This is a genomic window from Hymenobacter sp. 5516J-16 (genome assembly GCF_022919335.1).
Classification (GTDB): Bacteria; Bacteroidota; Bacteroidia; order Cytophagales; family Hymenobacteraceae; genus Hymenobacter; species Hymenobacter sublimis.
The window spans coordinates 3,544,881-3,602,551 of sequence record NZ_CP095058.1 but is presented as its reverse complement, the minus strand read 5'-3'; the positions used below and the strand labels follow the sequence as shown (position 1 = coordinate 3,602,551).

50 protein-coding genes and 7 pseudogenes (2 of these 57 cut by a window edge) are annotated in these 57,671 nt (G+C 58.4%); 24 read left to right on the top strand and 33 right to left on the bottom strand.

All coding sequences use genetic code 11. The features are described 5' to 3' along the window. Window positions 1-165: the 3' portion of a DUF2945 domain-containing protein gene (locus MUN84_RS17885; RefSeq protein ID WP_244695345.1), read on the top strand. The gene continues 45 nt to the left of window position 1, outside the view; only the last 165 of its 210 coding nucleotides appear in the window; its start codon lies beyond the left edge, outside the window; the stop codon is at window positions 163-165. A 326-nt stretch (window positions 166-491) separates the two neighbouring features. Here the strand turns inward: MUN84_RS17885 and MUN84_RS17880 are convergent, their stop codons facing one another. Beyond that, a complete protein-coding gene (locus MUN84_RS17880; protein ID WP_244695344.1) occupies window positions 492-2,072 on the bottom strand; it encodes an amino acid permease in 1,581 nt (526 codons plus the stop codon). 686 nt (window positions 2,073-2,758) lie between these two features. On the opposite strand from MUN84_RS17880, the gene MUN84_RS17875 reads away from it, so the two are divergent. The 3 genes from MUN84_RS17875 to sbcD all read left to right on the top strand — a co-directional run bounded on the left by MUN84_RS17875 (window position 2,759) and on the right by sbcD (window position 5,947). Next, a complete protein-coding gene (locus tag MUN84_RS17875; protein ID WP_244695343.1) occupies window positions 2,759-4,141 on the top strand; it encodes an MBL fold metallo-hydrolase in 1,383 nt (460 codons plus the stop codon). A gap of 114 nt (window positions 4,142-4,255) precedes the next feature. Then, complete coding sequence (locus MUN84_RS17870; RefSeq protein ID WP_244695342.1) at window positions 4,256-4,600, top strand: DUF6970 domain-containing protein; 345 nt, start codon at window positions 4,256-4,258, stop codon at window positions 4,598-4,600. Window positions 4,601-4,714: 114 nt separating this feature from the next. Beyond that, entirely contained in the window at window positions 4,715-5,947 is a 1,233-nt protein-coding gene (gene sbcD, locus MUN84_RS17865) for an exonuclease subunit SbcD (RefSeq protein ID WP_244695341.1), read from the top strand. Between the two features lie 167 nt (window positions 5,948-6,114). Here sbcD and MUN84_RS17860 read toward each other — a convergent pair whose 3' ends face one another. The 9 genes and pseudogenes from MUN84_RS17860 to MUN84_RS17825 all read right to left on the bottom strand — a co-directional run bounded on the left by MUN84_RS17860 (window position 6,115) and on the right by MUN84_RS17825 (window position 17,220). Further along, entirely contained in the window at window positions 6,115-6,648 is a 534-nt protein-coding gene (locus tag MUN84_RS17860) for a GNAT family N-acetyltransferase (RefSeq protein WP_244695340.1), read from the bottom strand. Then, on the bottom strand, window positions 6,645-7,175 hold the full coding sequence (locus MUN84_RS17855; protein WP_262920716.1) for a GNAT family N-acetyltransferase: 531 nt from the start codon (window positions 7,173-7,175) through the stop codon (window positions 6,645-6,647). The genes MUN84_RS17860 and MUN84_RS17855 overlap by 4 nt, the downstream gene beginning before the upstream one ends. 161 nt (window positions 7,176-7,336) lie before the next feature. After that, entirely contained in the window at window positions 7,337-8,599 is a 1,263-nt protein-coding gene (locus MUN84_RS17850; RefSeq protein WP_244695338.1) for a glycoside hydrolase family 2 TIM barrel-domain containing protein, read from the bottom strand. Window positions 8,600-8,984: 385 nt separating this feature from the next. Continuing rightward, window positions 8,985-9,317 (bottom strand): alpha,alpha-trehalase, encoded by a 333-nt coding sequence (locus MUN84_RS23200; protein ID WP_262920567.1) that lies wholly within the window; start codon window positions 9,315-9,317, stop codon window positions 8,985-8,987. Beyond that, window positions 9,299-10,401: pseudogene (locus tag MUN84_RS17845) on the bottom strand (trehalase family glycosidase). Before MUN84_RS17845 ends, MUN84_RS23200 begins: the two are co-directional and overlap by 19 nt. Before the next feature lie 256 nt (window positions 10,402-10,657). Beyond that, on the bottom strand, window positions 10,658-12,220 hold the full coding sequence (locus MUN84_RS17840) for a RagB/SusD family nutrient uptake outer membrane protein (protein WP_244695337.1): 1,563 nt from the start codon (window positions 12,218-12,220) through the stop codon (window positions 10,658-10,660). Window positions 12,221-12,243: 23 nt separating this feature from the next. Then, window positions 12,244-12,603 (bottom strand): TonB-dependent receptor, encoded by a 360-nt coding sequence (locus MUN84_RS17835; protein ID WP_244695336.1) that lies wholly within the window; start codon window positions 12,601-12,603, stop codon window positions 12,244-12,246. Between the two features lie 95 nt (window positions 12,604-12,698). Beyond that, window positions 12,699-15,284: a SusC/RagA family TonB-linked outer membrane protein gene (locus MUN84_RS17830; protein ID WP_244695335.1), complete on the bottom strand. Its 2,586-nt coding sequence runs from the start codon at window positions 15,282-15,284 to the stop codon at window positions 12,699-12,701. Window positions 15,285-15,468: 184 nt separating this feature from the next. After that, a complete protein-coding gene (locus tag MUN84_RS17825) occupies window positions 15,469-17,220 on the bottom strand; it encodes a glycoside hydrolase family 13 protein (RefSeq protein WP_244695334.1) in 1,752 nt (583 codons plus the stop codon). An 890-nt stretch (window positions 17,221-18,110) separates the two neighbouring features. Here MUN84_RS17825 and MUN84_RS17820 point away from each other — a divergent pair. From MUN84_RS17820 to MUN84_RS17800, 5 genes are all read left to right on the top strand, one after another. Then, window positions 18,111-18,443: a hypothetical protein gene (locus tag MUN84_RS17820; protein WP_244695333.1), complete on the top strand. Its 333-nt coding sequence runs from the start codon at window positions 18,111-18,113 to the stop codon at window positions 18,441-18,443. After that, window positions 18,440-19,798: a DUF6377 domain-containing protein gene (locus tag MUN84_RS17815; protein WP_244695332.1), complete on the top strand. Its 1,359-nt coding sequence runs from the start codon at window positions 18,440-18,442 to the stop codon at window positions 19,796-19,798. Before MUN84_RS17820 ends, MUN84_RS17815 begins: the two co-directional genes overlap by 4 nt. Window positions 19,799-20,207: 409 nt before the next feature. After that, a complete protein-coding gene (locus MUN84_RS17810; RefSeq protein WP_244695331.1) occupies window positions 20,208-20,390 on the top strand; it encodes a hypothetical protein in 183 nt (60 codons plus the stop codon). A 32-nt stretch (window positions 20,391-20,422) separates the two neighbouring features. After that, window positions 20,423-20,716, top strand: a complete 294-nt coding sequence (locus MUN84_RS17805) for a hypothetical protein (protein ID WP_244695330.1) — start codon at window positions 20,423-20,425, stop codon at window positions 20,714-20,716. Continuing rightward, window positions 20,671-22,149 carry a glycoside hydrolase family 65 protein gene (locus MUN84_RS17800; RefSeq protein ID WP_244695329.1) on the top strand — a complete coding sequence of 493 codons (1,479 nt, stop codon included), beginning with the start codon at window positions 20,671-20,673 and terminating at the stop codon, window positions 22,147-22,149. Before MUN84_RS17805 ends, MUN84_RS17800 begins: the two co-directional genes overlap by 46 nt. Window positions 22,150-22,195: 46 nt before the next feature. Here the strand turns inward: MUN84_RS17800 and MUN84_RS17795 are convergent, their stop codons facing one another. From MUN84_RS17795 to MUN84_RS17765, 7 genes and pseudogenes are all read right to left on the bottom strand, one after another. Beyond that, complete coding sequence (locus tag MUN84_RS17795) at window positions 22,196-22,627, bottom strand: hypothetical protein (RefSeq protein WP_244695328.1); 432 nt, start codon at window positions 22,625-22,627, stop codon at window positions 22,196-22,198. Between the two features lie 404 nt (window positions 22,628-23,031). Further along, entirely contained in the window at window positions 23,032-23,307 is a 276-nt protein-coding gene (locus MUN84_RS17790; RefSeq protein ID WP_244695327.1) for a hypothetical protein, read from the bottom strand. A 167-nt stretch (window positions 23,308-23,474) separates the two neighbouring features. Next, window positions 23,475-24,098, bottom strand: coding sequence for a class I SAM-dependent methyltransferase (locus MUN84_RS17785; protein WP_244695326.1), 624 nt, complete (start codon window positions 24,096-24,098; stop codon window positions 23,475-23,477). Window positions 24,099-24,335: 237 nt separating this feature from the next. Continuing rightward, window positions 24,336-24,815: a hypothetical protein gene (locus MUN84_RS17780; protein WP_244695325.1), complete on the bottom strand. Its 480-nt coding sequence runs from the start codon at window positions 24,813-24,815 to the stop codon at window positions 24,336-24,338. A 22-nt stretch (window positions 24,816-24,837) separates the two neighbouring features. Then, window positions 24,838-27,128 (bottom strand): annotated as a pseudogene (locus MUN84_RS17775) (GH92 family glycosyl hydrolase). Window positions 27,129-27,190: 62 nt separating this feature from the next. Continuing rightward, window positions 27,191-27,535: a DUF1493 family protein gene (locus MUN84_RS17770; protein WP_244695324.1), complete on the bottom strand. Its 345-nt coding sequence runs from the start codon at window positions 27,533-27,535 to the stop codon at window positions 27,191-27,193. Between the two features lie 59 nt (window positions 27,536-27,594). Further along, window positions 27,595-27,987, bottom strand: coding sequence for a nuclear transport factor 2 family protein (locus MUN84_RS17765; protein WP_244695323.1), 393 nt, complete (start codon window positions 27,985-27,987; stop codon window positions 27,595-27,597). A 404-nt stretch (window positions 27,988-28,391) separates the two neighbouring features. Here MUN84_RS17765 and MUN84_RS17760 point away from each other — a divergent pair, with 404 nt between their 5' ends. The 4 genes from MUN84_RS17760 (at window position 28,392) to MUN84_RS17745 (ending at window position 34,117) form a co-directional block, all read left to right on the top strand. After that, window positions 28,392-30,443 (top strand): HelD family protein, encoded by a 2,052-nt coding sequence (locus MUN84_RS17760; protein ID WP_244699002.1) that lies wholly within the window; start codon window positions 28,392-28,394, stop codon window positions 30,441-30,443. A 241-nt stretch (window positions 30,444-30,684) separates the two neighbouring features. Beyond that, complete coding sequence (locus MUN84_RS17755) at window positions 30,685-32,391, top strand: AAA family ATPase (RefSeq protein WP_244695322.1); 1,707 nt, start codon at window positions 30,685-30,687, stop codon at window positions 32,389-32,391. Further along, window positions 32,379-32,663, top strand: a complete 285-nt coding sequence (locus MUN84_RS17750) for a hypothetical protein (RefSeq protein ID WP_244695321.1) — start codon at window positions 32,379-32,381, stop codon at window positions 32,661-32,663. Before MUN84_RS17755 ends, MUN84_RS17750 begins: the two co-directional genes overlap by 13 nt. Continuing rightward, on the top strand, window positions 32,597-34,117 hold the full coding sequence (locus tag MUN84_RS17745; protein WP_244699000.1) for an SbcC/MukB-like Walker B domain-containing protein: 1,521 nt from the start codon (window positions 32,597-32,599) through the stop codon (window positions 34,115-34,117). The genes MUN84_RS17750 and MUN84_RS17745 overlap by 67 nt, the downstream gene beginning before the upstream one ends. 66 nt (window positions 34,118-34,183) lie before the next feature. Here the strand turns inward: MUN84_RS17745 and MUN84_RS17740 are convergent. Further along, window positions 34,184-35,289 (bottom strand): annotated as a pseudogene (locus MUN84_RS17740) (DUF6687 family protein). A 60-nt stretch (window positions 35,290-35,349) separates the two neighbouring features. Further along, window positions 35,350-35,667, bottom strand: coding sequence for an HNH endonuclease (locus tag MUN84_RS17735; RefSeq protein ID WP_244695319.1), 318 nt, complete (start codon window positions 35,665-35,667; stop codon window positions 35,350-35,352). On the opposite strand from MUN84_RS17735, the gene MUN84_RS17730 reads away from it, so the two are divergent. The 6 genes from MUN84_RS17730 (at window position 35,666) to MUN84_RS23190 (ending at window position 40,095) form a co-directional block, all read left to right on the top strand. Continuing rightward, window positions 35,666-36,331, top strand: coding sequence for a hypothetical protein (locus MUN84_RS17730; protein ID WP_244695318.1), 666 nt, complete (start codon window positions 35,666-35,668; stop codon window positions 36,329-36,331). The two genes, MUN84_RS17735 and MUN84_RS17730, sit on opposite strands and share 2 nt — an antisense overlap. Window positions 36,332-36,484: 153 nt before the next feature. Beyond that, the gene (trxA, locus tag MUN84_RS17725) at window positions 36,485-36,799 is read left to right on the top strand and encodes a thioredoxin (RefSeq protein WP_244695317.1); all 315 of its coding nucleotides are present in this window, start codon (window positions 36,485-36,487) and stop codon (window positions 36,797-36,799) included. 150 nt (window positions 36,800-36,949) lie between these two features. Next, window positions 36,950-38,155, top strand: a complete 1,206-nt coding sequence (locus MUN84_RS17720; protein WP_244695316.1) for a TonB-dependent receptor — start codon at window positions 36,950-36,952, stop codon at window positions 38,153-38,155. Between the two features lie 77 nt (window positions 38,156-38,232). Beyond that, window positions 38,233-39,231 carry a TonB-dependent receptor plug domain-containing protein gene (locus tag MUN84_RS17715; protein ID WP_244695315.1) on the top strand — a complete coding sequence of 333 codons (999 nt, stop codon included), beginning with the start codon at window positions 38,233-38,235 and terminating at the stop codon, window positions 39,229-39,231. 79 nt (window positions 39,232-39,310) lie between these two features. Further along, window positions 39,311-39,775 (top strand): DUF4249 domain-containing protein, encoded by a 465-nt coding sequence (locus MUN84_RS23195; protein ID WP_262920566.1) that lies wholly within the window; start codon window positions 39,311-39,313, stop codon window positions 39,773-39,775. Continuing rightward, a complete protein-coding gene (locus MUN84_RS23190; RefSeq protein WP_262920565.1) occupies window positions 39,766-40,095 on the top strand; it encodes a DUF4249 domain-containing protein in 330 nt (109 codons plus the stop codon). The genes MUN84_RS23195 and MUN84_RS23190 overlap by 10 nt, the downstream gene beginning before the upstream one ends. 190 nt (window positions 40,096-40,285) lie before the next feature. Here the strand turns inward: MUN84_RS23190 and MUN84_RS17705 are convergent. From MUN84_RS17705 to MUN84_RS17690, 5 genes and pseudogenes are all read right to left on the bottom strand, one after another. Next, a pseudogene (locus MUN84_RS17705) lies at window positions 40,286-41,103 on the bottom strand (purine-nucleoside phosphorylase). A 340-nt stretch (window positions 41,104-41,443) separates the two neighbouring features. Further along, entirely contained in the window at window positions 41,444-42,925 is a 1,482-nt protein-coding gene (sppA, locus tag MUN84_RS17700; protein ID WP_317239231.1) for a signal peptide peptidase SppA, read from the bottom strand. Between the two features lie 35 nt (window positions 42,926-42,960). Beyond that, window positions 42,961-43,203, bottom strand: a complete 243-nt coding sequence (locus tag MUN84_RS24140) for a hypothetical protein (RefSeq protein ID WP_317238998.1) — start codon at window positions 43,201-43,203, stop codon at window positions 42,961-42,963. A gap of 358 nt (window positions 43,204-43,561) precedes the next feature. After that, window positions 43,562-44,899 carry a replication-associated recombination protein A gene (locus tag MUN84_RS17695; protein ID WP_410780056.1) on the bottom strand — a complete coding sequence of 446 codons (1,338 nt, stop codon included), beginning with the start codon at window positions 44,897-44,899 and terminating at the stop codon, window positions 43,562-43,564. A gap of 29 nt (window positions 44,900-44,928) precedes the next feature. Beyond that, the gene (locus MUN84_RS17690; protein WP_262920564.1) at window positions 44,929-45,237 is read right to left on the bottom strand and encodes an antibiotic biosynthesis monooxygenase; all 309 of its coding nucleotides are present in this window, start codon (window positions 45,235-45,237) and stop codon (window positions 44,929-44,931) included. A gap of 86 nt (window positions 45,238-45,323) precedes the next feature. Here MUN84_RS17690 and MUN84_RS17685 point away from each other — a divergent pair, with 86 nt between their 5' ends. From MUN84_RS17685 to MUN84_RS24135, 5 genes and pseudogenes are all read left to right on the top strand, one after another. Further along, window positions 45,324-46,262, top strand: a complete 939-nt coding sequence (locus MUN84_RS17685) for a DMT family transporter (protein ID WP_244695313.1) — start codon at window positions 45,324-45,326, stop codon at window positions 46,260-46,262. 232 nt (window positions 46,263-46,494) lie between these two features. Beyond that, window positions 46,495-48,155 (top strand): annotated as a pseudogene (locus MUN84_RS17680) (MFS transporter). Window positions 48,156-48,230: 75 nt separating this feature from the next. Further along, a pseudogene (locus tag MUN84_RS24705) lies at window positions 48,231-49,872 on the top strand (carboxylesterase/lipase family protein). A 393-nt stretch (window positions 49,873-50,265) separates the two neighbouring features. After that, window positions 50,266-51,222, top strand: a complete 957-nt coding sequence (dinB, locus tag MUN84_RS17665; protein WP_317238997.1) for a DNA polymerase IV — start codon at window positions 50,266-50,268, stop codon at window positions 51,220-51,222. Then, complete coding sequence (locus tag MUN84_RS24135) at window positions 51,219-51,344, top strand: hypothetical protein (RefSeq protein ID WP_317238996.1); 126 nt, start codon at window positions 51,219-51,221, stop codon at window positions 51,342-51,344. The genes dinB and MUN84_RS24135 overlap by 4 nt, the downstream gene beginning before the upstream one ends. 58 nt (window positions 51,345-51,402) lie before the next feature. Here the strand turns inward: MUN84_RS24135 and MUN84_RS17660 are convergent, their stop codons facing one another. From MUN84_RS17660 to MUN84_RS17620, 9 genes and pseudogenes are all read right to left on the bottom strand, one after another. Beyond that, window positions 51,403-51,735, bottom strand: coding sequence for a hypothetical protein (locus MUN84_RS17660; RefSeq protein WP_244695311.1), 333 nt, complete (start codon window positions 51,733-51,735; stop codon window positions 51,403-51,405). Window positions 51,736-51,876: 141 nt separating this feature from the next. Next, window positions 51,877-52,824 carry an N-acetylornithine carbamoyltransferase gene (locus MUN84_RS17655; protein WP_244695310.1) on the bottom strand — a complete coding sequence of 316 codons (948 nt, stop codon included), beginning with the start codon at window positions 52,822-52,824 and terminating at the stop codon, window positions 51,877-51,879. 430 nt (window positions 52,825-53,254) lie between these two features. Next, window positions 53,255-53,629, bottom strand: a complete 375-nt coding sequence (locus tag MUN84_RS17650) for a DUF6984 family protein (RefSeq protein ID WP_244695309.1) — start codon at window positions 53,627-53,629, stop codon at window positions 53,255-53,257. A gap of 54 nt (window positions 53,630-53,683) precedes the next feature. After that, window positions 53,684-54,781, bottom strand: a complete 1,098-nt coding sequence (locus tag MUN84_RS17645) for an ATP-grasp domain-containing protein (RefSeq protein ID WP_244695308.1) — start codon at window positions 54,779-54,781, stop codon at window positions 53,684-53,686. Window positions 54,782-54,789: 8 nt separating this feature from the next. Then, window positions 54,790-55,734 carry a hypothetical protein gene (locus MUN84_RS17640; RefSeq protein WP_244698982.1) on the bottom strand — a complete coding sequence of 315 codons (945 nt, stop codon included), beginning with the start codon at window positions 55,732-55,734 and terminating at the stop codon, window positions 54,790-54,792. A gap of 255 nt (window positions 55,735-55,989) precedes the next feature. Further along, window positions 55,990-56,483, bottom strand: a pseudogene (locus tag MUN84_RS17635) (carbamoyl phosphate synthase large subunit); the annotation flags it as partial. Window positions 56,484-56,632: 149 nt separating this feature from the next. Beyond that, a complete protein-coding gene (locus MUN84_RS17630) occupies window positions 56,633-56,911 on the bottom strand; it encodes a hypothetical protein (RefSeq protein ID WP_244695307.1) in 279 nt (92 codons plus the stop codon). Window positions 56,912-57,008: 97 nt separating this feature from the next. Further along, entirely contained in the window at window positions 57,009-57,272 is a 264-nt protein-coding gene (locus MUN84_RS17625) for a hypothetical protein (RefSeq protein WP_244695306.1), read from the bottom strand. Between the two features lie 119 nt (window positions 57,273-57,391). Continuing rightward, a protein-coding gene (locus MUN84_RS17620; RefSeq protein WP_244695305.1) for a hypothetical protein crosses the window boundary here: on the bottom strand, window positions 57,392-57,671 show its 3' portion. It continues 50 nt past the right edge of the window; only the last 280 of its 330 coding nucleotides appear in the window; its start codon lies off the right edge, out of view; its stop codon occupies window positions 57,392-57,394.

The following is a 57,671-nucleotide window of genomic DNA, read 5'->3' as shown; positions in this document are numbered from 1 at the left end:
GCTACCGGCAAAATTGAGGAAACCCACAAAGAATCTGTCACGAAGAAGCTGCAAGGCGCCGAAATCACCCGCCACGGCACCCCGGACAACCCCGCTTTTCTCATCGTGCAGGAAAATGGCGACAAGGTGCTCAAGCTCCAAAGCGAGGTAAAACCAGCAAAGTAGCAGGCCGTGTCATTCCGAACGAAGCGAGGAATCTGGGTTGGCTTTCTAGTGGTAAACCTAGATTCCTCGCTCTGCTCGGAATGACACGTGTGTTCGAGCGTGTTTGAAATTTGTCATGCAGAGGCGCAGCCAAAGCATCTCACTCGAATCGTTGAGGTACTATTCCAACATCAGCACGCGAGATGCCTCGCTACGCTATAACGGTCTTTCTACTTGCTTTCTACCCGCTTCAGATGACAGCATCTGGTATAGTTTTAACTCCTTCCGGAACAAAAAAGCCCCACCGAATTATCGGTGGGGCTTTTTTTGTTGTGAGCTAATGCACTTTAGGCATTCTTAGGATCAGGCTCAATAAAGGCTTGCTCCTCCATTTCGGTGGGCACTACCACGATGCCTTGCTGCAGCTTGGAGTTTCTCTTACCGTAGATAAAGTAGACGATAAAGCCAAGCAGCATCCAGCCCATAGCTACTTTCAGGGTAAACGAATCCAGGCCAATAATCAGGGCCGAGCACACCAGCGCGCCCATGACGGGCACCAGCGGGAAGCTGGGCGAGGACAGCGGGGCACGGAACGGACGGGGCTGCGACGGATCGGAACGGCGCATTACCCACACTCCGATGCTTACCAGCACAAAGGCCAGTAGGGTCCCGAAGGAGGTCAGGTCGCCGGCCAGGGAACCGGGCACGAAGGCCGCGAACAGACCCACGAACACCATCAGCATCAGGTTAGACTTGTAGGGAGTGTTGAACTTGGGGTGCAACACCGAGAAGGCTTTCGGCATGAGGCCATCCTTGGCCATGGAGAAGAACACCCGGCTCTGGCCCATGAGCATTACCAGCATTACCGACGTGAAGCCCAGCAGAATACCAATGGTAACGGCCGTAGCCAGCCAGGAGTAGCCGGGCATGTGGGCCCGGATGGCGTAGGCCACGGATGCCTCGCCGCCCACAGCTGGGTCAGCAAATTCGCGCCAGTTGGCCACGCCGGTCAGCACGTGACCGAACAGGATGTACAGGATAGTGCAGATGCCCAAGGAGCCCAGGATGCCGATAGGCATGTCGCGCTTGGGGTTTTTAGCCTCCTGCGCCGCCGTGCTTACGGCATCGAAACCGATAAAGGCAAAGAACACAATGCCCGCGCCGCCTAGTACACCGCCCAGGCCGTGCTTATTCCAGCCCTCGTAGGTACGCACCACTTCGCCGGCTGCATTTTTCACCACGGCATCAGCCGGAATCAGGTAGGGCGTGTGGTTGGCCGAGTTGATGAACTGCCAGCCTACGGCAATGAATACCAGCACGATGAGGGTCTTGAGCACCACCACAATGGCGTTAAACAAGGCCGATTCCTGAGTGCCTTTTACCAGCAGCAGGCTCAGGGCCACAATAATGAGCAGGGCCGGCAGGTTGATGATGCCGTGCTCGGTTACGCCGTTTACCACGGCGTGCTCGAAGGGTGAGTGGCTTAAACTGTACGGTATACTCGTGCCAAAGACTTCCAGCAGCTTGTTCAGGTATTCACTCCAGGCAATACTTACGGTAGCGGCACCCAGGGCGTATTCCATAATCAGGGCCCAGCCAATAACCCAGGCCACAAACTCGCCCATGGTGGTGTAGGCGTAGGTGTAAGCCGAGCCGGCAATCGGAATCATGGCCGCAAACTCGGCGTAGCACAAGCCAGCAAACACGCAGCCGAACGCCGCCAGAATGAAGGCCAGCGTCACGCCGGGGCCCGAGGCCTGGGCGGCGGCGTTGGCCGTGCGCACAAACAGGCCCGCCCCAATAATGGCGCCTACGCCCAAGGCCACAAGGTTACCCGCCCCCAGCGTGCGCTTTAGTGCGCCGTGCCCGGATGAATTGGCTTCGCCCAAGAGCACAGCCAGCGGTTTTTTGGCGAAAATATTTGCCATACAGGTTATTGAGAGAAGAAGAAAAGTGAGAAGGGGATTATGAAATTTGCAAAAAAAGCCGCCTGCAAGCGGCTACGTGGCCCGAATATAGCCCTTTCTCCGGACTGCGGACATGGCCCTGACTGTTGGCCGGCTGATTTTAGCTGCGCAGGTAAACTCGGCCGCAGGCTAACTCTTCGTTAGCCGTAATTCCCTCACAGACTCTTTCTGGTAGAAAAAGCTGCTTGTTCTGCTTGCGACTTGTGGCTTGACTGCTAGCACTTAGGCGGCATCCTTACTGTCCGGAGCCAACACCTCATTAGGCATCCTGGCCCGGCCGCAGCACCTGCGCGCCCGTGGCCGCTACCTAGCCTAGCCAGAAGTGCGCGGAGGAAAGTTGACCTCATATTACTAGTTGTATTCGGAGCCTCGACGGCTTGATGGCGCCTTTTTTAGCGGAATACCCTCTTCGGGCACGACGGCGCCGGAAACCAGCCCGGTAGCCGAACCGAAACAATTCGGAACCAGACCACTTACTACCCTCGTTGGGTCCCGGCAATGGCCCATTTTGTAACCCAACAGTACTATTTTGCCGGGCTAATATTGCGCTTTGCTGTAGGCTGGCTTTGCTTCTTGCTTATATTTGAGAATATGCCTTCCGGCCACCGCTGAGCTGGCCTGCGGGCATCCACCACATCCAACACCCCATGAGTCCTCTGCCTAGTAGTACCGGTTCGGTACAGATTCAGCAGTTTTACGACAAAGGCCTGGCCCACGCGAGCTACGCCATCCGCAGCAACCGCCAGGTAGCCATCATCGACCCGGCCCGCGACCCCCAGCCTTACTACGACTTCGCCGACGAGCACGAGGCTACGATTATTGCCGTCATCGAGACCCACCCCCACGCCGACTTCGTGAGCAGCCACCTAGAAATTGCGCGCGAAACCGGGGCCACCATTTACGCCAGCAAGCTGGTGAAGGCCAGCTACCCCCACCAGACGTTTGATGACGGGCAGCGCATCACGCTCGGCTCCGTGGAGCTGCACGCCCTCAATACCCCCGGCCACTCCCCCGATTCTATTAGCGTGCTGCTCATGGATGAGCTGGGCCAAACCCGCGCCGTGTTTACCGGCGACACCCTTTTTGTGGGCGACGTGGGCCGCCCCGACCTGCGCGAGGATGACAACGTAGGAGGCCACAGCCGCGAACAGCTGGCTGCCCAGCTCTACCAGAGCACCCGCCAGAAGCTCATGACCCTGCCCGCCACTACCCGTGTGTACCCGGCCCACGGCCCCGGTTCGCTCTGCGGCAAAACCACCAGCCCCGACCTGGACAGCACCATTGGCAAGGAGCTAAAAACTAATTACGCCCTGCAGCCCATGTCGCAGGATGAGTTTATTAAGGTCCTGCTGGAAGATCAGCCGTTTATGCCCAAGTACTTCGGGCACGATGTACTGCTCAACAAGCAGGGCGCTTCCTCCTTCGAGGACAGCGTCCGGGCGGTGCCGCGCTTGCACTCGGGTATTCCCCTGGAGCCGGGGGTAGTACTGATTGACACCCGCCCCGCCGAGGAGTTTCGGGCGGGCCACCTGCTCGGGGCCATCAACCTGATGGACGGCGGCAAGTTTGAAACGTGGTTGGGCTCCATTGTGGGGCCGCAGGAACCGTTTTACCTGATTGCCGACTCCCAGATTGCCCTGGACACGGTCATTCGCAAAACGGCTAAAATCGGCTACGAGGGCAACATCAAGGGCGCCTTGCTCACGCCCCGCGAGCTGCCCGTCACCAGCCCCGCCACCGATGTAGAGCACGTTCGGCAGCAACCCCAGGATTTCACCATTGTCGACATCCGCAACCGCACGGAGGCCCAGCAGCCCATCTTCGACAACGCCCTGCTGATTCCGCTGCCGGAGCTGCGGGAGCGGGCCCACGAGGTGCCTACCACCAAACCCGTGCTGGTACATTGCGCTGGGGGCTACCGCTCGGCGGCTGGGGCCAGCATTCTGCAGGCCGCCCTACCGGCGGAGGTGCCCGTGTACGATCTGGGGGAAGCTATTACCTCATTTCAGCCTCAATCGGCAACCGTATAAGTCAGCGTCCGGGCATTTGCGTTCCGGTGCAACCTCTCGGCGCAACCCATACTCTCCCAAAGGCCAGGACTACGGTTCTGGCCTTTTCTATTATCATGAAACCGGTTCCTTAACATGAAAAAGACGTTCTACTTACTGCTAGCCCCTGCCCTGCTGTGTACGGCTTGTGATGAGACTGACATTGAGAAAGGTACTCCCAGCTGTATTCGACAGAAAACCATCAACCTGGAGCGAGAGTCGCCGTGCGAGGAGGGCGCCTACGTCAAGGAATACCTTTTTCAAGGCAAAACGGTGTTTGTATTCGAACCTGGTAACTGCATTGCCGACGGCTCCGCTGAGGTAGTAGATGAGGGATGCAACCGGCTGGGCTACCTCGGCGGCTTTATTGGTAACACCCGCATCAATGGTCAGGATTTCAGCACCGCTGAGTTTAAGCGCACGATTTGGGAGAAAAAATAACGCTCCTTTTTCCGCCTGACTCGGAAGGGGCCGCAGCCACGCCGCTAAGGGCTGCTGGCTGGGTGCAACCCGCCAGGTTTTCTTCTTCCCGCCGGCCGGAGTATCTTCGTAGTCATGCGCGTACTACACACCGCCGACTGGCACCTGGGCCAGCGGTTTATTCAGGGCCACGAGCGAACCGACGAGCACCGCCACTTTCTGGAGTGGCTGGTGCAAACCGTGCGCGAGCAGCAGGTAGAAGTGCTGGTGGTAGCCGGCGACATTTTCGACACTGGCTCGCCTTCTAATCAGGCCCTGGAACTGTACTACTCCTTTTTGCTCAGCATGCGCGGCACCGGCTGCCGCGACGTGGTAGTGGTAGGAGGCAACCACGACTCGCCGGCTACCCTCAATGCCCCGGCCCGCTTGCTGCGCCACCTGCGCGTGCACGTGGTGGGCTGCGTGCCCGACTGCTTCGAGGAGCAAGTATTGGTGCTGGATGACGCCCAGGGCAAACCGGGCCTGGTGGTGTGCGCCGTGCCCTTTCTGCGCGACCGGGACGTGCGCCTCTCGGTGCCCGGCGAGACGGCCGAGGAACGGGAAGCCCGCATCAAACAGGGCATTGCCGACCACTACGCCCGTTGCGCCGAAGTAGAGCAAGTTTGGCAACTCAAAGACTTAGGCCTGCCCGTGCTGGCGACTGGCCACCTCTACGCGGCCGGCGCGGCCCCGTCGGATTCGGAACGCACGATTCACGTGGGTAACCTGGGCCAGATTACGGCCGACCACTTCCCGGCCGTGTTCGATTACGTGGCCCTAGGGCATTTGCACCGCCCGCAACGGGTAGGCGGCCGGGAGCATATCCGCTATTCGGGCTCGCCCATTCCGCTGTCGTTTTCGGAAATCGACCACCCCAAGGAAGTACTACTGCTGGATTTTCAGGGTGGCAAGCTCACGGAACTGCAAAGCCTGCCGGTGCCCGGCGCCCGGCGACTGGTGCGTTTCCACGGCACCCTGCAGGAAGTAACCGAAGGGCTTACAGCCTACGACAACACCGGCTACCCCCTCCCCGCCTGGGCTGATGTGCAGATTCATTCGGAGCTAACCCAACTGGAAGTAGCCGATGCCCTACTAACCGTGATTCAGGCCCTGGACCGGCAGCAGCTGGAAGTGCTGGCCCGCCGTCACTTCCGCCTAGTCAAGCTCCGCGCCCTGGGGCAGGCCGAGGAAACCGACGATACGCCCCTCACCCGCAGCCTCCACGATTTCACAGAGCGTGAAGTATTTGAGCAGCGCCTAGAAGCCGAGCCCGAGGCCAGCCGCGCCGAGCTACTCCGCACCTTTGATGAGCTGCTGGAGCGGATGTAGGAAGGCGGGCGGACATATTACGCAACAAAAGCAGGTGTCATGCTTGAGCTGGCGTCCGCGCAGCCGAAGCATCTCTGCCGAGGTCCTAGCAGTGCAACGAAGCGGTAAAGATGCTTCGCGGGACTCCGCGTGACATGCACTTTTTGCTCTGTGTTATACAGCCTTGTTCACTGCCCCTGAGCATTCCGTATTCCATACCAACACCACAAATTCCCATCGGGCTCAGTAAACTCTTCTTGCAGGTGCAGCCCAACTTTCTCCAGGATGTTGCGCGAGGCGGTGTTTTCCCGCCTAACGGTAGCGTTGATTTCCGGCAGCTTCATGATTTCCAGCCCGTAGCGCATCGTGGCGCCAGCGGCTTCCGAAGAGAAGCCTTGGTCCCAGTGATGAGGTAGCAGGCGGTAACCAATGTCGTGGTAGTTGGTGCGGCCGTTTACTTCGCTGTCATCAACCAGCTTAAGGCCGCACCAGCCGATAAACTCCTGCGTATCGAGGCGCACCACGGCCCAGCGCCCGATACCGTTGCGCTCGTACTGCTGCCGGATATAGTGAATGATTTTCGCGGCTTCCTCGAGGGTAGCAATAGGCCGGTTAGGCACGTAGCGCAACACGCGCGGGTCGGAGTCTAGCGCCAGAATGCCGGGCGCATCGGCCAGGGTAATTTCGCGGAGCAACAAGCGCGGCGTTTCCAGGCTCGTCATGGCCGCCGCACTGCGTAAATCAGCTCGTCCAGAAATTCGCCGTTTTTGAAAAACGTGTTTTCGAAACGAGCCTCCAGTACAAAGCCCGCCTTTTCCAGCACTCGTTGGGATGCCAGGTTGGTGCCGAAGGGCCGGGCGAAAATGCGAGTGATATCGAAGGTGCGGAAGCCGTAGTCTACCATTTGTCGGACGGCCTCCGTGATGATGCCCTGGCCCCAGAACGGCTCGCCCAGCCAGTAGCCTAATTCGGCGTTTTTGCGCTCAATGTTGGTGCGGGGGTGAATCCCGATGCCCCCAACTGCTTCCCCGGCCACCTCAATGGCCAAGATGTGCGGCGGATCTTCCTGGCTAGCCATGTCAATAAAAGCCTTACCGTTTTCCTCTGTATAAGGGTGCGGGAACTGGTCGTTCATGTACCGGGCAATGGCCGAATTATTGGCGTAACGAACCAGACTAGCCAAGTCGGCCGGGGCCCAGGGGCGGAGGGTAAATGTAGGGGCATAAGATTGGGAGAAGAAAGGTAGAATACTTCCTAGGTGGAAAAGTACCAGCCCGTTATTCCGAGCGTAGCGAAGAATGTCGCGTGCAGGTATTTAAGTAGCTATGCAACGTTAGCACGCGAGATTCCTCGCTGCGCTCGGAATGACGTTCGGGTGTTTTTCATACTGTTTCCTACTCTATTTCCCCTTCACATAAAACGGAATATTGGCCGTAGCCACGTTGTCTTTGCCATCATAGGCGTACACGAACAGGCGGTAGGCGCCTTCCTTGGTGGGGCTTTGAGGGTAGTCTGGGCTGAGGCGCCGGCCGGAATCAGGCCCGGAATAGCAACGGGCCGACTTTCCCGGTCGCCGCCGGATTTGAGGTCGGTGCTTTCCGGGAGCAGTTCGTAGCGGTAGGTCAGGGCGTCTTTGTCGGGGTCCGCGACGGCGACAATGGCGGGGTAACTCTGGCCGGCCTGTAGGTACACGTTGTCGGTGGCTTGCTTACCATTTAGCTTAAATGAGGTGAGGTGCGGGGCGCGGTTCTGGGGCCACTTACCGCTCCACAGGTACTGCATGACATCCACCACTTCCGACTCCTTGCCATCCTCGGTGAAGATGCCGTACCAAGTGGGCGTGCGCTCCTGCTTTTGACCCCAGAGAAACACGTAGGTGCCCAGGCACTGCGTTTTATCCTTGGCCACGGAGGCCTCGTAGCGGCTCTGGTACACGGCGGCTTTTTGGCTGCTGGTTTCTTCCACGGAGGCTTTCCAGGGCGTTACAGGGCTTTCCCAGTGGCCGGTGGGCCCCCATTCGGCTACCACGTAGGGGCCGGTCCAGCCGGTGGTGCGCACCTGCTGCGGAATGGAGGCCAGCCCGGCGTACGTGTTGATGCTAAGGATGTCCACGGCCGGGCACTTGGCCTTGATGTAGTCGACCTCCTTTTGGTTGAGGCCGGCCAGCACGGTGCTGGTTGGGTGATTGGGGTCTACCTCGTGAATCATCTGGGCAATTTGCTGCACGGCATCCCAGACTTTGGGGTTGGTATACTCCAGGTTCAGCTCGTTGCCGATGCCCCAGAACAGCACCGCCGGGTTGTCTTTGTACTTGAGTACCTCGGCGCGCAGCTTTTGAAGCTGCTCGGCCACCGCCTGGGGGTTGTTGTAGTCGAAGCCGTGCCGCTCCCGGGCCACATCCAGGCCCAGCATCACAGTAAGCCCGTTTTTATTGGCCTCGGCCAACACCTTATCAGCGCCGCCCGTGCCCCAGGTCCGGATGGAGTTACCCCCGCAGGCCTTGATGCGCTCCGGGAACTGCCCGCCGCCCGCGCCATTAATGAAGTACGGCTTACCGCCGCGTAGCAACTGGTAGCGACCAGCCGTTTGTTTTACCTCAACTTTAACTGGACTGGTTTGGGCATAAGTGGCAGTAGCGAGGGCAAGCAGGGAAACAGCGAGGTAAGGTTTCATAGAGGTAGGGAGAGTAGGCAGTGGATTCTGAAGTGCTCAAATTAAGTGTTTTTCACCCTACTCCCTCCCCTGTTCGCTGCACCTAAGAACGAGCAAGCACTAGCCGGCTTCAACTACCCACCTTGCAACCGGCCCCGCTGCTACTTCGCAACGGAGCCGTACCGCCGTCTAAACTCAATGGACTCCGGCTATACCAGCACTGACAATAGGCCTATTTATTCTGGCCGTCATGCGGAGCATAGTCGAAGCATCTCTGCCGCTTCGTTGCAGGCTTCCTTGATTAGCCAGAGGTAGAGATGCTTCGACCAGCTCAGTACAACTGATTTATAAGCAGCATCATACCTAACAAAGCATTGGGATTTAGCACCGAAACCTGCACCTTACTCTACTGATTTTTCTGCTCATTGAGGAGCTTAAGCAGCACTCCGTTAGTCCAGCCGAAACCATCCTGGAGTTTATACTCACCCCCACCGGCCGGCCGGGTTAGGTCCGTGACGTTGTATTTCTCTAGCAGCTTGCCAGTTTGAGTGAACACGCGCACGTTGAGGTCCATCCAGCGGCGGGCAATGATATTTGCCAGCACCGGCTGCTGGTAGCGGCGCAGACCTTCTATTGCCACGTATTGCAACGGAGCCCAGGCGTTGGGCGCGTCCCACTGCTGACTGCTGACTTTGGTGGTGGTCAGCAGGCCGCCCGGACTCAAAAACGCACTTTCCAAACCCTGGGCAATAGCGCGGGCTTGCTCGGGGTAGCCACGCCATAGGTGAGCGGAAACGTGCCGGCCAGCGTGCGAGCGGTAGCGAAGCGACGCTGCGTCAGGTCGTAATCGACAAACCAGCCGGCTGCGGCATCCCAGCAGTAGCGCCGGATGGCAGCGGCACGGGCCTGGGCCTTTTGCTCATATTCCCTGGCTTGGGGTAGCTGTCCGGCGGCGCGGTGGGCGCGGGCCAGGCCTCGTTCCATGGTCAGGAGCAAACAGTTTAAGTCGACGGGTACCAGCTCCGTGGTGCGAATCGAGCCCAGTTGTCCATCGGGGCCGAACCAGCGGGTGCTAAAGTCCCAGCCCGAGGCAGCAGCAGCGCGCACGTTGCGGTAAAACTGCGGCAGCGACTGCTTGGTGCGGCGGCCAGCCTCCACGTCGGCGCGGTACGATTCTTCGCGGGCTGGTCGCTGTCGTCCCAGTAGCGGTTTAGCAGCTCGCCCCCGGGTAGGCGCACCACGCGGCGGTCGGCCTGGCCGGGCTTCAGCGCTTCGGCGCCCGCCATCCAATAGGCGTACTCGCGGGCCAGGGCCGGCCGGTAGCGGCCAAGGACTGCCACAGAATCGGGGCCTTCGGCCAGCAAGCTTACCATTTGAGCAAAGAAGGGCGGCTGGGAGCGGGTGAGGTAGTAGGTGCGGTTCCCGTTAGGAATAAAGCCCAGCTTATCAATGAGGTAGGCGAAGTTATCGACCATATCGCGCACCAGATCCTGACGGCCAGCCTCGCGCAGGCCCAGCATAGTAAAGTACGAGTCCCAGTAGTACACCTCGCGGAAGCGGCCACCCGGCACCACGTACGGATGGGGCAACGGCAGCAAGGAGGAGTAGGGTGGCACCTGCGTTTGGGCCGGCCGGCGCAGCACCGTCCAGAGCGTGTCGAGGTGGGCCCGGATGCCGCCCTGGATGTTGCTGCGGTAGAGGGCCGTATCGGTGGCGGGCAGGTAGAAATAGCGCTTGGTAAAGGCTTTTAAATCGAAGCCCGGCCGACCTTTTTCCTTTTGGTACGCGGCCAGCACTACACTCGGCGCCACGGTGGGCAGCATGTCCACAAAGGTTTTGCCATCGGGGTACACTTGCCCCAGCTGCACCGCCTCGAACAGCCCTGGGTACAGCTGCCGTGGAGTGGGCTGGGCCAGGGTCAGCAGGGGTAGCAACAGCAGAAAAGCCGCTCCTGTTTTCTTGATTATCAGCATACAAAAAGCACGTTAGGTGAACGCCTAGGCCGAGCCCACTAACACAGGAGCAGCGGCCCGCTGACGCCAACCGCTGCTCCTGTGTATCGACTCTGCCGCTATTACCTTAATACCCAGGATTCTGGGTGAGGTTGGGGTTTACGGCCAGCTGCTGATTGGGAATGGGGAAAATCAGGTATTTCGGGTCGCTGGTTGTGGTGCGCTGCTCCCCCGGGCTCAGGAACTTACCGAACCGCACCATATCCTGGCGCCGCCACTGCTCTAGGTACAGCTCCCGCCCCCGCTCATCCAGCAGGGTAGTTAAGTCCAGACTGGTTAGGGGTCCGGCATTGCGCGAGCTGTGGGTACGAATGGAGTTGACCAGAGCCAAAGGGGTAGCCCCGTAGGTCCCGGCGGCGGTAGCCGTACCACCGCGCAAAATAGCTTCGGCCTTCATCAGCAGAATATCGGGTAGGCGCAGGTGTACCATATCATTGTCGGTCGTGCCGGCGCCGTTGTTGGTGAAGTCGGGCGGGTATTTCATCGGACGGATACCCGTAACTTCCAGGTTGGCGCCCGTTTCAATAATGCGCACTTCCCGGGTGAATGCCAGTGGCGCGCCCGTGCGGTCGGTGAGGGGGGCACCGGAGGTCAGGTTGTACTGCTGTCCAATCAAGAAGCCCACGTTCTGGCGCTTGCCAGGGTTAGCCGGGCCGTTTTTGTAGGTGTACACCGTGCCCCGCCGGATGTCACTGGCCCCAAACTTATCGTAGAAGCCGGGCAGGGCGGCTGGGCCGTTGTAGCCGCTGGGGGTCATGTTGTAGTGCGAAATAAACCGCCATAAGTCAAACTGAGCCCCACTACTCACGCCACCAATGTTCAACTCCGTGAAAATATTCTCCGTGCCGATGGCCGTGTTATCGGGCGCGAAGTTGTCGAAGTAGTTGGTAGCAAACGTGTAGCGCCCCGTGTTGATGATTTGGTTGGCCAGGGTAATTACCTGGTTCATGTCGGCGGCGGCAAACGTGGGCGCGGCGCGGTTGGCGTACACGCCCCGGTTGAGGTAGCACTTCATCAGCAGGCCGCGGGCCGCGTCTTTGTTGGCCCGATAAGCCGGTCCGTCGGGCAAGTTTGTGAGCACGGCATTCACTTCGCTGATAATGTAGTCGAGCGCCTCGGTTCCTTTTCGCACGCGGGCGTTGGCCGCTACACTTTCCCCGGGCTCCCGGTAGGGCACCTGGTCGAAGAGGTCGAGGGTCCAGTACATGGCCCAGGCGCGGAGGAAGCGGGCTTCGGCCTGTTGCTGCACGGAGGCATTGAACTCGGGTCGCAGCACATCGTTAGCGGCAAACACTACCCCACCCAGGTTGGCAAAGGCATCCCGCACCTGGCTGTGGTTGGCATCCCAGGTGTGCAAGTGCAGTTGCCGCCACACGCCGTTGTCGTCCCAGTCGCCGGCGCGGGTAGGCATAATACGCTCGTCGGTAGTTACTTCCGAGAGAGCAAACACCTGAGTAGCGCCCTGAAACGGACTGCGCATGGAGGTATACACGCCATCGAGCAGGGAGGCGGCGTTACCCGTGCTTACCTGGTCAGGCGTCAGGGAGCCCTGGAACTCTTCGTTTATATCGCAGCTGCTGGCTAGCAGAAGCGCAGTCAGCATAGCCGCCGCGCTGAGTGTCTTTTTCATGGAACTGCAGATTCAGGGGTGGATTACAGGGAGAAATTGACGCCGAACGTAAAGGTGCGGGCCGTGGGGTAGCCGGTGTAGTCGATGCCAGCCGAGGGTACCACGCCAAACGACTTGTTGGTGTTGACTTCGGGGTCAAAGCCGCGGTACTTCGTGATGACAAACAGGTTCTGGCCGATGGCGTACACGCTGATTCCCTTGAATGACGAGCCCAGGTCGCCGAGGGCGTAGGAGAGCGTGACGTTGGAAAGGCGCACAAAATTGCCGCTTTCCAGGTAGCGCGTGGAGGGCGTAACAGCGTTGGCCAGCGACTCCTTGGTGCCCGATTCATACTCTGCCAAGGCAATATTGCGGCCCGCCCGAATCTGGCTCACGTTGAGCACACTGTTGAAAGTGTTGTTGTAGATTTTGTTGCCGAATACTCCGTTCAGGTTAGCCGTCAGGGAGAATTTCGCGAAGCGGGCTGTGGTGCTCAGGCCTACCAGCGTAGTAGGGTTCGGATTTCCGGCGTAGCCCGCCGCCCCGAACTCATTGTACAGCCCGTATCGGCATTAATACCGTTGTAAGTGGGCAAAGAGAAGCCGTTAATAGGCCGGCCGTTCTGAATCGTTTCTGCCGTTACGCCCGACAAGCCCTGCCCACTGAGCGTGCCCGTCTGAATAATCAGGGTTGCAGGCAGGTCCGATACTTCATTTTTCACAAAGGTGGCATTGGCGTTGAAGTTCAAGCCAAAGCGCTGATTATCTACCGCCGTAATACCGGCCAGTAGCTCTACCCCTCTGTTGACAATGGTACCATCGAGGTTAAACCAGATGACGCTGTTGCCGCCCGGCGCCGCCGGATAGCCCGGAATGTTGGGGTACAGCAAATCAGTGGTGCGCTTATAGAAATAATCGGCCGTCAGGGTCAGGCGGTTATTGAAAACGGCCACGTCTAGGCCCGCGTTGAACTGCTCATCCGATTGCCACTTCAGGTCCGGATTGGCGTTCGTAATTTGCCCTAGCCCGCCGCTGTTGGGCAAGAACACGAATTGCGACTGGGCCGAGCCAGCCGGAAACTCCTGGTTGCCGGTGCGGCCGTAGCCTACGCGTGCTTTCAGCTGATTGACAGCTTCTACCGCAAAAAAGCTTTCCTGGCTGACATCCCAGGCTACCGAGGCGGAAGGGAAATAGCCGTAGCGGTTGTTGGCACCAAACTTAGTGCTACCGTCGGCCCGTAGCGTGGCCGTGAGCAGGTAGCGGTTTTTGTAGTTCAGAATGGCCCGGCCGAAGTACGACTGCAGCTCGGTTTCGGGGTCCACAAACGAGGTAATGTTGCGGGCGGAAGGGTTAGAAAACTGAATGTAGTTGGTGTAATCCAGCCCGTAGGTTCCGAAGCCACCAGCCGGCCCCAGCGCATTCACGCCCGAGCCCGAGTTGGAAAACCGCTGGTACTCATAGCCCAGCAGCGCGTTCAAGTTAAAATCAGTGGTTAGCTGCCTGTTAAAGTTGAGCGTGTGCGTCATCTGCTGGGTTAGCAGCTCATTGTTGGCCACAAGGGCAAATCCCCGCCCAAAGTAGTCCTCAATATTCAAGCGCTGATCAATGGATGTGCGGCGAATACCGGTGCTGTAATTGGCTGAAACCAAGGCCCGATACTCCAGCCAATCCGTAAACTTATAGTAGGGTGAGAGGGATGCTAGCACCGTCGTTACCCGCGACTTATCATTGTAGTATTCCAGCTGCGCCACCGGGTTGATGGTTGTACCCCGCCGCACAAATGGGCTGCCATCGGCATTATAAAGCGAGTCGGTGGGGTTGTACTGCAAGGCCTGGCCGATGAGGCTGCCGCGGAAGTCGCCGTTGTTGGTAATAGGGGCCAGTTGCTCCCGGAACTGGCTGGCCGTAAGGTTGACATCTACGCCTAGTCGCTTGCTCTGCAGGAATTTCAGATTGGTTGCCAGCTGTGCGCTGTACTTCTCAAAACCAGTTTTCTTAACGATGCCTTGCTGATCAAGGTAGCCGAGTGAGAGGCGGTAGCGGCCGTTGTCGTTGCCACCGCTCAGGGCTACGTTATAGTTTTGGAGCGGAGCCGTGCGCAGAATTTCACCCAAGGGGTCATTGTTTTGCCCTTTATCATTGGTTGCAGGCGCGTCGTAGTAGCGTAGGGCCTGCCGATACTGGCTGGCGTCAAGCACCTCCACCCGGCGCATAATCTGGGAGAAGCCGCCCGAGACGCCCACATCCAGCCGAGGCTCACCCGACTTGCCTTTTTTGGTAGTAATAAGGACTACTCCGTACGCCGCTCGAGAGCCGTAAATAGCCGTAGCCGAGGCGTCTTTGAGAATATCAATTGACTCAATATCGGCCGGATTCAGAAAGTTAAGCGGATTGCTATTGGGGCTGTCGCCAATAGCAGTAGTTAGTCCTGGCCGGGCCGAGCGGCCATCGAGCGGCACCCCATCAACCACGTACAAGGGCTGACCGGTACCCGTCACGGCCGAGTTGCCGCGGATGCGGATGGTAGCAGCCCCGCCAGGCTGCCCGCTGTTCTGCGTTACCTGTACACCCGAGGCCCGACCCTGAATAAGCTGGTCGGGTGAAGTGAAGGTGCCTTTATTAAAATCCTTGGGACTCAGCGAACTAACGGCTCCGGTCAGGTCAGTCTTCTTAACCGTGCCGTAGCCTACCACTACCACATCGCCCAGGGCCTGAGCATCGTCGCGGAGAGTGACTTGCACCGAGGATTTGCCCGTGATGTCGACCCGCTGGCTGGTGTAGCCGACGAAGGAGAAGGACAGCGCCGTGGCCGTGGTGGGCACTTCTAGTTGGAAAGAGCCGTCGGAGCTGGTACTGGTTCCGACAGTGGAGCCGGGCACAATTACCGTCACGCCTGGCAGGCCGGAGCCCGTCCCATCAACTACTCTGCCCGAAACTGACCGCGTAGCCTGTGCCTGAACCAGCAAGGGTAGCAGGCTTAACACCACGCTAGAAGCCAGCACCGATAGCCGCCCGAGTGGGCCGCTACCCGCCGTGGTTCCCGGCTGCTCATACGAGGTGTACCGTTTGTACCAGTTGTTGCTCATAAGTAAAAGATTAAAGTGGTGGGAAGTAGATGGGTGCCTAGCCACGTTGCGGTTCAATGCAATCGTTTTCGGCTTAGGGTCTGCAGTATTTAGCCGTTGGCTGAGGGTAGAGTTTAAGCGGTTCGGTTGCCGGTGGGCGTTAGGCCTTTCAGCACTTAACTTTCATGCTCACTCTTCCCCTGGCTTACTGCAATTTCACGACCACCGCCTGCCAGGGCTGCAGCGCGAAAGTTGAGCCAGTAGGTAAGGTTGGGTAGTTATTGAGCCAGGGCTTTCCGCTGGGCTTCAGGCCCGCAGGCAAAGGCCAGTTGCGGGGCGTGTCGGAGAAATTGAGCACGATTAACACTCGCTCGGGACCCAGGGTGCGGGTGTAGGCGTAGATGTGCGGGTTGGCGGCATCCAGCAGCTGGTATTGCCCATAGACCAGCACTGGGTGCTGCTGGCGCATTTCGGTGGCCTGCCGGAAGTGATTTAGCACTGAATCGGGCTGCTTTTCCTGGGCTGCTTGGTTAACGGTCGTATAGCTCGGGTTGATTTTAATCCAGGGGGTGCCCGTGGTGAAGCCCGCGTTGGTGGAGGCGTTCCACTGAAACGGCGTACGGCTATTGTCGCGGGAGAAGCGCTGCATGGTCTGCAGGTAGGCCGGCAAACTTCCCCCCTGGGACTTCACAAGCTGATAACCGTTGAGCGCTGCCACATCGCGGTAATCGGCAATGTTGTCGAACCGGATATTGGTCATGCCCAGTTCGTCGCCGTTGTAGCAGTAGGGCGTGCCGCGCATGGTCAGCAGAAAAGTGTTCAGAAGCTTGGCCGAGGCCGCCCGGAACTCGGGCCGCTCGTCGCCGAACTTGCTGGTTATGCGCGGCTGGTCGTGGCTGCCCAGGTAAATCGACTGCCAGCCTTTGCGGGCAAAGGCACTGTCCCAGCGCGTAAACACGCGCTTCAGGTCCCTCAGCTGGAAGCGCTCGGGCGTATTGCCTACCCCTACTGCCTCAAAATGATAGGTCATGTTTAACTCCCGACGGGCCGGATCCACGAAGAGCATGGCCTCGGTGGGGTTGCGGCCCGCCCCTTCCGCCACGGTCATGATGTTGTACTTGCTGAGCACTTCCCGGTTCATTTCCTGGAGGTAATCGTGCAGGCGCGGACCGTGGTTGTAGGCATTGGTGTAGTTCGTCTCGTTCAGGCCCGGCATGGGCGGAAACGTGGGGTCTTTGGCCACGAACTGGAAGGCATCCATGCGGAAGCCATCAATGCCCTTATCCAGCCAGAAGCGCATCATGCGGTACACTTCCTGCCGCAGCTTCGGGTTATTCCAGTTTAGGTCGGGCTGCTTGACGGAGAAGTAGTGCAGGTAGTAGGAGTTCGTGAGCGAGTCGTACTGCCAGGCGTTGCGGTGTACATCGAAGGTGCTATAGCGGGCTGGGGGCGTACCCTTTTCGGCGGGCCACCAGTAGTAATAGTCGCGGTAGGGACTTTGGCGCGAACTGCGGGCCTGCTTAAACCACGCATGCTCGTCGCTGCTGTGGTTGACCACCAAGTCCATTATCAGCTTGAGGCCGCGCTGGTGCATGCCGCGCAGTAGCTCGTCAAAATCCTGCATGGTCCCAAACTCGGGCATAATCTGCTGGTAGTCTGAGATATCGTAGCCGTTATCATCATTGGGCGAGGCGTAGATGGGATTAAGCCACACTGCGCCTACCCCAGTGCTTTTAAGGTAATCTAGCCGGGAAATGATGCCGCGTAAATCACCGATGCCGTCCCCGTTGCTGTCCTGGAAACTGCGCGGGTATAATTGGTACACTACCGTTTCCTTCCACCAGTCCGGCTTTTTGTCGACTGCAGCAGACGAAGCCGCAACCTGCCCCTTACCAGGGAGGCAGCAGATAAGCAGCGCGGCGCTACAAGTCAGCAGATGAAGTAGTAGTCTTTTCATACAAGCTTGGTTAGTGCGAAACCGACTGACAGGTACCCACTTGCCTAGTCATCTACCTAAGGCTCATGGGGGAAGTGAACCATCACTAATAGCTGTAATTATTATAGAATAGTACTATAAATTCTCGTAATTAACAAATAGAAGCTTCGGCATATTCACTTTAGACCGGGTCAGCTACTTGTGAAGCACAGTTTCTAGTTGGCTGGTAAGTCACTGCTTTAGAAATATCTGCGCAAAAGTTGGTTCCTACTCTAAGTTGCGCTACTGCTGGTTGTTGCTACTAGGCTAATGGGTTTTGGCAAAGGAATTTGCTTCCCCATTTTTCTAAAAATTCACATCAGATCGTTATCAAAAATTACACAACAAACACAAATATATAATTTTGTAAATCAGATAGTTACATGCTTTAATTGGGCATAATAATATCAACTTCCTATCAGGCATATATCAGCCGAAGCAGGCTCATTACGTGTCTGTTACAGCCGTAATGTTTAAAAAGTAAAACAGCCTTCCCTACCCTTTTTCTACCTCCTTTTTGATGCGGGGTTCTTAGCCACGGCCCCGCTCTTACTAACTCCAAACCAAGCAAATTCAACAGCTTAGTTTCTGAAGCGGTAGGTAAAGCACCTGCTAACGGTTTTCATGATGTAGTAAAAACAGGACTGCTAGTTGCTGCTAATCTCCGCTACAGCAACGCCCACCTACCTACTATGCAACGTGGCAGTAGGAAAGTTAAGGGAAGATTATCCACTTGTAGCAGTTAGTTATTAGCTTAGGGAGTCGGCTGTTTAAAGTCCTGGCTCTACCGCTAATAATGCTACTGTTGGTATGCTTGGTTTCTTGCTTGCTCAGCCGCTCTCTGCTCCTCCCCCCGGTTCCCACCCGCTCCCATGCTACACCCCCAGATTCTTAACGCTATCCGGTTTATTTTCCTGGGCAGCCTGTTACTGAGCGCCTTACGTACGCAAGCCTATGGTAGCCGCACAGATAGCCTGCTGCGGGTACTGGACCAGAACCTGGCTCACCAAACAAGCTACGACAAGCAGCGCCTTGACCGACTGGCCGCACTGAAAGCGGAATTACGCTCCGAGAAAGCTGATGATAATGCCAGCTTCACCTTGTCGCTGCTGATTTGTGATGAATATCAGGTATTTACCTACGACTCAGCTTTTGCTTACAGCCTCAAGCTGGGGCCCTGGCCCGGCGGCTTCGCAGCCCGGTGAAACTGCAAACTGCCCGCACGAAGCTGGCTTACACGCTTCGCTCGGCCGGTTTATTCAAAGATGCCTTTGATACGCTCAAAGCCATTGACGTCCGCCAGTTAGAGCCGCGCTATAAGGCCGAGTTCTATGAAATCTACAGCATCGTGTGCATTGAATTGGCTGAGTATGATCAGGATGCTTACTACCAGCCCTATTACACAGCCAAATCGGACGCCTACGCCGATACGGCCGCCCAGTACAGCCGGCCCGGCTCCTACCCTAACCTAGCGCAGCGACTGTACCGGGCCAAACAGCGCAACGATCTGCGGGCAAGCCTGGCCATTTACGCCCAGTTGCAGCGCCTACCGCTAACCGCGCATCAAGTAGCCATTAATGCCAGCGCCATGGCTAGGCTGTACGAAAACGCCGGCCTCAAGGAAAAAGCGCTGCAATTCATGACGCTAGCCGCCATTAGCGACATCAAATCGGCGACGAAAGAAGGCATTGCCCTGTTCAAAGTCTCCGACTATTGCTACCAGCGCGGCGACTTGTCACGGGCACGTTGGTACATTAGCGAGGCCCGGAAAGCCGCCAACTTCTACAAAGCCCGGCAGCGTTTGGTACAAATGTCGCCGCTCTCTACCCTGATTGACGGCCGGCAAATCAGCCTCGTCGAAAAGCAGCGCCAGCAAGCCAAAATGTACGCCCTGGCCATTGGGGTGCTAGCTACTCTGCTGTTGGGTACTGCCTTCGTTATTTATTTTCAACTCCGCCGCTTGCAGTTAACAGGGCGCCTATTGGCTACCACCAATCAGGAGCTGCACCAAAACAACGTGAAGCTGCAGGCCCTCAACACCAAGCAGCAAGAGCTGAACAGTAAGCTACAGGAACTTAACCAGGGCTTAAATGAGGCCAACCATGTGAAGGAGGAGTACATTGGGTATTATTTTAACAACACCTCCCGCTACATTGATAAGCTGGAAGTACTCCAAAAGAAACTTAGCGCCTTACTCTCCACCAAGCAGGTTTCGTCGGCGCAGCAGTTGGTAAAGGACATCGACATCAAATCGGAGCGTATGGCCTTGTTCAAAGGGTTTGATACGGCTTTCATTCATCTCTTTCCCAACTTTGTAGCCGAGTTTAACGCCCTGTTCACGGAGGCCGACCGAATTCAGCTAGCCGACGAGCATCTACTCACAACGGAGCTGCGCATTTTTGCGCTTATTCGCCTGGGAATCAATGACAGTGACCAGATCAGCCGGATTCTGGGCTATTCCATTCATACGGTATACGCCTACAAAACTCGGGTCAAAAACCGCTCTTTCCTTCCCAATGAAACCTTCGAGGCGCGGGTGCTAGCCATTCAGGCTACCTGATACCGGCTTTCGCAGGGCCTGGCCCGCAGCAGCTTTGCTTACGGCAGAAACTGAACAATAGGGCTTTACGGTTGCTCTGCTGAGTTATGGGAGCAGTCTGTAAAGCGAAGCATAGCGCCCGAACTAAGGGTAGCAACTCTACTGACGCCAGTGGAGCAAGTGGCTTGGTCTTCGACTCACTATAGCCTTTACATGTTGTGTTGTCACTTTTCGTCCACAAGATCTGGGCAAGATTGAGGTAAGCTCGCAGGTAGCAGATGGGGCGGCTCCAGTGTGCTTAGCGCCCTGCTGAACTGCACCTGCCGGCCCAGGGCGTGTCGACTGTTTTTTTCTTTCCCACCTTCTAGCTTCCTACCTAGTGAGAACTCACCTCCGCGCCTGGTCCTGGTTACTTTTGCTTGCCTTGCATTTGCCGCTCGCAGCTCAGACGCCCGACCCCTGGCGTATCACAGCCGATAACATTGACCCTACCAAGTACTATGGCGTGACGGTGGCCAACGGCATGCTGGGAATTGTGTCGGCGCCGGTGCCATTTCAGGTGAAGAACGTGGTGCTGGCTGGGGCTTACGACCAGTATGGGCGGGCCGGGTAAGTAATTTTCTCAACAGCTTCAACCTGCTGAATATGTACCTGGAGGTGGACGGCCACCGCCTGGATGCCCGCGACGCCCGCAACTTTCGCCAGCAACTCGACATGCAGCGGGCCGCCCTGAGCACCACCTTCAACTACGCCGATAAGGCCACTATCAGCTACACTACCTACGCCCTGCGCCACTTGCCCTACACGGTGCTGCTCGACGTTGCTATTACGGCCCGAAAGGACGTGGCCCTAACCGCCGCCAGCGTGATGGAAGCCCCGATGCCCTGCGCGAGGTGCAGAACTACTACAACGAAATCGACCGGCCTCACGCTACCCTGAGCCTACTTACATCGTCGGCCAAAAGTCCTACGGGCAAGTTGCTGCTCTGCGCCAGCACCAGCTTTTTGTTTGAGGAGAGTCACGGGCAAGAGCCCCGCATCATTCATGAGATGTGGGACAATAACATGCACCTGATGAAATTCAGTAAGGCGCTCAAGGCTGGCCAAACGTACGCCTACGCCGTGGCGGGCTCCAGCATTACCTCGGCTCACCACCCCGACCCGCTGAATGAGGCCGAGCGCCTGACCATCTTCGCCCGCCTGGAAGGCCGCCGGCGCCTGCTGGATTTTCACACGAAAGCCTGGCAGACGCTCTGGCAGAGTGACATTCAGATAACCGGCGATGCCCAGGCCCAGCAGGACGTGCATAGCATGCTCTACCACCTCTACAGCTTCTCACGAGCCGGCACCGACTACTCGCCCTCCCCAATGGGCCTCTCAGGCCTGGGCTATAATGGCCACGTATTTTGGGACACTGACGTGTGGATGTTTCCGGTGCTAGCCGTGCTGCAGCCCGATATTGCCCGGTCGTTGGTAGAATACCGGTTTAACCGCTTGGAGCTGGCGCGCCGCAATGCGTTTGCCCACGGCTACAAAGGGGCCATGTACCCCTGGGAAAGCGCCGATACGGGCGTTGAAGAAACACCCGTCTGGGCCCTGAGCGGCCCGTTTGAGCACCATATTTCGGCCTGCGTGGCGCTGGCGGCCTGGCAGTACTACTGCGTCACTCAGGACAAGGAGTGGCTGCGCGAGAAAGGCTGGCCCATCCTCTCGGCCACCGCCGATTTCTGGGCCAGTCGGGTGGAGCGCAACGGCCCGGGTCACTACGACATCAAGAATGTAGTAGCTGCCGACGAATGGGCGGAAAACGTGGACAACAACGCCTTCACCAATGCTGCCGCCCGCGTGAATCTGCAAAATGCCACGGCCGCCGCGCGGCTGCTAGGCCTGCGCCCTACCCCCGACTGGCAGCATGTAGCCCAGAACATTCCGATTTTGCGCATGCCCGATGGCGTAACCCAGGAGCACGCCACCTACCGCGGCGAGGGCATCAAACAGGGCGACGTAAACCTGCTGGCCTACCCCCTGGGCGTCATCACTGATCCGGCCCAGATCCGCAAGGACTTAGTTTATTACGAAACCCGCGTGCCCAACGAGGGTACGCCGGCCATGACCCAGGCCATCTTCGCCCTGCTCTACGCCCGGCTCGGCGACGGGGTCAAAGCCCAACATTTTTTCCAGGACGCCTACCAGCCCAACCTCCTGCCCCCGTTCCGCGTCATTGCTGAAACCAAGGGCGGCACCAACCCCTACTTTGCCACCGGGCAGGCGGCGTGCTGCAGGCCGTGCTTATGGGCTTCGGCGGCCTTGACATTACGCCCTCGGGCATTACCCAGCGCAAAACTACCCTCCCCACTGGCTGGCAATCGGTGAAGATTACGGGGGTAGGCCCAGAGCGCAAAACGTACTCGGTCAGCCGCTAAGGCAGAACGTAGCGTTCTGCTTGGCAAACCGTTCCCTGCTTACCTGCGCCGGGACCAACGCTACCCCTACTGGGAGCAATACGGGCTACTTGCGGCTCACGCGGTGCCTCGACCCGATGCCACCCCGGCCGGAAGCGCCAAAACAGCGCTGCTCCGGGCAGCACTACCGTGGCCACCGACAGCCCCACTACCTCCCAAAACGCTAGCCCCGGCACCCGCACTAGCATTTCGGCCGCCAGGGCCACGTAGAGCTCCAGCACAGAGGCGTACATGAAACTAAAATGCAGCTGCTGCCAGGAACGAGCCGGCTGGCGGCGCAGCACCGGCACCATGCCGGCTACCAACGTCAGGAAGCTGAGCAGGGCCGCTACGTGAAAAATGCCAAAGCCCTGAAACTGCCGGTAAATCCCGAAACAGGTCACCAGCATTACGGTCAAGCTAGCCACGTAAGCGTAGCCTAGTCGGCGGTGTACGGGGCTACTCTTCCGGAGCAATAGCACGGTAGTTCCGAAAACCAGGGAAGCTAGAGCGGCTATCAAATGCACCAGGCCCCAATAGCTGTAAACGATGCTGTGCATGCTATGCGCGTTTGGACAGCAGTTGCCGGGGGGCCAGCCGTAGCTAGCACCTTCCGCGGCAGCACCTGCTACCGCGGCTGTACGCAAGCCCGCAACTATCGTTTTTTGGGCCGGTGAGCAGAATACGCTGCCGGATGCTGCTAGGTGCCAGTGACGTGTCGGTGCCAGGCGCTACCTCCTCTCATAAAATAATAAAGCCCAGCACTAAGTGCCGGGCTCTGTCATGGGAATCTGTGCGTAAGCTTGCTCCGTGCTTACAGCGGCTCGTCGTTGCTGGTGTTGCTGGCGCCGGGGTCCGAGTCGTTGCCTGCGTCGGACGGGGTAGTTGACGCCGTAGAGTCAGTAGGCGTTTCGCTAGCCGTCTCCATATCGGGAGAGGGCTTCTCCGGCTCTGGCGCGGGTGGGGCTGCTGCGGGGCGCGGCAGATTGGTAGCGTTTTCGGCGTCGGCGCTTTGGGTACCAGGGGCGTCTTTCGTGGGCCGAGTAGTATCGGCCGGATTAGGCAGTTTCGGATTGTTCTTGGGGTCCATGACGTAAGTACCTAGGCGGTTACAGGTGCTACTGGTGGGTAGCGTTTTGCTGGCAGGTATACGTTGAAGCTGAACCGTTGGATATTGTTGGCCCCTACCTCAGCTCAGGGTGCGATACAGTTGGCGGGGTACTTTGTGGTTTGCGCGCGTTGCTGGTAGCTCAACCTCTAGCTGGCTACCTTTTTACAGGTAATTAGAAAGAAAGGAAAGTTTTCCTCCACTTCTACCACGTCAATTAATCCAGCAGCACCAAACTCTGCCTCGATGGATTCTCTGTCATAGAAATACATAGTAACGCCATCAAATATCTCATACCGGTCTTCGCTGATAAATTTCCCTTTGCCATAGGTAGGAGCTGTTTTTGAAATAGCGACAAACACCATGTAGCCATTTTCCGCAAGCTGCTTATAGCAATCCTGAATTAGCTTCTGTCTTTCGGCGCTACCGAGTAAGTGAATGAGCGCATAGCAGAATATTCCGTCGTAGTGGCGCGCATCAAACGGCATATCCGTTACCGAGCCATGATAGATGGTCATATCGGCACCGTAATGCTTCCGGGCCATGTCAATGGCGGTTTGGGAAATTTCGATTCCCGTCACCGTCATGCCGGCATTTCGGAAAATCTGCGCATTGCGCCCGTAACCAATCCCCGGAATCAAGACCTGCTTCACCGCTTTTTCGGCAAAGAAATCTTTGGTCAAGACGGCTGACTTGGCGGGCGCAAAGCCCCACATTTCCTGCTTTTCAGTAAAAGCTGCTTCCCAGAATTCAGGTTTTTCGTTGTCCTTCATGACATCGTTAGATATAGCCTACGCACGAAGCATTTATCTGACAGTTCGTACATGTTTAACGTAGCGCTACGTGCGCCGATATATGACGCGAGTTTCCAACTCGCCCGCCAGAACAATGACGCTGGGCTGGTATGATGCCTATTTGCCGCTAGCGCGGCAGTGGCACCTAATTTTCTTTTACTTCAACTAAACAAGTCCTCCAATAATGTCCCATTTGGCCCCTTTTATCCATTACTCCTATTGGGAGTTGGTGCACCGGGACGTGAAGAACATCCGTATCAACAGCGTTACAAATTGCGTTAATGCCTTCAAGTTAGGTTTAGAATAGCCAAGAATTGCGTACTCCCAGCAGGAATAATAAGAAAGCATCCAAGTAAATTCCTGGTCGAGTTTACCTTCCATTATATATCTATCGAGCCATAGGTACGAGGCGGCTACCACTACTTCATCAAGCTCATTGATTTCCGTATAAATAGAAGGCTCCGCGTACATATACCAATTCAGAAACACTAACCGCTTCAGCGCTTCTAGTTGCAGGTCGGCAGAGCCTGTTTGTTCTAACAATTCAAAATACCTTCTATGCAGTTTAGTGTACTCGTCAAATATTCCGGCCTCTTTAAGCCACTGTTCTTTAGCCTCCATTGAGCCTTCTAGCCCTTTAGCTGTTCCGTACAGCTTTACTTCCTGAGCAGCTAATACATCAAGTGTGTTAATCATTACGCAACGAATATTTTACTTTTCACGGCCGTGCCGCCATTATAAATACCAACTCCCCGCCATTCACAATATCCTGGTGATTCAGAAACGGACGCGTTAGTTTCTGGCCGTTCAGGCGGGCTTCCTTTACATATACGTTTTTGTCGCTCTGATTTTTGACGGTGATGCGGAAGGTGTTGCTGGTTGAGAGACGTAGGGTAGCCCCGTGGATGGCGGGGCTGCCGAGGGCGTACTCGGGGAGCCGGGGGCTACGGGGTAGAAGCCCAGGGCCGAGAAAATGTACCAGGCCGACATCTGCCCGCAGTCGTCGTTGCCGCCGAGGCCGTCGGGCGTGGGGCGGTACATCTTGGGCAGAATCATGCGCACGCGGGCCTGGGTTTTCCAGGGCTGGTCCGTCCAGTTGTAGAGGTAGGCGGCGTGGTGGGCGGGCTCGTTGCCGTGCACGTAGTTGCCGATGATACCGTCGCGGGTGATGTCCTCGGTTTCGGCGAAGAACTTATCGGGCAGGTGCATGGTGAACAAGGAATCCAGGTGCTCGGTGAAGCGGGCATTGCCGCCCATCTTGGCGATAAGCGCGGCGGGGTCCTGGGGCACGTAGAGGCTGTAGTTCCAGGCGTTGCCCTCAATGAACCCCTGGTTGTGGGTGCTCAGCACGTCGAATTCTTTCCGGAACGAGCCATCCGAGAGGCGCGGGCGCATGAACCCGATGCGCTGGTCGTACACGTTCTGCCAGTTCTGGGCGCGCTTGCTGAACTCCTGCTCAATGTCCGGGCGTCCCAGCTTTTTGGCGGCCTGAGCAATGCACCAGTCATCGTAGGCGTATTCCAGGGTTTTCGAGACGGAGGAGCCGCTTTTGTCCTCGGGTACGTAGCCCAGGCGCAGGTAGTCCCCCAGGCCGTCGTACCACTGCTGACGGGCGGTGGTCACGCAGGCGTCCAGGGCCTTGTTGGCATCGAAGGGAGCGTTGCCCTTGATGATGGCATCGGCAATGACGGGCACCGAGTGGTAGCCAATCATGCACCAGTTCTCGTTGGCGTGGTGGCTCCACACCGGCAGCATGTGCTCGGCGCTCTGCTGGTAGTGCGCCAACATCGACTGAATCATGTCGGCGTTGCGCCGGGGCTGCAGCACGTTAAACAGTGGGTGCAGGGCCCGGTACGTATCCCAGAGCGAGAAGGTGGTATAGTTGGTGAAGCCTTCAGCGCGGTGAATGTTCTGATCGAGGCCGCGGTACTGCCCGTCTACATCCTGGTAGGTGGTAGGACTCAGGAAGGCGTGGTACAGGGCCGTGTAGAAGTTGTCCTTGTCCACCCGCTTCGGGCTTTGGATAGTCACTTTGCTTAGCTCCTGCTGCCACTGCGCCTGCCCCTGGCGCTTGGTCTGCTCGAAGTTCCAGCCCGGCAGTTCGGCCCGCAGGTTGCGCAAGGCCCCCTCGGTACTCACCCCCGACAAGGCCATTTTCAGCTTGATCTTCTCCCCGGCTTCCGTCTTGAAATCGAAGTATAGGCGCAGCTGTTCGCCGGCCTGCTCCGGGAAGTTATGCGCTTGGTCGAAGCGGCCCCAGAAGCCCCGGTAGGCCTGCTTTTTGGCGTAGTTGCGGGCCCCGTACTGACGGAAAGGCTTGGAAAATTGCAGGGCGAAGTACTCGGTACGGGTGCGGGCCCAACCGTGGGTCTGGCGGTAGCCGGTCACCAGCGAGTCGTTTTCTACCCGCACAAAAGTCCAGACGTTTTTATCGGGGTAGTTGTAGATGCCGGCCGTGAGGTCGAGGATGATGTGGGCCTCGTCGGCCTTGGGGAAGGTGTACTGGTGCAGGCCTACCCGGTTGGTCGCCGTCAGCTCGGCCAGGATGTTGTGGTCGTCGAGCTTCACGCGGTAGTAAGCCGGCTCCGCTACCTCGTTCTGATGCGAAAACGCGGAGCGGAAGCCGCTCTGGGGCTCATCGGCAGTGCCGGGGTTGAGCTGCAGCGGCCCGGTGGTGGGCATGATGAGGAAGTCGCCGAGGTCGGAGTGGCCAGTGCCGCTGAAGTGGGTGTGCGAAAACCCAACGATGGTTTTGTCCTCGTACTGGTAGCCGGCGCAGTACTCGTACACCTTGGGGTTGTACTTGCCGCTGAGCTCGTAGCTGATGGTATCAGTATCGGGCGAGAGCTGCACCATGCCAAACGGCACCGTCGCGCCCGGAAACGTGTGCCCCATGCGCTGCGTGCCCACTATGGGATGGGCATACTGCACTAGGTTTTCGACCGGCTTCGGGGTTTGGGCGAGGGTAGGCAGGGCCGTAAGCAGCGCGGCGAGGAGCGGGAGTTTCATCAGCTTCAATCAGAGTAGCGTTGAGGCTGGGAAGGTAAGAAAGGTGCTGTAGAAGCGGCTCGTTATTCTTCAAACCACCTTTTCTGCATAGCAACATGCGTTAAATGCCTTAGCGTTGTATCTCTGACTTTCAGCTTTGCCCGCTCAGATGCTGAGAAAACAGATTTTATCAGCCTAAATGGCTCGAAATTCTCGCTGGTCACGTATTTTTTAACAGCAAAATCCTGCGGATCAGCAATCTGAAATTGCTTAAAGAAATTTTCGTAGAAAATAATTGTATCAAGCCCTGCTATACGTACGTCTTCTTCGATTCTTGTATCTTCTGACAATTTATTTTTCGCTATGCTAAGCTGATTTGAAACGAATATTTTAACAATTTCAAGTGCTTGCTGATATTCTATATCCATTTCTCAAAACAGAAATTACGTTCTTCTAGTCCCTTAGAAACAAGGCAATACTACCACCCTCAATGCCCGTAGCTCACTACCCGCGTCACCTTCCATTGTCCGTCGCGTAGGCGCCATACCATTAGGTTCTTGAAGGTGCCGCAGTCGTCTCGGCCGTTCTCGACGTGGCAGAAGCGGTGCTGGTAGGTTTCCACGGCCCCGTAGCTGCTGATGGGGTACACCTCCAGGGTGCCGGGCACGAGCTGGCGGTTGAGGCCGGTGGTTTTGTTCTGGTCAAACAGGTTGCGAAAACCTTGCATGGTTTGCTCGAAGTTGGCCAGCCCGCCTTTGTCATGATAGAACTCCAAGTCTTTGGCGAAGAAGGTTTGCAGCTGGGCAGCGTCGTGGCGGTTAAAGGCCACAAACATGGCGCTATCCAGGCGGGCAATGGTGCGGTACAGCTCCGGGGACACGGGCGGAGGCGGCAGGACAGCCAGCGCGGCAGGGGCGCTTTTTGCACGGTACAGGCCGGGGTGCTGCCAGCAGCCAGCACGGCTACTACCCCGGCGAGGGTAGCGGCCCGTTGGCAAGCGTCGGCCAGGAGACGGATATGCATATGACCTGGATTTTTATGAAATGTAGGTCAAAAGAACGTCATGCAGTGCCTCCGGCTCTGCATGACGTTTCTGTTTGTGGCACACATCTTCTCTTACCCTAGGAGGAACTAGAAACACAAGCGTATTCAACCGAAGCGGAAGACAAGCGGCCGGCCGCAGCTACCTCCACGGGCAGCCAGACCAACAAAATAGGCCCGCTACTTCGGCAGCCCAGAAATTGCCCTCACCTTTGCCCTCTTATTCCCCAAGCGCAGCCCGTGATGAACGCAACCGAGCAGGAAGAACGAGAATACCTGGAAGAAATTAAGGAGAAACTAACGCTGGCCGTCCGGCGGGTAGACGATGCCGTGCGGCAGTTTTCCGACGAGCTACGGCAGAAAAAGCAGTACATCCACGAGCATCAGTCGGGTATGGATGAGGCCGATATGGTAGCGGCTGGCCAGTCCATCAACCGCATGGCTTTCACGGGCGAGGCGGCCGTGAGCCGGAAGCGCCGGCTGCTGAAGCTGGGTCAGTCGCCTTACTTTGGCCGGATTGATTTTGCTACCCCACCGCAGCCGCAGGCTACGCCGGTGTACATTGGGGTGTATTCCTTTTTTGATGAGCAGCAGCGCCAGAACCTGATTTATGACTGGCGGGCGCCCATTTCTTCCTTGTTCTATGATTTCGAGCTGGGACCTGCCTCCTACCCTACCCCGTCGGGCACCGTGCAGGGCAGCATTGCGCTAAAGAGGCAGTACAAGATCCGGGACGGGCGCTTGGAGTTCTTGCTGGACAGCGACGTGAACATTCACGACGACGTGCTGCAGCGGGAGCTAGCCAAGTCCTCCGACGACAAGATGAAGAACATCGTCGCCACTATTCAGCGCGACCAGAACGCGGTGATTCGCAATGAGGAGGCCTCCGTAATGGTGATTCAGGGCGTAGCCGGCTCGGGCAAAACGTCCATTGCCCTGCACCGCATTGCCTTCCTGCTGTACCGCTACCGAGAAAGTATTGCGGCCAAGGACGTGCTCATCATCTCGCCCAACAAAGTCTTCGCCGACTACATCTCCAACGTGTTGCCTGAGCTGGGCGAGGAGCACATTCCCGAGCTGGGCATGGAAGAACTGGCGACCGACCTACTCGAAAATCGGTACCAATTTCAGACCTTCTTCGAGCAGGTTTCTGCCCTGCTGGAACAGCACGACCCGGCTTTTATCGAGCGGATTCGGTTTAAGTCTTCCTTTGAGTTTCTGAGTCAGCTGAATCAGTACCTGCTGCACATCGAGAATCACTACTTCAGCGTGGCGGAGCTGCGGGTAGGTCGGACTGTTGTTCCCGCCGCCGTTCTGCAGCAGAAGTTCAGGACCTACCACCGGGTGCCGCTCCTGAAACGCTTCCCCCTGGTTGCCAATGATGTGAGGGCCTACGTGCGGGACGCCGCCGGCCGCAAGCTGACGGGGCAGGAAAAAGCCACCATTGGGGAAGCCATTCCGCGTATGTTCAAGCTTACTAATGTGCTGGACCTCTACCGGGATTTTTACCGCTGGATTGGCCGGCCCGAGCTGCTAAAGCTCGACGCGCACCGCCTGCACCTGGAGTACGCCGACGTGTTTGCCCTGATTTACCTGCGCCTGCGCCTGGAAGGCATCACGGCCTACGACCACGTCAAGCACTTGCTGGTAGACGAAATGCAGGATTATACCCCCGTGCAGTACGCCGTGCTGTCCCGCCTGTTCCACTGCCGCAAGACCATTCTGGGGGATGTCAGCCAGACGGTGAACCCCTACAGCGCCTCATCCGCCGAAACCATTGAGCGGGTATTCCCGCAGGCCGACATCGTTAAGCTGTACCGCAGCTATCGCTCGACGGTAGAAATTACGGCCTTTGCCCAGCGCATCACGCCCAACCCCAACATCATTCCGCTGGAGCGGCACGGGCCGGAGCCAATTATCAGGCCCTGCCCTAGCACCGACGAGGAGTTGCAGACGCTAACGCAGCTGGTTGCGGCCTTCGGAGGCTCCGGCCATCAATCCCTGGGCATTATCTGCAAAACCCCGCGCCAGGCCCAAAAGGCTTACCAGGCCCTGCAAGCCCCCAACGTGCATTTGCTCACGGCTGACTCCACTTCCTTTAAAGAAGGGGTTATCATCACCACGGCTCATCTGGCCAAGGGCCTGGAGTTCGATGCCGTAATTGTGCCCTTTGCCTCGGCCCGCAATTACAAAACGGAGGTAGATAAGAGCATGCTGTACGTGGCCTGCACCCGGGCCATGCACCAGCTCACGCTAACCTACACGGGTGATTTAACCACCTTTCTTTCGGCCTGAGAATACGGTTGCTTTAGGCCTACAGGCACCCCCACCTTGGCGGCTAAGTAAGGGTAGCAACGAAGTGCGAGCTAGCAGAAACTTAAGCTACATCAGCCCACCGACGTTGCTACCCCCGCAAAAGGGCGCGGGCTGACGGGAATATATTGCGCCCGGCGACGGTTACCTTTGTAGAAGCTCACGAAGTCCTTTCTCGTCTGAATTGGGCTTTCCTGGTCGCTCTATAGTCGTCGTTGCCCGCATGAAAATTCTCCGCGTCCGCTTTTACAATTTGAACTCCCTGCGCGGGGAGCATACCGTTGATTTCAGCCAGACGCCCCTGGCCGATGCGGGCTTGTTTGCCATTACCGGCCCCACTGGCGCGGGCAAAACCACCATTCTTGACGCCATTACCCTGGCCCTGTACGGGCAGGTACCGCGCCACGAAACCAGCGGCCCCGAGCACGTAATGAGCCACGGTACGGGCGAGAGCTGGGCGGAGGTAGAGTTTGAAGTAAACGGCCAGCAATACCGCTCGAAGTGGGGGCAGTACCGCGCCCGCAAGCGCCCTGAGGGCAAGCTCCAGGACCCGCGCATGGAGCTGAGTGAGCGAAAAATAGCCGAGAATGGGGAAGAAACCTGGCCCTTTCTGGAAACCTATAAATCGAAGGTTCCGGGCCGCATTGCCGACGTCAGTGGCTTGGAATACAAGCAGTTTCTGCGGTCCGTGCTGCTGGCCCAGGGCGACTTCACCCGCTTCTTGAAGGCTCCGGCCGGCGAGCGGGCTCAGCTCCTAGAAAAGATTACCGACACCCGTAAATACTCCGACATCTCGCGGGCCGCTTTTGAGCAGGCCAAGCAGGAAAGCCAGCGGGTGGAGCAACTGCGGGCCGGTTTGGCTGGCGTGGTGTTGCTTTCCCCGGAGGAAGTAGCGTTTCTGGAGGCAGAAGTTCAGCAGCTCACAGCCCAGCTAAACGCTGCCAACGCCACCCAGGAACAGCTGCGCGAGGCCCGGCAGTGGCATTTGCGCCTGCGCGAGCTGCGCCAGAAACTGCACGCTACCCAGCAGCGCCAGCAGCAACTCACAATCCAGGCCGAAACCCTGGCTCCGCTGCGTCAGCGTTTGGCCTTGCACCAGCAGGCCGCCCCCTTCGCCACCGATTACGCCCTCTTGCGCCAAGCCGATGAGCAGCTGGGCCGCCTGGGCCGGGAAGTAAACCAACTCCGCGGGCAGCTGCCTCAGTTGCAGGAGCGCCGCGCCACCGCCGAAGCGGCCCGCACCAGCGCCCGCCAGGCCCACGAGCAGGCGAGTACCACGCGGGAGCAGCAGGACCCCAAGCTGCGCGAGGCCGAGCTGCTCGACCACCAGCTAGCCGAGGCGCACCGACTACTAACCCAAGGCAAGGCTGAATACGAGGAGAAAAACGAGCAGTGCAAGCGCCTGAAGGCCGCCGCCGAACAAGCCGGCAGCCGGGTCCGCATTCTCCGGGAGCAAGTGCGCGACTTAGATAAGTGGCTGACGCTGAATGCCACCGCCGGAGAACTAGCCGAAGGCTTACCCGAACTATCGGCTAACCTGCAGCACTGGGAGCATCTGAAAGCCGAGTTGGGCCAGCTGCGCCAGCGCCTGCACGAAGCCCGGCAACGCCAGCAGCAAGCCGCTACCTTCGCCGCTACCCACGCCGCCGCCGCCGAAGAGGCCCGCCACCAACTCGCTGTCTTAACTGCCCAGCACACCACCGCCAGCACTACCCGCGACGGCTGGCTGCTGCGCCTGCGCTACCACGTAGGTGGCCTGCACCAGGAGCAAGAGCGGGAGCAGCAGCACTGGGACGACTTGCGCCGCAGCCTGCACATGCAGCAGCTCATCCTTTCCCACACCGACACCCGCCAACTGCTGGAAAACGGCCAGCCCTGCCCGTGTGTGGAGCCACCGAGCACCCCTACCTGGCCGGCGTGCTGGGAGTAAGCGAAGACACGTTTCAGCGCGACCGGCAGCGGGAGGAAGATATGAGCCAGCGCGTGCGGGCGCTGGGCACCCGCTTCAACCGCCTGAACACCTACGTAACCATGCTGGAGCAGTCGGGCCCGGAGCCGGCGCCTACCGCCCGGACAGCATCCAGCTCCTACCCGAAACGGCCGAAAAAGCTGCCGCTGAAGAAATCAAAGCCTTGGTGCAGGAGCTGCGCCAGCTGCGCGACCAGCGGGCGGCCGCCGAGCAACGCCTTCAGCAGGCCCTAACGCAGCACGAAGCCGCCACCCGCCAGCAGCAGGAGTACGCCCAGACGGTTACGCAGCTGGAAAAGGAGTTGGCCGACGCCGAGGACCGGGTGCCCACCGCCCGCAGCATGATTCAAAGTCAGGCCCAGAGCTTCGGGCTGACCTTCACAGAAGAAAACGGCCGCGCCCTAATGGAGCAGGCGCGAGTGCGCATCGGTGAGTTTGAGCAGAACCGGCAGCAGCTCAATACGGCCAAACAGGAGCTAAGCGGCGTGAGTGTGGAAGCAGAGAAGTCGGAGGCGGCAAAGGAGGAGCTGCACACCTGGCTCCGCACCCGCAAGCAAGGCCTCGTAGAGCAGCACCAGGCCATTCAGCAGCAGCAGCAGCAGCGCCACCAGCTCCTGCCAGAACCTAACGTGGCCCAGGTCCGTCGGCAGCTAGAGGAAGCCGTGCGCGCTACTGATCAACGCCGGCAGCAGGCTGAGCAGCAGTTTCAGCAGCACGATACGGCCCTGACGGTGGCTACCGCCCGCCTGCACCAGCACGAGCAGGATACCGAGCAACAGGTGCAAACGCGCCAGCAACGCCACGCTACCCTTACGGCAGCCCTCATTACTGCCGGCCTAGCGCCCGACCCCGCCGCCCTACCCGCATTATTGCTCCCCGATGCGGAGCTGCACACCCTGCAAAACCAACTACGCCGCCAGGAGCAGGAAGCGGCCCTCGCGGCGCAAACCCTAGCCGAAACCACCCAGCAGTTAGAACAGGAAGAAGCCCGCGCCCTCAGCCCGGACCCACTGGAAAGCATTGACCAGCAAATCACTACCAACAACCACCAGCTCGCTTCCCTGAACCAGCAGCTGGGGCAGCGGCAGGAGCGCCTGGGCAGCCACCGCGCCGGGCAGGAGCGCCACGCTGCCCTGGCCGCCCAACTGGAAAAGCAACAGCAGGAAGCCCAGCGCTGGCGGCAGCTGGCGGAGCTCATCGGCTCCGCTGATGGCAAGAAATTCAGTGAGTTTGCCCAGGGCCTTACCCTGGCTCGCCTCGTGGACCTGGCCAACCGCCACCTGCACCGCTTTACGGATCGTTACCGCATCCTGCGCAACCCGGAGCAGCACCTCGACCTGCTGATTCAGGATGAGTACCAGGCCAGCTCCGTGCGGTCCATGAACTCGCTGTCGGGCGGGGAAAGCTTTCTGGTGAGCCTGGCCCTGGCCCTGGGCCTCTCGGAGCTGGCCGGCCGCCGCACCCAGATTGACACGCTCTTCATCGACGAGGGCTTCGGTACCCTTGACCCAGACACGCTGGATGTGGCCCTTTCGGCCCTGGAAATGCTGCAGGGTACGGGTAAAACCATCGGTATCATCTCGCACGTGGAGGCGCTGAAGGAGCGGGTCACTACCCAGATCAGCGTGCGCAAAGGGGCCGGCGGGGTTAGCTCCCTGCAAGTGCTCGGGTTCGGGCAGGAAGTGTAGAAGCTGTGCCTGATAATGCCGTGTGATTTCGAGCGCGGGAAGCATGTGGGTTAACCACTGAAATAGTTATCCCAGCTTCCTCCCGGCGCTCGAACTAATACGGTGCTGTTCTACCTCGCCTACCGCCCGAATATCGGTCCAACTCCAGTAGCGCCGGGGCTCAACGCCCGCGTAGTGGCTGCGGAAAAACGCTACGATTTCTCCCTCAAGTTGTGCGGGTGGAATGGCAGATGAATAGATGGGTCGCTGGTCAGGGTCAGCGTAGCGCTGGGCTTTGGTGAGACCTTTGCCACTCAGGCGCAGCAAGGGGCCCGTGTCGGTGATGCCGTCGAAGGTCCAACGACGCGCCCCCGTTTCCAGCTCGTTCAGGCAGTTTGCCAGCGCCTGCAGGGGTAGGCGCGGCAGCGTAGGGCGGCTTTCGAGGTCAATCCAGGTGGTGTACTTGTACTCGAATTCGTAGCGCTGCCCATCATACAGGCTTAGCACCATGTCGGTGCCGGTTGTGGGGCCAAAGAGGGCGTAGTAGGGCACGGGTTCCGGCGTACGCACTACCATGAGGCCAATTTCAGGGTAGCGTCGGATGGTGGTGGCAGGACTTTGCATAATGGCTGCGGCCTGCTTTACTCGGCTATATTCCGGCTCCCAGGCGGCCTGCCCTACAGCCGGGTTTTCCAGCACGGCCGCAAAGCGCGGCAGAAACCAGGCAAACTTCTCCGCCGAAGCTTCGTCTTCCCGGCGGCGCCGGGCCGGGGCTCCAAAGGGCTCGTAGAAACGGTTTTTTTCCTCGGCGTTCAGCCAGCATACCAGCTGCAGGGCATGGTCGGCCAGCGGATCGGCCCAGTTGATTTCCCGGAAGTCGCCGAGGGTGGCTACCTGTCGTAGCAACGGCTCGTGGCGCAAAGCCAGCGCCGGATTCAGCAGCGCCCACACGCCCACAAATCCATCTATATCAAAGTGATTGGCCGTCACGGCGGCCGCTTCCAGACCGGACGTGGTAGGCTCCCGCAACGCACGCAGCACCGACCCGGCGCTGGTATCGTCCCGCAAGAGTTCGGGGTAGCGGCTCCGCGCCAGTGCGCTAGCGTGAGAACCGCGCCCAGCCCGGTGCTATCCACTACAATGGTGGGCTGCTGGCGGAGTTGCTGAAAGGGAACAAAGTGCTTGGGAGTCATGCGCTGAGAAGGTAGAGCTGGCCAGGCAAAGGTACTCGCCGGTGGGCCTACTACCGGCTCCTACCGCCGCGCCCGTCGGTTGCTGATGCGCTCTACCCGGTTGCGCCGCACCCAGTGCAAGTATTTCTGCAGCTCCTCCGCTTGGCGCAGGCGCTCCACACTGTTGTAGTACCGGGCCAGCTCGCGGTTAGAGAGCAGCAAATGAATGGTACTATGACAGGGCTGGCACAATTCCACGGTTGGACCGTAGCGGCCGCCTTCTTCGCGGGGTACCAAATGGTGGCGAGAGGTATGCTGCACTTCCCGCTCGCATAAGCCACAGCGGGTTTCGTTGGTTAAGGCCTCCGGCGGCGTCCATTCCTGCTTTCTTCTGCGCATGGTGTTACTTCTGGGCTCTAATCTGCTTCAGAACACTTGGCTGGCGGTTTTGGTCCCATCTTGCTATGTTGATAAAATAAAGGCCAAAATTTTGTTTACGTTTTCAAATAAGAACTATATTTGGTTGCACCTCAGCTGTATGCGTTTCAATGGCGCAGGTTCTTGGGTTGATTCACTCTTCTTTTTTGGCATTACTTATTTTTCACTTCTTCACCGCTCTTGTATGCGCGTTTCTACTCCTGCTTTTTCTTTGTCTCGGATAGTGCGGGTAGCAGGTTTGCTACTGGCACTGGTTGTTTTCGCTCCCACCACCTCGCGGGCGCAAACTTGGCTGGTTTCTACGGATGCTTATGTGAAGCTGGGCGTGATGGACAAGTTCGGCCAACTAGGCGCCTACACGGCTAAATTTGTGGTTATCAACCAGGAAACCGGCAAAGAGTACGTACTGGCCAAGCAAATTGCCAAGGGCCAAAACGGCATTGATGTTATTTTCCCTTCGGAAGCCTCGGAGGCCGATTACTTTAAAACCGACACCGGAGAGGCCGCCCGCGCCAAGCCCGGCCGCTACACTTGGGAATGCCAAGTGGCCGGAAAAAAAGTGGTAGGAGGGCGCTTCAGCTTTTCTGAAGTCGCAAATGATGTTACCTTGCTAGGCAAGAACTAACCTCCTCCTTTTCACCCACTCAGTACAAGCGAAAGCCCGGCGTTGCAGCGCCGGGCTTTTTTGTTGGCCGCTTCGGCTGCTACCTCCGGCAGAGTTGCGCGTACAAGCTTGGGGGCTGGCGCGGGGCCAGCCTAGCCTAAGTACCGAATACTCATGCCTAAAAAGTCTTTTTCCGAACTCATTAGCAGCCCCGGCATGCCGGTGCTCGTCGATTTTTACGCCGACTGGTGCGGCCCTTGCAAAACCATGGCCCCCATTCTGGAGCAGGTAGCAGCTCAGCATCAGGGCAAGGTCAAAGTCATTAAAATTGACGTGGATCGTAACCAGGCCGTGGCCCAGCAGTTTCGGGTGCAAAGTATTCCTACCCTGATTCTCTTCCACAAAGGCCAGCCGGTGTGGCGGCAGGCGGGCGTGGTGTCGGCGGCCCAGTTGGGGCAGGTAGTGCAAGGGGTTACAAGCGGAGCCTAGCTCCACGGGAAGTAGCGTAAACTTCTCGCCCCCTGTGGGCGTTGGGTGAGTGTCCGTACTTTTGGACGTTCATCTATAGTTTGCTCACATGGCATTACGCCTTACGGTTTTAAGTCTTCTCATTAGCCTTAGTGTGCTCTTGCCCCGCAGGTGCGGGCCCAGGTGCGCTACACGCTCACGGGCGTGGTGCGCGCCGCCAACAACGCCGAGGCCCTACCCGGCGCCGCCGTTACGGTGCCGGCCCTGGGGCTGGGCGCTACCACCGCCGAGGATGGCACCTACTCGCTGAATTTGCCAGCTGGCCGCTACCAAGTGGTGGTTTCCTTTATTGGGTACGAATCGCAGACCCGGGACCTGAATTTGACTCGCAACCAGCGGCTGTTGTTTCAGTTAGTGGAGGCTGGCAACCAGCTGGGCGAGGTAGTCATTGAAGGTTCGGGCACGCTGGAGCAGAAGCTGCAAACTCCCCAGATGAGCGTGGAGCGCCTCACCGCCCGCGAGGCCAAGTTGCTGCCCGCCTTGTTCGGGGAGGTTGACATTCTCAAAACCTTGCAGCTCAAGCCCGGCGTGCAAAACGGCGGCGAGGGCACCTCGGGCCTGTTCGTGCGCGGGGGCTCGGCCGACCAGAACCTAGTGCTCCTCGACGATGCGCTGGTGTACAACCCCAGCCACTTGTTCGGGCTGTTTTCCGTGTTTAACCCTGATGCCGTGCAGTCGGTGGATTTGTACAAGGGTGGCTTTCCGGCCCAGTACGGGGGTAGGCTTTCCTCAGTGGTAGATGTGAAGCTGCGCGAAGGCAACCGCCAGAAGCTGGGCGTAAGCGGCGGAATCGGCCTGATTTCTTCGCGCCTCACTTTGGAGGGCCCCATTGTTAAAAACAAGGGCTCGTTTATCCTGTCGGGGCGGCGCACGTACTTCGATGTGTTTACGCGTCAGATCAACAACCTTAACGAAGGCGACGCCAACTACAACCCTATCCCGGATTACTACTTCTACGATTTCAACGCCAAGGCCAACTACACGCTCGGCCCCAAAGACCAGGTATTTCTGAGTGGCTACTACGGCCGCGACGCCTTCGGCTTTGCTTCCCAAGGCGGTTTCAACTTCAGCTTTACCTGGGGCAATTCCCTGGCGGCGGCGCGCTGGAACCACGTGTTCAACAAGCGGCTGTACCTCAACACCACCGCTTCCCTCACCGACTACCAGTACAACGTTACCAACCGGCTCGACCAGTTCAGCTTCAACCTGGGTTCCACCATCCGCGACTATTCCCTGCGCTCCGACCTGGATTTTGCGCCCAATGAAAAGCACGCCCTCAAGTTTGGGGTGCAGGGTACCACCCACCGCTTCGGGTAGGCCGCCTGCAGGCGGGCTCCTCCGACGGCCGTCTGAATATTGGCTCCGACGTAGGCTACAAGGGCCTAGAGGGCGCAGTGTACGCCTCCGATAACTTCAAGCCCTCCGAAAAGTGGCAACTGGAATACGGACTGCGACTCACCGGCTTCCAAAGCGGCTCCAATGCCTACGGCGGCCTGGAGCCCCGGGGCGCGGCGCGCTACTCGCTCAGCCCCAAAACCTCCCTGAAAGCCAGCTATGCCCTGATGTACCAGTACGTGCACCTGGTCACGAACTCCGGGGCCACGCTGCCCACCGACATTTGGTACCCGTCGCGGCTGTCGGTGAAGCCCCAACGCTCCCAGCAGGTAGCCACGGGCGTAAGCTTTCTACTCGGCGACGGGAAGTACCTGCTTAGCAACGAGCTGTACTACAAGTGGGCTCAGAACCAAGTCGATTTCAAGGATGGCGCGCAGCTGTTCGTGAACCCCGATTTGGACACGGAATTTCTGTTCGGTAAGGGCTGGGCCTATGGCACGGAACTGTATTTGGAGAAGAAAACCGGCCGCACTACCGGCTGGATTGGCTACACCCTGGCCTGGAGCAAGCGGAAGTTCCCGCCCCAGCGCGGCACCAGCGGCATCAACGGCGGCCGCACCTTTTACCCCAACTACGACCGGCGCCACAACCTGACGGTGGTAGTGCTGCACCAGCTCACGGAGCGCCTGAACCTGACCGGCTCCTTCGTGTACACCACCGGCAACGCCACTACCCTACCCGCGGGCCGGTTTGCGGTGCAGGAAGTGTTCGGCGACGATTTATCGGCCGTGCCCATTTACCCAGACCGCAACTCCTACCGCCTCGCGCCCTACAACCGCCTCGACCTGGGACTGGTGTGGAAGCTAAAGCCCAACCGCTGGTTTCCGGAGTCGGACCTGACGTTTAGCGCCTACAACGCCTACAACCGCCGCAACCCTTACTTCGTGTATTTCGACCAAGTGCGCGATGGCGAAGACGGCCCCGTTACCAGCTACCGGGCCCGGCAGGTTTCCCTGTTCCCCGTGATTCCGGCCGTGACCTACAACTTCAAATTCTAAGCGCGACGTGCAGCCAATTTCTATGTTTTTTTTCCTGAAGAAACGTCTGCTGGCCCGGCCTTTAGCGTTGCTCCTGACCTTGTCTGGCCTTGCAAGCTGCAACTTAGAGCAGAATATTGATGTAGACTTGCCGGTCCTGCCCGCGCAACTGGTGGTAGAATGCTACCTCGAAGACGGGCAAGCGCCGCAGCTTACGGTCACGGAAACAGTGCCCTACCTTTCGGCCCCCGACCCCGTGGTGCCCACCGATGTAACCGTTCGGCTTACCCGACCCAATGGACAGGTAGAAACCCTGCGTTTTTTTCCGGGACGCAACTCAGTAACTGGTAAGTTCTACACGCACAGCAGCCTGCGCAAGCTGGTAGCTCGCCCCGGCGACACGTTTCGGCTGGAAGTCACGGACACCAAGGGCCGCCGCGTAACGGGCACCGCCACTACACCCGGCCGCGTCCCCATCGACTCCCTGGAGTACAAGTTCAACGACCTGCCCCCGGGCAGCGTGAAGCTTACCTGCTCACCATCTTCCAGGACCCAGTGGGCGTAGGCGACTACTACCGCCTACAGGTTCACCGCGACAGTATTTCCACGGATGCGGAGCTGGATTACGATGTAGAGGACCGGCTCAACGACGGCACCCGGTTTACCCTCGGGAGCAGCTACCGCTTCGACCCGAACGACACCCTCCTGGTGACCCTATACCATCTGGATCGGCCTTACTACCTGTTCCGGCAGTCAGTAGGTGATGCGCGCAATGCTAACGGCAACCCGTTCTCGCAACCTTCAGCCATCAAGAGCACGGTGGAAGGCGGCGTGGGCGTTTTCACAGTGCTGAGCTACGACCGGAAGCAGATTATCATCCGGTAAGGCATTGTTTCGGAGCAGCTTCCAGCGCCCCCTAGTGTCCTGAAGTGTACCGAAACACCGGTGTATAGCAGCCCGAATGTAAAAGGCTGGCCCCAGTTCTACCCCCACAAGATGCCCCAGACCGATTAATACAAAAAAGGGCCGTTGCCACGTTGGCAACGGCCCTCTTGGTATTAGTCAGCGTGTTTTACTACAACTTCTCCAGTACCCGGCGCAGCAAGGCCGTGAGGCGGGGCTCGGCTACGGCAGCCGTGCGCAGGATGTCAGCAATGTCAACCTTCTTGAGCTTGCCCGGCGCGCACAAGTCCGTAATGACGGACACGGCTAGCACGGGTAGGCCCATGTGCACAGCGGCTAGTACCTCGGGCACCGTGCTCATGCCCACGGCGTCGGCCCCAATGGTGCGCAGGTAGCGGTATTCAGCGGGGGTTTCGAGCATGGGGCCGGGCAGGGAGGCGTACACCCCGCGGCGCAAGTACTTCCCTAGGCCTAGCTCCTGGGCGGCTTCCTCCGCCAGCTGCAACAAGCCCAAGTCGTAGGGCTCCATCATATCGGGGAAGCGGGGCCTAGCTCGTCGAGGTTTTTACCGATAAGCGGGTTGGTGGGCTGCAGGTTGATATGGTCCGAGAGCAGCATCAGGTCGGAGTAGTCGTAGTCGGGGTTGAGGCCGCCGCTGGCGTTGCTCACGAACAGGCGCCGGATGCCGAGCAGCTTCATCACGCGCACCGGAAATACTACCTGCTCCATGGTGTAGCCCTCGTAGTAGTGAAACCGCCCGCGCATCACCAGCACCCGCTTACCGGCCAGCGTGCCGGCCAACAGCTCACCGGCGTGGCTTTCCACCGTCGAAACCGGAAAGTGTGGAATATCGGCGTAGCTGAAGCGGTGCTGCACATCCACGTCTTTCACCAAAGCGCCCAGCCCCGTTCCGAGGATGATACCCGCTTCGGGCTGAAAATCTTGCAGGGTCTGGCGGAGGTAGGCGGTGGCTTCGTGAAGTTGGTGCATGAGGTGATTGGTTGTCAGGTTTTAGTCGGTGGTTGGCAGTGTTAGCTGGCAGTTGCTGGTTGTTAGCGGAGAGGCGTTAGACGCGGTTTGCAGTTGCTAAAAAGCTTCAACTATCTGCAAGGTTTATAAAAAGTCTGTCATCCTGAGCAACGCGAAGGACCTTACCACGCGGCACGGTCCTCGTTGTTACGATTCGTGCCTACGTGATAAGGTCCTTCGCGCTGCTCAGAATGACAGCTCTTGTGGTAGATCAGCTTCAAGCGGCCGACACCTGTTAGCTAACAATCAACAAGTAACGACTAGAACTAGCAGCTGTCAGCTAAAAACCAGCAACTGAAACTTACTGCACGTTCACCTCGAACGGCATGCGCATCTGGGCGCCCTTCATTTCCGAGAGCTTCTTGTACTGCTGGTACATGGGATACATCGGGCCCATTTCCTCGCGCATCATGCGCAGTTTAGCTTCCTCCGAGAACGAGCTGAACAGGTTTTCGGCGAAGGATTTCTGGCGGGGCAGCTTCTGAATGCGGTAGTCGCCCTCCTTGAGGTTGGCGCGACGGGCAGCAATGCGCAGGGCATCGTCAAAGGAACCGAGTACATCCACCAGGCCGCGGGCCTTAGCTTCCGTGCCCGACCATACCCGGCCCGAGGCCAGGCGGCGCAGGCGCTCCACCGGCATGCGGCGGCCCTGGGCGGCTTTGGTGGTGAAGTCGGCGTAGATGCGGTTGATTTCGGCCTGGAACTGGCTTTGCTCGAACGGCGTCAAGGCGCGCGTGATGGTGGGGAAGTCGGAGAACTTACCCGTGGTTACACGGTCCGTCGTCACGCCAATTTTGTCGCGCAGGAAGGGCTCAATGTTGGGCAGCACGCCAAACACGCCGATGCTGCCGGTAATGGTGGTCGGATGGGCCACAATCGTGTCGCAGCCCATGGCAATGAAGTAGCCGCCCGAAGCCGCTACGTCCGACATGCTGGCAATAACGGGCTTCACCTTCTTAGTCAGCATCACCTCGCGGTAAATGATGTCGGAAGCCAACGAGGAGCCGCCGGGCGAGTTCACGCGCAGCACCACGGCCTTCACGTTTTTGTCGAGGCGGGCCTTGCGGATGGCTTCGGCAAAACGGGTGCTCCCGATGCTTTCGTTGCCGCCCTTGCCCGTTACAATGTCGCCCTCAGCATACACCACCGCAATGCGGTTACCGCTAGTGCTACCCTCTTTGTCGTCCTCGGCCTTTTCGTAGTCCGATAGTTCGATGAGGCTGAGCTTCTCGTCTTTCTCTACCCCAATTTTACCTTTAATGTAGTCGGTAGCCTGGTCGTAGTAGCCCAGGTCCGTTACTAGGCTCAGGCGCTTGGCGTCGTCGGCGTTGTGCACCAGCATGGAGTCGCTGATGACCTTGAGGCGGGCCGGCGCAATTTTGCGGGCGGCGGCTACCTCGGCCAGCATGGAGTTGTTCAGGGAGTTCAGGAACGAAGACGTCTGCAAGCGGGCCGAATCCGACATGCTAGTGCGGAAGTAGGGCTCCACGGCGCTTTTGAACGAACCCACCCGGAAAATCTGAGCTTGCACGCCCAGCTTGTCGAACAGGTTTTTGTAGTACATCGTCTCGGAGCTCAGGCCGTTGAACTCCAGGGTGCCCTGCGGGTTCAGGTAGATCTTATCGGCCACAGAGGCGAGGTAGTAGCTTTTCTCCGACTGCGCATCGGTGTATGATACCACAAACTTGCCCGACTTCTTGAAGTCGAGCAGGGCGTTGCGGATTTCCTCCATGGAGGCCATGCCGCCCTGCACCAGCTCCAGATTCAGGAAGATGCCCTTGATATCCTCGTCGCCCTTCGCCCGGCGGATGGCGGCTTTCAGCTCGTCGAGGCCGATGGAGCTGCTCTGCCCCCAGTAAAGCCCGACAGCGGATTGTTGAACTCCCGCTCGCCAATGGGCTTATCGAGCTTGAGCTCCAGCACGGAGTTGCTGGCCACGGTTACCTCTTTGTCAGAAGAAGCTGCGGCGGCAATCAGGGCCACCAGCAGCACCACCCCTACCAGGGCAAACAGCACGAGGCCGGTGAGGGTAGCCAGCACGTACTTGAAGAATTGTCTCATCGTCAGAAAAATGAATAGTCAGTTCGGTCTGGAAACAAAAGTATCGGCTTTTCCTCCCCGCTCCCGGGTATTCAACCAACCGGCTGTTTTGGGGCGGGAACGGGTGGTAGAGAAGGGGTGATGAAGTGAATGGTACTGAAGTAATGGGGTGATGAGGTAGGGAGGTGACAGGTAAAAGGAATGGTGCTAGGGTAATTAGAAGAACGTCATGCCGAGCGCAGCGAAGCATCTCGCCCGATTCGTTGAGTTAGCACTACAACGTCAGCACGCGAGATGCTTCGCTGCGCTCGGCATGACGTTCTTCTAATCATCTCATCACCCCATCACCCCATCACCACCTACTTCATCATCTCACACCCTAATACCCGTACTTTTCGCCCCAGAGCTGGCGGAGGCGCTCCTGGGCTTTGGCTTCGGCAGGGTTTTGGCCGGGGTGGTAGAACACGCGGCCACTGAGCTGCTCGGGTAGGAATTCTTGGTAGGCAAAGTTGCCCTCGTAGTCGTGGGAATACATATACGTATTGCCGTAGCCCAACTCTTCCATGAGCTTGGTGGGGGCGTTGCGCAGGGCTATGGGCACGGGCTGCACGCCCTGCTGGCGCACCAGGGCCCGGGCCTCCCGAATGGCCTTGTAGCTGGCGTTGCTCTTGGGCGAGGTGGCGAGGTACACCACCATCTGACCCAAGATAATGTCCGACTCGGGCATACCAATCACCGTCACGGCCTGAAAGCAGCTCTGGGCCAGCATGAGGGCGTTGGGGTTGGCCAGGCCCACGTCTTCGGAAGCCAGGATAAGCAGGCGGCGGGCAATAAACTTCACGTCTTCGCCGCCTTCCAGCATCACGGCCAGGTAGTAAAGCGCCGCGTTGGGGTCGGAGCCGCGGATGCTCTTGATAAAGGCCGAAATAACATCGTAGTGCATTTCGCCGCCTTTGTCGTAGCGCGCGAGGTGCTGCTGGGCCAGCTGCTGAACGGCCTCGTCGGTGATGGTGATGGCGCCGGTTTTGGAGTCGGGGCGGCTGGCTTCTACTACAATTTCCAGTAGGTTGAGCAGCTTGCGGGCGTCGCCGCCGGAAATGGTCAGCAGGGCGTTGTACTCCTGCACGCGCACCTTTTTCTGCTTCAGTATCTCGTCTTCGGCCAGAGCCTTGTCTACTAGGCTAGTCAGCACGTCTTTACCCAGGGCCTCCAGCACGTACACCTGGGCCCGGCTCAGCACGGCCGGAATCACCTCGAATGAGGGGTTTTCGGTAGTGGCCCCAATCAGCGTCACTACGCCTTGCTCCACGGCGCCTAGCAGCGCATCTTGTTGGCTTTTGCTAAAGCGGTGAATCTCATCAATAAAAAGCACGGTGCCTCGCTGCTTACGGGCCCGCTCAATTACCTCGCGTACGTCTTTCACGCCAGCATTAATGGCCGACAGCGCCGCAAAGGGCAGCCCCAGCTCCTGGGCCAGCAGGTGGGCCAGGGTGGTTTTGCCTACTCCGGGTGGGCCCCACAAAATCAGGGAAGGTAGGCGGCCGGCGTTGAGGTAGCGGCGCAGCACGCCCTCGGGGCCGATGAGGTGCTGCTGGCCGGCGTAGTCGGTTAAGGTGCGCGGGCGCATGCGCTCGGCTAGTGGCGCGCCGGGCCGGGGCACGTAAGCGGCCGAAGCGTCAGGAGCAGGGTCAGAATCGAAAAGCGAGCCAGTGGCCATAGGAAAAGTTCAGAAGCGGCAGCGTACAGCTACAGTACAGGCGCGGAGGAGCCCACATACCGCAGTATCTCTACGGTGTGGGTGTTATCGAGGCCACTAGCGTCGCGCTCCTGCTGAAATTGCCGGAACGAAGGCACGGCCAAGACTTGCTGCTGGGTAGCTTCGTCGCGGTACACGGAAAGGTGCACGAAGGTTACGCCATCGTCCTTGGTGTACACGGAGTAGCGAAAAGCCGCCGCATCCAGCTGGGCGAAATCAGTCAGAAAAGCCGCAATGTTTCGCTGGTTCTGCTCAGCGTAGCCAGGCACAACCCGGTAACTTACCTGCACTGTAATCATGCTCTACTTGAAAAGCGGTGAATAGTACCGCAAGATATTGGGAAACCGGCCGCTTTCGGTTTGGGCTTCGTAGTTTGCAGCTGCCCATGAAAAACTCGTTAAAAGTACACGCGGCCCTGTTTGTGGTAGCCCTGATTTACGCGGCCAACTACAGTATTTCCAAGGACGTGATGCCGCGCTACATGGGCCCGTTTGCCCTGGTGCTGCTGCGGATTGTGGGCGCTACGGTTTTCTTTGGCGTGCTGAGCCGGTTGGTTGCCCCGCACGACCGAATTCAGGGCCGCGCCGACCAGCTGCGGGCCGTTGCCTGCGGGGTGCTGGGCATTGGGCTCAACCAGCTGCTCTTCTTCTCGGGCCTGAACCTGACGTCGCCCATCAATGCGTCCCTGATTCAAACCATTGCGCCCGTTGTAACGGTGCTGGCCTCGGCGGTGCTGCTCGGTGAAAAGCTTACGCTGCCCCGGCTGCTGGGCATCGGGTTGGCGGCTGCAGGCGCGGCCAGCATTATTCTGAGTCGGGGGCCGGTAGCGGCGGGCGGGCAAGACGGGCTGCTGGGCAACGTGTATATCTTGCTCAATGCCACGGCTTTCGGAATTTACCTGGTATTGGTAATGCCCTTGATGCGCAAGTACCACCCGTTTACGGTGCTGGCGCGCATCTTTCTGGTAGGAGCCGTGCTGGCCGTGCCCGCCGGCTGGCAGCAAATTCAGCAGCCTGACTACGCCAGCTTCCCCACTAGCGTTTGGGCAGCCATTGCCTACATGGTCATTTGCCTGACTATTCTGGCGTATCTGCTCAACAACTGGGCCCTGAAGTACGCCTCGCCATCGTTGCTGGGGGCCTACATCTACCTGCAGCCGGCCCTGGCCGTGCTGATTGCCGTAGCCGTGGGCAAAGACGCGCTTACCTTGTCGAAAGCCCTGCAGGCCCTGCTGATTTTCGGGGGCGTGTTCCTGGTGAGTCGTAAGCCCCGGCAGCCGGAACCGGTTGTCACCGCGGCGCCTCTGGAGCCCGTGCAGGACTAAAGCAGTGGCGCCGGCCACGTTGTCGTTACGAGTCCCAGTGAGGAATCTGGTTCAGCCACTTGTAAGTAACCCAGATTTCTCACTTCGCTCGGAAGGGCAGTGCGGCTGATCCAGGATTGAAAAGGGGTAGCGGTTAACACCGGTTGCTGCTTGTTTTCGTAGGTGGTTTTTCGGCTGCCGGGTGCAGCCTGCAGCTTGGCTGGGCTGCTATACTCTCTTTTGCGCGCTGTTTATGACTCAGCTCCCCTCTCCTACCCCTGCTCCAGAAGTCCAGCCTACCCTTCTCACCCCGTTTACCTACTCCCTATTTCGGGCCATCTGGATTGCCTCGGTGGTTTCCAATGTTGGCACCTGGATGCAGAACGTGGCGGGCGTGTGGCTGGTCACGACGCTTACTTCCTCGGCCCTGCTGGTAGCCCTGATGCAAACGGCCACCAGCCTGCCGGCCTTTCTGCTGAGCATGCCCGCTGGCGCCATTGCCGACCTGATTGACCGGCGCCGGCTGCTGCTCTTCACCCAGGGATTTATGGCGGTAGTGGCCCTGCTGCTGGCCGCACTTACCCTGCTGGGCGAGGTTTCGGCCTTGAGCGTACTGGGGTTTACGTTTCTGCTGGGCATTGGCGCGGCCATCAACGCGCCCGTGTGGCAAACCGCAACCATTGAGCTGGTGCCGCGGCGGGTGCTGGGGTTTGCCATTACCCTGAACGGAGTTAGTAACAACATTGCCCGGGCGATTGGGCCGGCCATTGGTGGGGCCATCATTACGTATTACTCGCCGGGCTGGGTGTTTCTGGTCAATGCGGTGTCGTTCGTGGGTACGTTTGCCGTCGTGTATGCCTGGAAGCGGGAGGCGGAGGCAGCCAGCGGTCCGGCCGAAAACCTCACGGGGGCCCTCCGCGCGGGCATGCGCTACGTGCAGTATTCGCCGGCTATTTACGCGGTGCTGTTTCGCACGTTTGCCTTTGCCTTCGGGGCTAGCGCCATGTGGGGCTTGCTCTCGGTAGTAACGGCCCGCCGCCTGCACCTAAGCTCCGATACCTACGGCGTGCTGCTTTCCTGGCTGGGGGCTGGGGCCATTACCGGGGCCTTTCTGATGGGCCGGGCTGGCAACCGCTTGACTTTCAACCAGCGCGTTCTGCTCGGCAGCGCGGTATTCGTGGGCACCAACGTGGCCCTGGCCCTGGTGCCGTCGGTGTACTGGCTGTACCCGGTTATGTTTATTTCGGGTATAGCTTGGCTGATGGCCATGACCAGCTTCAGCACCACCGTGCAGCTGCACGTGCCTAAGTGGGTGCAGGCCCGGGTGGTGAGCATGTACATGCTGGTGTTTCAGGCTGGATTGGCCCTGGGCAGCATGGTGTGGGGCGAGCTGGCCGACCGCACCACCCTGGAAACGGCCCTGCTGGCCACGGCCGCCTGGATGCTGTTAAGTTTACTACTGGCTATTCCGTTTCCCATGCGCTCGGCCGAAGGTCTCAACCTGGAACCCGCCGGGCACTGGCCCGCCCCACCGTAGCCACCGACATCGACCCCGATGATGGGCCGGTGGTGGTGATGATAGAATACGAAGTGGCCTTGGCCGATCAGCCCGCATTTCGGGTGGCCGCCGCCCAGCTCACCCGGCTGCGCCTGCGCGACGGGTCGTTGCGGGCCGGGGTGTTCACGGACCTGGCCCAGCCTACCCGCATTACCGAGTTTTTCTACGTGGCTACCTGGGGTGAGCACCAGCGCCAGCACCACCGCTTCACTAAGGAAGATCAGGCAGTGGAGGCCCACGTTCGGCAGTTTCATGCGGGCCCAGAGCCGCCCCGCGTTACGCACTTTCTGGCTTTTCCGCGCTCCGGTAATGTGGAAATGGCTACTTCCTACGAAACGATGGAAAGTCTGCAGTAACCACCTCGTTGGCGGGGTGGGGTTTTGCCGGCGCCGGCAATCTGCTACCTTACCATCCTACCTTTCCTTGCTCCCATGAAGCTTCTCCTTCTGCTATCCTTGCTTACGGCCGGCGCGGCGTCACCTGCCCTGGCCCAAACTCCCACCACGCGCATGGCAACCGCTCCTACCCAGGTTCAAACCGCCAACGGTTTGCTCGAAGGCCTGATTACAGCCAATGGTATCCGCGCCTTTAAAGGAGTTCCGTTTGCGGCCCCACCCGTAGGCGAGCGCCGCTGGAAAGCCCCGCAACCCGTGGCTAACTGGACGAATGTGCGCCCAGCCAAGGATTTCGGGCCGCGGGCCATGCAGCTCCCCTTGTTTGGCGATATGAACTTTCGCTCCAACGGCGTCAGCGAGGATTGCCTCTACCTTAACGTCTGGACGCCCGCAATATCGGGCGGGAAAAGCTGCCGGTGCTGGTGTATTTCTACGGGGGCGGTTTTGTGGCCGGCGACGGCTCGGAGCCGCGCTACGACGGGGAGAGTATGGCCCGGCGCGGCATCGTGGCCGTTACGGTCAACTACCGGCTCGGCGTATTTGGATTTCTGGCCCATCCGGAGCTAACTCAGGAGTCGCCAGACCACGCCTCGGGCAACTACGGTTTTCTGGATCAGAGCGCTGCCTTGCGCTGGGTGCAGCAAAACATTGCCGCCTTCGGGGGCGACCCGCAGCAGGTGACAATTGCCGGCGAATCGGCGGGCTCCATGTCGGTTAGCGCCCAAATGATTTCGCCCTTGTCCAAGAGCCTGTTTGCCCGTGCCATTGGTGAAAGCGGCTCGATGCTGAACACGGGTTTTGGCCCAGTCCCACTATCCCAGGGTGAACAGGCGGGGGTAGCGTTTGCCAACAGTTTGGGCGCTTCCTCCCTGGCGGCTCTGCGGGCCCTACCCGCCCAACAGCTGCTGGAAGCCACGGGCAAGCCCGGCACGCCCCGCTTCGCGCCTACCTTAGACGGATATTTCTTCCCCAAGCTGCCCGTTGCCACGTTTGCCGCCGGCGAGCAGGCCCGCGTGCCGCTGCTGGTGGGCTGGAACTCCCAAGAAATGTCGTACCAGTTTCTGATGGGGGCCGAAAAACCCACGGTAAACAACTATACTCAGACAGTTCAAAAACTGTACGGCGACCGGGCCCCGGAAATCCTGAAGCTCTACCCCGCCGCCAACGATGCTCAGGCGGAGCAGTCGGCCACGGCTTTGGCCGGCGACCGGTTTATAGCCTACAGCACTTGGAAATGGGCCGATATGCACGCCCAAACCAGCGGCCAGCCCGTGTACCGCTACCTCTACGCCCGGCCCCGCCCGCCATGACACCCGAAATGGGCAACGCTACGGCGGGCCTAGCGGGCGGCGTGGTGAAGCAGGCGCCCTCGGCTCCTAAAGCGCCGCCCGCTGCCGGCGCCGTGCACTCAGCCGAAATTGAGTACGCCTTGGGCAACCTAGCCACCAACAAAGTCTACGCCTGGACTCCCGAGGACTACAACGTGTCGCAGACCATGCAGAGCTACTTTGCCAACTTTATCAAAACCGGTAACCCCAATGGCAAGGGCCTTCCCACGTGGCCGGCGCTAAGCAAAGGCCCTGGCGGGCAAGTGCTGCGCCTGGATGTGCAAACCAAAGCCGAGCCAGACCAGACCAGTCCCCGCTACCTCCTGCTCGATCAGCAAGCCGGAAAGTAAGAGGCGCTGGCGGAGAAGCCTCGCTGCTCGCATTTTGCTTGCCTTAATCGACCACCTCTTTCTATAACCACAAGAAGGGCTGCGGCTGATGATGTGCAGGACAGTACCCAGAATAAGTCACGTCCTGCAGAGCCGGAGGCGAAGCATCTCGCGTGCGGAGGTTGGAATGCTAACCAGACATCAGCACGCGAGATGCTTCGCCTCCGGCTCTGCAGGACGGTTGTAGTTGACATTTCCCACAACCCCAGAACGTTGCTACCGCCGCAGTCTAGGAGTTACTGGGAGCATTCCGGGTTCTCTATATACTTCCTGGTCTCGTTGGCAACCCAGACCTTTGCCGGACGGAACGCCTCCGGGCGGTTCCTACCCCGCCATCAAGCTTACCCCCTACCCGTGGACACCTCGGAAGCCCGCAAGATTATTCACCTTGACATGGATGCCTTTTATGCCTCCGTGGAGCAGCGTGATAATCCGGTGTTGCGGGGTAAGCCCGTGGCCGTGGGTGGCTCCCGGCAGCGCGGGGTAGTGGCAGCGGCTTCTTACGAGGCCCGGCAGTTTGGGGTGCGCTCGGCTATGCCTTCCAGCACGGCCTTGCGCAAATGTCCGGAGCTGGTGTTCGTGAAGCCGCGCTTTGAGGTCTACAAAGAAGTCTCGCGTCAGATTCGGGCCATCTTCGCCGAATACACGCCCCTAATCGAGCCGCTTTCCTTGGATGAAGCTTACCTCGATGTTACGGAGAACCTTAAGGGTATTGCGCTGGCCACGCAGGTAGCCCGCGAAATTCGGGCGGCCATCCTGCAAAAAACCCAGCTAACGGCATCAGCGGGCATTTCCTACAATAAATTTCTGGCTAAGCTAGCCTCCGATTACCGCAAGCCTAACGGGCAGTTTGTCATTCGGCCCAGCCAGGGGCTAGAGTTTGTGGCGGGCCTAGCGGTGGGGCAGTTTCACGGCATTGGGCCAGCTACGGCGGCGCGCCTCAACCACTTGGGCATCTTCTCGGGCCTTGATTTGCGGCAGCAATCCGAAACTTTCCTGCGCCAACATTTCGGCAAGGCGGGCTCCCATTACTACCGTATTGCCCGCGCCCAGGACTTCCGCCCCGTTGTGCCCGACCGGCTGCGCAAGTCTATTGGCTCAGAAACCACTTTTGAGCAGGATTTGCTTACGCCGGAGGAGTTAACCACTGGTCTGCAACCCTGCTTGGCGTCGGTGTGGCAGCACTGCCAGCGCACCGGCTTGCGGGGCCGCACCGTGACGCTCAAGGTCAAGTATGCCGATTTTCAGCAGATTACCCGTAGCCGCACCTTGTTTGGAGTTGTGCCTGGCCCGATGCCCTGGCTCACGTGAGCCAGGAGCTTCTGATGGGCATTCAACCCCTTTCCAAAGGCATTCGGCTGCTGGGTGTTACGCTTTCAAACCTGGAAACTTCGGAGGAAGCCGCCGGTAAGCAATTGGCCCTGCTGCTCTAAATGCAAACCGCCCCGGCTGTGCTAGCCGGGGCGGTTTACGAGCAGAAAGTATGTGACCTTACTGGGGGTCTGCTTTTACTTTCGACTTCTTTTTCTTGTCTTTCATTTTTACGTCCGCAGGCTTGGTCGTCATGGGCGTGTACGTGCCCGAAGTGCTCGACTGCGTTTCTACCGTAGTAGTGGTGGTAGCGGGCGTCGTCGTGGTAGTCGACTGGTTGATGGTGCTGCCGGAGGTAGTACCCTGCATTGTACCCTGCATCGGCTGGGTCTGGGTAGTGGTGCTCTGGGTCGGCTGCGTGGTGGTGGTAGTGGTAGTGCTGGAGTTGGTTTGTGCGCTAGCAGCAGAAACACCAGTTACCAATACGGCAGCGAGGGCAAGGAGCTTTTTCATAGCAGGTGGTAGTTAAGGTGGAGAGAAGATCAACCATATGGCTGGTCTGAGTAGCCTTTAACGCAGCTCAACGGCTAAGGTTTTTCAGCGCTACTTTCCATTGACGTACAAGGCCTTACCCTCTTTCCACATTACGCACGCCTAGCCCTTCAGCAACTCGTGCAGCACGGTTTGCATCGAAAACACCCGGTTCCCGGCCTCCTGAATCACCAGCGAGTTCGGCGAATCCAGAATGGCGTCCGACACCTCCACATTGCGGCGCACCGGCAGGCAGTGCAGGAACTTGGCGTCGTGGGTGCCGGCCATGTGCTCGGGCGTGAGCATCCACACGGGGTCGTTGCTGAGTACCTGGCCGTAGTGCTGGTAGCTGCTCCAGTTCTTGGCCTGCACGAAGTCGGCGCCTTCCAGGGCCTTCTTTTGGTCGTACTCGATGCGGGCCCCTTTCGTGAACTTGGGGTCCAGCTCGTAGCCTTCGGGATGCGTGATAACGAAGTCTACCCAGTCTACTTCTGAAAACCAGTCGCAGAACGAATTAGGCACGCACTGGGGCAGGGCGCGCACGTGTGGGGCCCAAGTTAGCACCACTTTCACGCGCTCCTTTTGCTTGGTCTCAGCCACCGTAATCAAGTCGGCAAACGACTGCAACGGGTGCAGCGTGGCACTTTCCAGGCTAATAACCGGCACGGTGGCGTACTTCAGAATCTTGTTGAACACTTCCTCGCTGTAATCGGTCTCCCGGTCCGTGAGCGTAGGAAAGGTGCGCACGCCCAGCACGTCGCAGTACTGACTCATCACGGCAATGGCCTCCTTAATGTGCTCCTGGGTACCCCCGTTCATCACCGCGCCATCGGCCATTTCCAGCGTCCAGGAATCAGCACCGGCATTCAGCACCCAGGCCTGCGCGCCCAGATTATAAGCCGCCTTCACCGAGCTTAGCCGGGTACGCAGGCTAGGATTGAAGAAGATCAGCCCAACGGTTTTGTTCTTGCCAATGTGCTGGTAGCCGTACGGATTGGCCTTGATTTCCAGGGCTTGCTGCAACAAGGCTTTGTAGTCGCCCGCATCGGCGAAGGAGGTAAAGTTTTTCATGGGGTGTGTAGCGCGAACTTTATAGTTCGCGTCGTGGAACGTGTATTGCGATGCAACGCGAACTACAAAGTTCGCGCTACAACCACTTCATGGGACTGGCAAGAAACAAGGGGCCGAACCTGTCGGCTCTGCCCCTTGCCAACCCATTAGCCGAGCCAGTGTCGGGCCGCGGCTGCTAGCGCCACCTTGACCGTCTCCAGCATCAGCCACCACCAGAAACTTTTCGGAGCCTCCGGCGGTATAGGTTTACGAAGGACAGATTTCTTCCGTACCTTCGACGCACGCTTTCTACTCATCTGACCGAGAAGTTAGGTGCATCTCCACCTACTTCTTCGAAGCCCTTGGTATTCCCGTACCAAGGGCTTCACCTTTTCAGGAGGCAGCCGTGTGGTGAGGTGGAATGACCGTGCGGTACGGCGAAGGTAAGTTGTTAATCCATGCCTGAGAAAGGCATCAAATTTTTAGTAAGGGAGAAATCTACTTTCCATACATCAAGCTCGAAGAGTTGATCATATTGATCTATTACCAGACTAATCATAACTGGAATCCCATCCTCATCTTGTAATTGTACCTGTGCAATGTCACCTCCATAGCGCCGGTTAGTAGTTGAGCTTGCGAAAAGAAGACTTTCCATTTCTCCGTCGTTCATATCCTCTACTCGAAGCTCGTCGAGTAAGGGTAAGTACGTAACTGCATATTCAGTACCTGCTAGTAGCTGACTTACAATAATTTTCTCTTTTGAAAACAGAGGACGAGGCAAGGGTAGTGATTGAATCTCTGTTTGTATATCTAAAAAGAATGTCATGCTGAACTGCCACCGCAAGCTCAGCATGACGTTCTCTCGGTTTTAAAGGACCGACTACATCGCCTTATACTCGTTCCAGCTCTTGATCTTTAGGTCCTTCATTTCCAGTCGGCAGAAGGCTTGAATGAAGGCTTTGGCCAGGCGGGCGTTGGTGAGCAGCGGGATGCCGAAGTCGATGGCAGTGCGGCGGATTTTGTAGTCGTTATCCAGCTCGCCCTTCGAGAGGTTCTTGGGGATGTTGATGACTAAGTCAATCTTCTTTTCCTTCAAGTAGGTTAGCACGTTGGGCTCCTGGTAGTCATCGGGCCAGAACAGCAGGGAGCTGGGAATGCCATTTTCGGCGAAGAACCGGTGCGTGCCCTGGGTCGCGTAGATGGTGTAGCCCTTCTTCACCAGCAATTCCACGGCTGATAGCAGCGCTACTTTCGACTTGATAGGACCGCCAGAAATTAGCACCGACTTCTGCGGAATCTTGTAGCCTACGCTTAGCATGGCCTTCAGCAGGGCCTCCTCGGCGGTGTCGCCCAGGCAGCCTACTTCGCCAGTGCTCACCATGTCTACGCGCAGCACTGGGTCGGCGCCGGGTAAGCGGGTGAAGGAGAACTGCGGGGCTTTCACGCCCACGAAGGGCAAATCGTACACCCGCTCGCTCTCGTCGCGCGACACTTTCTTACCCAGCAGCACCTGCGTGGCCTTTTTAATCAGGTTATTGCCCGATACTTTCGACACGAAGGGGTAGCTGCGCGAGGCGCGGATATTGCACTCAATTACCCGAATTTCGCCGGCTTTCTCCAGGAACTGAATGTTGAATGGCCCGCTGATTTCGTAGCGCTTGGCAATCTTCTCGGCAATAGTTTTCAGCCGACGGATGGTGCGCACGTACACCTTCTGCGGGGGGTAGTACATCGTCGCATCACCAGAATGCACGCCGGCAAACTCCACGTGCTCGGAAATGGCGTAGCTCACGATTTCGCCCTTGTCGGCCACCGCGTCCAGCTCAATTTCCTTGGCCTCCTGCATAAACTCCGACACCACCACCGGGTATTCGGCGCTTACCTCAGTGGCTGCCCGTAGGAAGGCTTCCATCTCGAAGGCGTTGGAAACCACGTTCATGGCGGCGCCTGACAGCACATAGCTCGGCCGAATCAGCACGGGGTAGCCTACCTCCCCACGAACTCGAACATGGCGTCCAGCGACGTCAGCTCTTTCCAGCGGGGCTGGGCAATGCCCAGCTCGTCCATGATGCTGCTGAACTTGTGGCGGTTTTCGGCCTCATCAATGCGGGCCGGAGCCGTGCCCAGGATGGGTGCGTTGGCGGCGGCGAGGCGGGTAGCCAGGTTATTCGGAATCTGGCCGCCGGTGCTCAGAATCACGCCTTCGGGCTGCTCAAACTCCAGGATGTCCATCACCCGCTCGAAGCTCAGCTCCTCGAAGTACAGCCGGTCCGACACGTCGTAGTCGGTGGAAACGGTTTCGGGGTTGTAGTTGATGATGATGGTTTTGTAGCCCTCCTCGGCGGCCGTCTGCACGGCATTCACGCCGCACCAGTCAAACTCCACGGAGCTACCGATGCGGTACACGCCCGAGCCCAGCACCGCAATCGACTTGTTGGTTTCCGGCGCCAGGTCGTTTTCGGTGCCGTGGTAGGTGCTGTAGAGGTAGTTGGTTTTGGCCGGAAATTCAGCTGCCAGCGTGTCAATCTGCTTGATAACGGGTAGCACGCCCAGGGACTTGCGGCGGGCGCGCACCAGCAGTTCGTCGGCTTTCACGTCGCCTTCGCCCAGCAGCTTCACGGCAATCTGCTGGTCCGAGAAACCGGCTTTTTTCACGTCGCGCAGAAGGACCGTTTCCAGGGCATCTAGGCCGCTGCCACGCTTTTCCGCCAGCTTCTTGCCCAGCTCGAAAATGGTGAACAGGCGCTGCAAGAACCAGTGGTCAATCTTGGTCAGATCGTGCACCTGCTCCAAGGTATAGCCAGCCTCAAACGCCAGATTGATGGCGAAGATGCGCTCCTCGTTCGGCTCGCTCAGCAGCCGGTCGATGGTCGGGTTGTCTACCTGCTCGGGCTTGTTGGCCACGAAGCCGCGCTTGCCGGTGTCCAGCATGCGCAGGCCTTTCTGAATGGCTTCCTCAAAGGATTTGCCGATGGCCATGACCTCGCCTACGCTCTTCATAGCCGAGCCAATCTGCCGGTTCACGCCCTCGAATTTGCCCAAGTCCCAGCGCGGCAGCTTCACCACCACGTAGTCCAGGGCCGGCTCGAAGAAGGCCGACGTAGTCTGGGTCACGCTGTTCTTGAGCTCCGACAGCGAGTAGCCCAAGCTGAGCTTAGCCGCCACAAACGCCAGCGGGTAGCCCGTAGCCTTAGAAGCCAGCGCCGAGGAGCGCGACAAGCGGGCATTCACCTCAATCACGCGGTAGTCCTCCGACACGGGGTCGAGGGCGTATTGAATGTTGCACTCCCCACAATGCCCAAGTGACGAATGGTCTTGATGCCGATGCTGCGCAGCTTGTGGTACTCGCGGTTGCTCAGCGTCTGCGACGGAGCTACCACGATGCTTTCCCCGGTGTGAATCCCGATGGGGTCAAAGTTCTCCATGTTGCAGACCGTGATGCAGTTATCGTACTGGTCGCGCACCACTTCGTACTCCACTTCCTTCCAGCCCTTCAACGACTCTTCCACCAGAATCTGGTCGGACGTGGTGAAGGATTTCTGGGCTAAGGTCCGAAGTTCGTCCATGTTATTAGCGAAACCACTGCCTAGGCCACCCAGCGCAAACGCCGCCCGCACGATAATCGGGAAACCGATTTTCTCGGCCGCCGCCAGCGCGTCCTCCATGTTGGTTACGGCCACGCTGCGGGCCGAGAGTACGCCAATCTGGTCGAGCTTCTCCTTGAAAATGTCCCGGTCCTCGGTGTCGATGATGCTTTGCACGGGCGTGCCCAGCACCTTCACGTTGTACTTCTCAAACACCCCAGCGCGGAACAGGGCCACGGCGCAGTTCAGGGCCGTTTGGCCCCAAACGCCACCAGAATGCCATCGGGCTGCTCCTTCTTGATGACTTCCTCCACGAAGTAGGGCGTCACGGGCAGGAAGTACACGTCGTCGGCAATGTTGTCCGACGTTTGCACGGTAGCAATGTTGGGGTTGATGAGGATGGTGCGGATGCCTTCCTCTTTCAGCGCCTTGAGGGCCTGGGAGCCGGAGTAATCGAACTCACCGGCCTCTCCAATTTTCAGCGCACCGGAACCGAGGATGAGAACTTTCTGTGGTTTTTCCATTCTAGGGGTTAGGGTAACAGACCGCTGGTGCGGTCATGTTCAAAGGCAGTCGTGCAAGGCCTGCGGAAGCCAATTGCTTCCGGGTACAGGGTAGGTTTTACTTGGAAAAAAGGGTGTCGCTCTTCACGATTTCCCAGGTGCCGGATGCCCGTTTGGTCATCCAGAGTTTGATGGTGGCATTAGCTTGCTCACCGTCCAACAAGAAGCGGAAGACGAGCGAGTCCTTCTTAGCACTCAGGTTCTCCACCTTGAAGTTTTTGGAGCTTATGCGTCCTGTTCTACTGGTTATTCTGGGTGAAACTCGAGCCGAACTCATGGCGGTAGCAATTAGATCGGCGGGTTCTCCCAGCACTGCTTTCATAATCGTTCGTTGGCCTAGGTTCCTGACGAAGTAAAACCCCGCGAAAGCCAGAGCGCCCAACAACACATACCCCCAAGTCGGAAAAACTCTACTTTTCGCTGGCATGGGAGGAGTGCGGTTTACTCAGTGAAAACGGTGTCACTCTTCAGCATCTTCCATTCGCCAGATGGCTGCCTCATGACCTTAGTCTTAATGGTAGCGGTGGCTTTCTCGCCTTTTAGCACGAGCCGGAACGTGAGGGAGTCCTGTTTCGGGCCTGGCTTCCCGGCGTCAAACTTCTTAGAGACAATCTTTCCGGTGCGGCTCAGAATTCGAGGTGATACATTGGCACTATTCAGTGCCGAAAGAACCAACTCCGATTTTTTACCCATTGCCAGTCTGACCACGTCTTCTGCCTTG

Coding starts and splice junctions, on each gene's coding strand:
- MUN84_RS17820 (WP_244695333.1), top strand. CDS start 18,111: ATGCTACACCCCCAGATTCTTAACGCTATCCGGTTTATTTTCCTGGGC.
- MUN84_RS17785 (WP_244695326.1), bottom strand. CDS start 24,098: ATGAAGGACAACGAAAAACCTGAATTCTGGGAAGCAGCTTTTACTGAA.
- MUN84_RS17685 (WP_244695313.1), top strand. CDS start 45,324: ATGAAAAACTCGTTAAAAGTACACGCGGCCCTGTTTGTGGTAGCCCTG.
- MUN84_RS17840 (WP_244695337.1), bottom strand. CDS start 12,220: ATGAAAAAGACACTCAGCGCGGCGGCTATGCTGACTGCGCTTCTGCTA.
- MUN84_RS17805 (WP_244695330.1), top strand. CDS start 20,423: ATGTACCTGGAGGTGGACGGCCACCGCCTGGATGCCCGCGACGCCCGC.
- MUN84_RS17860 (WP_244695340.1), bottom strand. CDS start 6,648: ATGACGAGCCTGGAAACGCCGCGCTTGTTGCTCCGCGAAATTACCCTG.
- MUN84_RS17850 (WP_244695338.1), bottom strand. CDS start 8,599: ATGAAACCTTACCTCGCTGTTTCCCTGCTTGCCCTCGCTACTGCCACT.
- MUN84_RS17870 (WP_244695342.1), top strand. CDS start 4,256: ATGAAAAAGACGTTCTACTTACTGCTAGCCCCTGCCCTGCTGTGTACG.
- sbcD (WP_244695341.1), top strand. CDS start 4,715: ATGCGCGTACTACACACCGCCGACTGGCACCTGGGCCAGCGGTTTATT.
- MUN84_RS17625 (WP_244695306.1), bottom strand. CDS start 57,272: ATGAAAGCAGTGCTGGGAGAACCCGCCGATCTAATTGCTACCGCCATG.
- MUN84_RS17660 (WP_244695311.1), bottom strand. CDS start 51,735: ATGAAAAAGCTCCTTGCCCTCGCTGCCGTATTGGTAACTGGTGTTTCT.
- MUN84_RS17695 (WP_410780056.1), bottom strand. CDS start 44,899: ATGGCCACTGGCTCGCTTTTCGATTCTGACCCTGCTCCTGACGCTTCG.
- MUN84_RS17690 (WP_262920564.1), bottom strand. CDS start 45,237: ATGATTACAGTGCAGGTAAGTTACCGGGTTGTGCCTGGCTACGCTGAG.
- MUN84_RS17755 (WP_244695322.1), top strand. CDS start 30,685: ATGAAAATTCTCCGCGTCCGCTTTTACAATTTGAACTCCCTGCGCGGG.
- MUN84_RS17880 (WP_244695344.1), bottom strand. CDS start 2,072: ATGGCAAATATTTTCGCCAAAAAACCGCTGGCTGTGCTCTTGGGCGAA.
- MUN84_RS17650 (WP_244695309.1), bottom strand. CDS start 53,629: ATGACATTCTTTTTAGATATACAAACAGAGATTCAATCACTACCCTTG.
- MUN84_RS17790 (WP_244695327.1), bottom strand. CDS start 23,307: ATGGACCCCAAGAACAATCCGAAACTGCCTAATCCGGCCGATACTACT.
- MUN84_RS17730 (WP_244695318.1), top strand. CDS start 35,666: ATGGTGTTACTTCTGGGCTCTAATCTGCTTCAGAACACTTGGCTGGCG.
- MUN84_RS17640 (WP_244698982.1), bottom strand. CDS start 55,734: ATGCTGGACACCGGCAAGCGCGGCTTCGTGGCCAACAAGCCCGAGCAG.
- MUN84_RS17735 (WP_244695319.1), bottom strand. CDS start 35,667: ATGCGCAGAAGAAAGCAGGAATGGACGCCGCCGGAGGCCTTAACCAAC.
- MUN84_RS24140 (WP_317238998.1), bottom strand. CDS start 43,203: ATGAGACAATTCTTCAAGTACGTGCTGGCTACCCTCACCGGCCTCGTG.
- MUN84_RS17630 (WP_244695307.1), bottom strand. CDS start 56,911: ATGGAAAAACCACAGAAAGTTCTCATCCTCGGTTCCGGTGCGCTGAAA.
- MUN84_RS17875 (WP_244695343.1), top strand. CDS start 2,759: ATGAGTCCTCTGCCTAGTAGTACCGGTTCGGTACAGATTCAGCAGTTT.
- MUN84_RS17795 (WP_244695328.1), bottom strand. CDS start 22,627: ATGCTGGTGACCTGTTTCGGGATTTACCGGCAGTTTCAGGGCTTTGGC.
- MUN84_RS17780 (WP_244695325.1), bottom strand. CDS start 24,815: ATGATTAACACACTTGATGTATTAGCTGCTCAGGAAGTAAAGCTGTAC.
- MUN84_RS17830 (WP_244695335.1), bottom strand. CDS start 15,284: ATGAGCAACAACTGGTACAAACGGTACACCTCGTATGAGCAGCCGGGA.
- trxA (WP_244695317.1), top strand. CDS start 36,485: ATGCCTAAAAAGTCTTTTTCCGAACTCATTAGCAGCCCCGGCATGCCG.
- MUN84_RS17770 (WP_244695324.1), bottom strand. CDS start 27,535: ATGGATATAGAATATCAGCAAGCACTTGAAATTGTTAAAATATTCGTT.
- MUN84_RS17760 (WP_244699002.1), top strand. CDS start 28,392: ATGAACGCAACCGAGCAGGAAGAACGAGAATACCTGGAAGAAATTAAG.
- MUN84_RS17655 (WP_244695310.1), bottom strand. CDS start 52,824: ATGAAAAACTTTACCTCCTTCGCCGATGCGGGCGACTACAAAGCCTTG.
- MUN84_RS17825 (WP_244695334.1), bottom strand. CDS start 17,220: ATGAAAAGACTACTACTTCATCTGCTGACTTGTAGCGCCGCGCTGCTT.